The organism is Polaromonas sp. P1_F4 (genome assembly GCF_056405675.1).
The window spans coordinates 53,264-109,449 of the sequence record NZ_JBFUBP010000008.1 but is presented as its reverse complement, the minus strand read 5'-3'; the positions used below and the strand labels follow the sequence as shown (position 1 = coordinate 109,449).

Genomic DNA, 56,186 nt, shown 5'->3' with positions numbered 1-56,186 from the left:
TTTTGAACTTCCTGCGCACCACGCTACCTAAGCTTGACCGGCAACGCGGAATTCAAAGGGTGATCACCAGTGATAACACTTTGTTCCAATTGTTGGTTTGCGCACTGTTCGGCTTGCATGTATCTTGCATGAAGGGTTCATGCAGGACTTCCTGCACGCACCCGCATAGGGGAGAGCACCATGAAAAGCAACGTGTCGTATCTTGGCGCCTGGCTGCTTGCCGTCGGCCTTGCGTTTGCGTTTGCGTTCGCATCACCCAATGAGGCCAGCGTCATGGGGCACATGCCGGCCTTCATGGCGCAAACGCTGCTGCGCCAGCCGGTCAACGTGCCGGATGGCTTGCCCTCTGACCGCACCCTTGCACTGATCACCTTTCAGCGCGGCCAGCATGTCCAGGCCGAGAGCTGGATTCAGGGGCTGAACCTGCGTAACGACTCGTCCATCGCGTGGATGCGCATGCCGATCGTCAATGACCCCGGCACACCGACGGGGCGCAGCGCCGTCGAAAACAAGTTGCTCAAGCACTACACCGCAGATACCGAGCGCGCCAGGCTGGTGCCGGTGTTCACTGACCGGGCCAGTTTTGTGCGTGCGGCCGGCCTCAACGGCACCGACCAGGTCTACGCCGTAGTGGTCAACCGCCAGGGTGAAGTGCTGGCACGGGTTGAAGGCCAGTTCGACGCGGACAAGGCACAGACGCTGCGCGAAACTCTGCGGCAGCAAAGCTTTTAGCCCCCACGCTCCCCCACTTCGTGTGGGTCGCTGCCCCCCGAGGGGGCCGCTCGCCTGTGGCCCGGCAAAGCCGAGAAATTGGCACACCCCTATCGGGCTCACTGCGTGTAGCCCTTTTCCCCTTGCAGGGGACGGTGCCTGCGGCCCGGCAAAGCCGGTTCCGCGGCACCCGCCGGCTTGAAGAATTCGGTGGGTACGACCAGTGATGAAGGTATTTCACCAATGGGGGCCGCGGGTCCGGCTTCGCCGGCCCCTTGAGGGGGGAACAGGCTACACGCAGTGAGCCTGGACGGGGGTGCTACAGAGTCCTCTCACCCAACGTGAAATAGAACGTGGCGCCTTGCCCAAGTGATGACTGGGCCCAGACCTTGCCGCCATGCCGTGCCACGATGCGGTGCACCGTGGCCAGCCCAATGCCGGTGCCGGCGAACTCCGACAGCGAATGCAGGCGCTGGAACGCGCCAAATAGCTTCTCCGCATAGGCCATGTCAAAACCGGCGCCCTTGTCCTGGACAAAATAAACCGTCTCTCCGTCTTCCCCGATCTCATGGCCGAAGGTGATTTCGGTGCGCTCCTGGTTGGCGCTGAATTTCCAGGCGTTGCCCAGCAGGTTGTCCAGCAACTGCATGAGCAGGCGCGGGTCACCCTGCCCCGTCAAACCCGCTTCAACATGGAGATCCACCGGCCTTTCGGGCTCGCGTTCACGGTAGCCATCAAGGATGCCCTGCACCAGCGCGCTGAGGTCGACCGGCTCCCAGCGCAGGCTTGAGCGCGACACCTGTGCCAACGTCAACATCGCATCGATCAACTCCCCCATTTGCCCCACCCCGGCCCGTATGCGCGCCAGGTAATGCCGGCTGCGCTCCGACAGCGGTGTGCTGTCGGACTTGTTCATGGCACGCTGTAACAGGTCGCTGAATCCGTCGATGGCACTAAGCGGGCTGCGCAGGTCATGGGATACGGAATAGGAAAACGCTTCCAGTTGTTTGTTGGCAAATTCGAGCTGCGCGGTGCGCTGCTGCACGCGCTCTTCCAGGCTGGCGTTGAGCCGCAAAATTTCTTCACGCGCACGCCGGCGTTCTCGGATATCGGTGTTGATGCCGAGCACCCCGTTGACCTTGCCTTCTTCGTCGCGCACCACCGTCCAGCGTGCTTCGATGGCCACCGTTGAACCATCCCTGGCGCGCTGCTCCAGTTCACCGGTCCAGTCCCCTTCATTGGCCAGCGTGCGGGCCATGGCGCCCACAAGCACCTGGGGATCCTCGTACATGAACTCTTCCATCGATTTTCCCAGCACTTCTTCGGCCGTCCACCCGTAAAGGCGTTCGGCACTCTTGTTCCAGAAACGTATGGTCCGGTCCAGGTTGCGGACCATGATGGCATCCTGGGCCCTGTCCAGCAGCGAGGCCTGTTCGCGCAGTTTGACTGCGGCTTGGCGCGCAGCCTCCTGGCTGCGCTGGCGCTCCAGCCGTTCTCTCAAGCTGACGATGCCGAATGCCAGGTTGTCGGCAAGCTCCTGCAGGAGCTTGATTTCTTCAGGGGTGAAGTGCTGCGCTTCGGCCGAATAAAGGCACAGCACACCAAAACTGCGGGCCCCTTCGCGCAAGGGCAGGCAGACCGCGCTCCGGTAGCCTCGCTTCATCGCGTCGGCATGCCAGTAGAAGTGATTTTCAGCCTGACCGATGTCGCCACTTTGCTGGGGCAGCCCCGTACGAATGGCCTGGCCCGCGGGGCCCTGGCCCGTGACCTGGTCATCGCGCCAGGTCAGGCGGATCACCGTCAGGTAGCCACCCTCGTTACCGGCGTGCACCATGGGCTGTATGGTGCGCGCTTCGTCGTTCTGCGCATACCCGACCCATGCCATGCGGTAGTTGCCCACGTCGACAGCGACACGGCAGACTTCGGCCAACAGGGCCTCCTCGTCTTCGATTCGGTTAATGGCGATGCTGGACTGGCTCAGCATCTGCAGGGCCCGGTTGGTGTTTGCGAGCGCCAGGTCGGCAAGCTTGCGGTCGGTAATGTCGCGCGCGGTGCCCACCACACGTTCGAGCACGCCCGACGCATCGAGCACCGGATAGGAGTGGTCGTGTATCCACCGGAGCTTGCCGTCCGTGGACAGGATGCGGTATTCGATGTCGGAGGATTCGCCGGTTCGGTTGCGCTTCCTGGCGAGCTTCAGCAAAGGCTGATCCTCCGGCAGCGCCGCGTCGGCATATGACAGGGGGTTGGCATACAGGCTCTCGCGGCTGCGCCCCCACACCTTCTCATAGCCGGGGCTGATATAGAGAAGCTGGCCCGAGCGGGGATCCACGTTGTAAAAAACGTCGTTGATGTTTTCTGCAAGCTCACGAAAGCGCGCTTCGCTGCTGACCAGCGCCGCCTCGGCGCGGGCACGTACCAGCGCAATGCCGGCCAGCCGCGCCGCGGTGGCGATCAGCTCCAGGTCGTGCGCCTGGGGGGCACACGGATAGCGGTGGTAGATGGCAAACGTCGCCAGCGGCTCGCCAGTGGTAGACACCACGGGATGCGACCAACAGGCGCGCAGGTTGTGCGTGGCCAGGAGTTCGCGATAGTCTTTCATCAACGGATCCAGCTGGGTGTCTTCCACCACGACCATCTCGTTGCGAAACGCCGCGGTACCGCAGGCACCCACCCCTTCACCAACCGGCAGGCCTTCAATGGCCTGGTTGTAGCTGTCCGGCAGGCTGGGCGCTGCACCCAGGCGCAGGTGCTGGCCATCCAGCAGCAGGATCGAGCACAGGCTGTCCGGGGAACTCGTCTCAATTAATTGCACCACGGCTTCGAGCGAGCGCTGCAAGGGCGCGCTCCCGGCAATCAGCGCCAGCACCTGTTCCTGTGCCTTCGCGAATTGTTCGGCGGCCTTGGCTTTGGTGATGTCGTTGAACACCGCGACGCCACCAACCAGCGTGCCGTCGTCACCGCGCAAGGGCCGGGTGCTCATGCGGAGCACCCGATCTTCGGCGCCGGGCCTGCGAAATACGAGGTCCCAGTTGTCGGTGCTGACGCCGCGGGCAGCGCGTGTCAGCGGCCGTTCAGCTTCCGGCAAGTGGGTTTTGCCGTCAAGCATCAGCAGCTCATGGTTGCGCCGCCATTCCTCGACCCGCATGCCAGGGCCCGGTGTAGCCGCATTGAAGAGCTTGCGGGCCGTCGCGTTGAACACCAGGAAGCGGCCTTCGGTGTCCGCTGCGATCACCCCTTCACTCATGCTGTTGAGAATCAGGTCAAGCAGTGAGCGCTCTTTGTCGACGCGGCTGAGCGCGGCGTCAAGCTCTTCCTGCCGCGCCTGAAGCGAGCCGGCCATGCGATTGAAAGTCTGCCCGATGTCGCCAAGCTCCCCCTGGTACAACGGACCCAGCCTGACGCGCGCCCCCAGATTGCCCTGCGCAACCTCATTGGCTTCTTTCAGGATCGCCTTGGCCGGGTTGACGATCAGGCGGTTGCCCATCCACCATGCACAGGCTGCACTTGCCACGGCCATGGCGAGCAAGGCCGCCAGCTCCGAAAGCAGGTTGTCGCGGCTTTCTGCACCGATGATTTCCTGCGGGACACTGACTGCCACAAATAGCCCATCGTGGCCTTCGACGGGGACCGGCGCAAAAGCGTAGACCCGCTGGCTTCCCTGCGCATCAGGCGCATGCAATACGCCCAGGTGGCGCGTTTGCACACCCTGGCGCACGGCGGCGTCCGGGTGCTGCCGGCCCAGCCAGGAAGGTGCCTGCGGGGAAACAGCCAGAACCACGCCATCCCGGTCGAGTACCGTCAACCTTGCGCCCGGCATCATCGACACGGCGCTCAAGGGTTCTGCCAGCGCCTTCAGGCCCAGGGAGGCAAAGGCCACGCCCCCCATGGCGCCGGAATCGGTGTGGACCGGTATGGCGAAGATCAGGCCAGGCAGGCCACTGCTGCGGCCAATGCCGTAAGTCCCAATGGCAAAACGCTGGCCGGCCATGATTTGCAGGAAAAATGGCCGGTCATCTTCCTGGATACTGCCGGCAGGAAGGCCCAATGAGCTGCAGACCAGCCGGCCGTCCGGCGCAGCAACGCCGACATGGGTGAACTCGGGGTGCTCCTGATGGATGTTTTTCAGCTGTTGCCCGCACAGCCCGGGCTCGTGGCTCTTGATATGAGGCGCACTGGCCAGGCCGTTGAGAAGCTCATGGACCTTGTCCACCGTGCGCTGCTGGTGTGTGGCGAGCAGCGCGACCTGGGCCTGCAGGTCAACCTGTGCATGTTCCAGTGCAGTACGGCGGCCTTGTTCGGCGTAATACGCGAGCAAGCCGAACAGCGGGAGCAGCGCGAGCAGCACCAGCAAAACCAGACGGGTACGCAGCCCCAGCCATCCCAGCATTCGTTACCTCGTGCCTTTCACTGCAATGCAGCGCCAAGCGCGCATCAGGTCACAGTGTGCGGAAGCCGCTGCCTTTTGTAAATGGGATTACTCCCTTCCCCGTCTTTGTCAGCGAGTGAAACAGCGACCACCGCATGGCTGCCCCGGTGTCCCATTAATCAGGGTACCAGCGACTGCGCTGCAGACTGCTTGAGTGCGGCGGTGAGCGCATCCAGCACTTCAGACTCGAGGTTCCAGCAATGCCAGTAGAGCTGGATGGGCAGGGTGTAGCTGGAGGCCACATTGACGAGCTGGCCTGTGTCAATCAGTCCTTGCGCGAGCAGGCGCGGCACCACGCTGACGCCCCAGCCCGCCAGCACAGCCCTGACCATGCCTTCCGATGACGGCACAAAGAGCTGGTTGAGGGTGACGCGCTTGAGCCCGAAAGCTTTGCCGACGAAATCGACCGGCAATTCGTCTTTGCGGTTGAACGCGATAAAAGGCACATCGCGAAAGTTGTATTGCGTCAGGGCGGGCGCGTTCTGCTTGCCGCCAGGGCCCTCGCCCAGGCCAAGCCTTTTTTGCGCAAAGCCTGGTGTAGCCACCGCGATATACTGCATCGCGCCCAGCGGTTCCACCTTGCAGCCGCGCAGCGCCTGCTTGAGCGTGGTGACGCAGCCCAGCACCTGGCCTTCACGCAACCACTCGTGGGTGAAGTTCTGGTCGTCGTGGATGATCTCCATGGGCAGGCCCTGCTGCGCCAGATCGGTCAGCGCCGGCAGGGCCCAGGTGGCAATGCTGTCGGCATTGATGGCAATCGAGATTCGTTCTTCTTCGCGCGCGCCGCCGAGGGAGCTGGGCGCCAGCTCTTTCATGTCCCGCTCAAGGTCGGCGCGCAGCAGGCGCAGCATCTTGGTGTGTTTCAGCAGCAGCTGCCCGGCGGATGTGGGTTTGAGCGGCCTGCTGCGCACGATCAGCACGGTGCCGACCTGGGCCTCCAGTGCACGCAGGCGCTGCGACACCGCCGACTGCGTGATCGACAGGCGCTGGGCCGCCCGCTCAAAGCCGCCCTCTTCCACGATGGCTGCCAGGCATTCGAGCGCATCCGGATCAAAAGTGCTCATGCAGAGCCTCCTTTGTATTAGTTGTTCTGATGTTTTCACTGATAGTTTAATTTTTCTATTAATTGAAAGCAACATCCTTCACACTTGAAAGCTGTAAAGGGGCTTGTATGAAAGTAGTGGTTTTGGGAGCGGGAATCATCGGCGTCAGCACTGCCTGGCACCTGCTGGAGCGCGGCCATGAGGTAACTGTGGTGGACCGGCAGCCCGGAGCCGCCCTGGAAACCAGTTTTGGCAATGCCGCACAGATTTCGGTCAGCTATTGCGAACCCTGGGCCAACAAGGACGCCCCCCTGAAGGCCCTGAAATGGATGTTTCGCAACGATGCGCCCCTGCTGTTCCGGCCGCAATTGCCCTTCGGCGATGGCTGGCAGCAATGGCGCTGGGGCCTGCAGTTTCTGTCGCAATGCAACGACGCCGCGTTTGAGCGCAACGTGCAGCAGCTGGTGGCCCTCGGCGCTTACAGCCATATCGCGCTCAAGGAGGTGGTCAGGGCCACCGGCATTGAATACAACCGGCTGGAGCGCGGCATCGCGCACTACTACACCGACCAGAAGTCGTTCGATACCGCCGGTGAAGCGGCGGCGCTGATGCAGAAGTACGGCGTGGCGCGCCGCGTGGTGAGCACGGCCGAGTTGCTGGGCATTGAGCCGGCCTTCAAGGCATTTGCGCACCGCATCGTGGGAGGCACTTATACCGCCAGCGACGAAAGCGGCGACGCGCGCGTCTTCACCCAGGCGCTGGCACAGCGCTGCGCCGACAAGGGCGTACGCTTTCTCTACGAACACAACATCGAAGGACTGGAAAAGTCCGGTGGAGCGGTCCAGTCGGTCGCCGTCCGGGCACGCACCGTGCCGGGCAGCAGTGAGAGTCCCGTCATGAAACTCAAGGCCGACGAGATCGTGGTGGCTTGCGGTTCGTACACGGCGCCGCTGTTGCGCTCGGTGGGCGTTGACCTGCCGATCTATCCGGGCAAAGGCTACAGCGCCACCTTCAAGCTGCTCAAGCCGGAACTTGCGCCCTTCGTCAGCACCATTGACGACGAGGTCAAATGCGCCATGAGCCGCCTCGGCGATCACTTGCGCGTGGCCGGCACCATCGAAGTCGGCGGCTACGACCTTTCGCTGGACACACCGCTGGCCAGGGCGCGCTGCAAAATGCTGGCCGACCGCATCGAAGAAGTGCTGCCGGGCGTGTGCGACACCCGCCTTGAAGAACAGGGCGGTACGCCGAATTTCTGGACCGGCCTGCGTCCCGCCACGCCCACCAACATTCCCTACATCGGCAAGACCAAAGTCGGCCGCCTGTGGGTGAATGCCGGACATGGCACACTGGGCTGGACGCACGGCGCCGGGTCGGGCAAGGCCATGGCCGAGCTGATCTGCGGGGAGGTTCCGGCCATGGATTTCGGTTTTTATGGGCTGGCCCGAGCGCGCGGCAGCCTGGAACCTGAAACCGCCTGATCCGCACCTGCCTGTTCAGGCCGCATGCTGGTCCAGCGTGCGTTGTGCGTGGTCGCGCAGCGCGGTGCGCAGCGCAGGTGGCTCCTGGATTTCGAAAGCAAATGGCAACCGCGAAAGCTGTCGGGCGAACCACGGGATGTGGTCGGTCTGGCTGTGCAGCAGCACGCCCTCGTCACTGGGCTGGAACACGCCAATGCTGTCGGGGAGTTCCATTTGCGCCGTCTGCAAATCGGTGTGCAGCAACAGGCGCACGGTGTTTGTGCGCGGCATGGTGGCCAGCCCCAGGACGAGATGCTGCGCGGCATTGAAATCTGCCGGCGGCGTAAACACCACATTGAGCGGCCGGACTTCCTGCACACGGTCCAGGCGGAATGAGCGCAGCGCCCCGCGCAGATGGCACCAGCCCACCACGTACCAGCGGCCGCGGCGAAATGCCAGGCCGTAGGCGTCAAAGTCTCGCTCGGTGACATCGTCGTCGGCTGAACGGTACGCCATGTGCACACGCTGCCAGCCATGCGCTGCGGTGCTCAAGGCCAGCAACGCCGTGTTGTCGCCGGGGGCCACCGCATGGCGCATGTCCAGCGTCACGGTTTCACCAAGCGCACGGACGCGGTTTTTCAGCTGGTACGGCATCACGCGCTCCAGCTTGGCCTGCGCGCTTTCCGCAGCAGGCGCCGCCTCGGCCAGCCCCAGGCCGCGCGCGGCAAGCAGGCCCAGCGACAGGGCCAGCGCTTCGTCGTCGGTGAACATCATCGGCGGCAGCTTGAAGCCGGCGATCAGGCTGTAGCACCCGTAGCGGCCACGCTCGGCCACCACCGGAATGCCCAGGTCTTCCAGCTTGGCGATGTAGCGGCGCAGGGTGCGGCCATCCACCTGCAGCCGCCGCGCCAGCTCGGCACCGCTCAGCCGGCCATGGGACTGCAGCAGTTCCAGGACGGTGAGCACGCGTGTAGTGGGGGAATACATGGTGAAAAAGTCTAACGCCTAATTAGGGCCGAAACAGCCCTATTACCTTTATAGACTGGTTTTCACATATCCACTGCGGTGCCACAAGCACTTCAAGCCATGACCACCACCCTGACTCACACACCGGACCTTGCCGAGCTCGTCGACGGGCGCCATGACTTCAATTTCATCACCGGGCGTTGGCTGGTCAGCAACAAGCGTCTGCGCCGGCGACTGGAGGGCTGCACCGACTGGGAAAGTTTCGAAGCCGTGCAGGACGGCGCACTGCTGCTGGGCGGGCTCGGCAACATGAACGACCTGGTCACCGAAGACAAGGAGACCATCGGCATGGCCTTGCGGTTTTTCAATCCGCAAACGCGGTTGTGGTGCATTTACTGGGTCAGCCAGAACAACGGCTTACTGCAGCCGCCGATGACCGGTTCGTTTGCCGGCGGCATAGGCCGGTTTGAGGGAAACGACAGCCATGAAGGCCGGCCGGTGCGGGTTCGCTTCACCTGGTCCGGCATCACACCTACCCACGCCCGCTGGGAACAGGCCTTTTCGGAAGACGGCGGCCGCCACTGGGAAACCAATTGGGTGATGAGCCTGTCACGCCCCGCTTACCACGCAGTACACCGCTAAAAAAAACAGGCTCGTTGATGGACCACTTCGCACACCTCTGGCTGTTTTTTCTCATGGTGCTGGGCATCATCATCCTGCCCGGCATGGACATGGCGTTCGTCATGGCCAGCTCATTGACCGGCGGGCGCAGGGCCGGCCTCTTCGCCGTCGCGGGCGTTGTGGCGGGCGGTATTTGCCACGTCGTGGCAGGCGCGCTGGGGCTGGGCATCCTGCTGCAGCTGGTTCCGGGCATGGTCAATGTCATGCTGGCGGCGGGCAGCCTGTATATCGCCTGGATCGGGTGGTCACTGATGCGCAGCACGTCTGTTTTCGGCGCCTTGCCGGACATCGAGCCGCCGTCCCCGTGGCGCACCTTCCGGCAAGCCGCACTCACCTGCCTGCTCAACCCGAAAGCCTACCTTTTCATGCTGGCCATCTTTCCGCAGTTTTTGCGGCTGGAATACGGCTCGCTCTGGGTTCAGGCTGTGGCGCTTGGATTGATCATCGCCATTACCCAGAGCGGCGTATACGGTTCGCTGGCGCTGGCTGCTGCGGGTACCCGGCGATGGCTGGCGGAGCGGCCGGGCGCCAGTGTTGCCATGGCGCGCGCCGTGGGTGCCGTGCTGATCGCCGGCGCATGCTTCACGGCGTGGCAGGGCTGGCGGCAGTTTTAGGGTTGGCGCCCTCGGGCCATGCCGGCCCCTTGAGTTCCACGGTGTTGCCTTCGGGGTCGTTGAGATAAATCGAAGGCCCTTCGCCCTCGGCGCCATAGCGCGACTCCACCTTGCCTGCCTCAACGCCGTGGGCCGCCAGGTGGCGGCGAATGGCCTCCGCATCGAAAGGCTCGACACGAAAGCAGACATGGTCGACGTTGCGGCCCTCCTTGCCTGGAGCCGCGCCGCCGGCCCGGCCCAGCGTGCCATCCACCGGCACCAGGTCCACCAGCGAACGCCCGGCACGCAGTTGCACCAGGCCGATTTCGTCCTGCCGGCGTTCCAGGCTGCAGCCCAGCACCTGCTGGTAAAAGCGCAGCATGCCCTGCAGATCTGTGACCCGAAGGACGATGTGGTCGATGTCGCGAATATGGATCATGGCGAGGAAGGCTCCAGTGAGGCTGCGTTTTATCGCTTTATTCTGGCACGCGGTACCCAGACCCTGTACAAGCAAAGGCCTGCATCAGCCAGTACCATGGCCGCCATGAATCCGAACCCCCGATTTCTTTTTCTTGCCACCTCCACACGCGAGCCCGGCGCGTTGGGCAACACCGAGTGGCTGGCGCAGCAAGCCGCCGCCGCACTGCCGGCCGGCACGCCCCAGGCCTGGCATCACCTGTCCCGCACGCGGATGCCGCTGTTTGTCGATCAGCGCCACACCACGGGTCAGTACGCCATGCCGGAAGGCGACATGAAGATGCTGCTGGACGCCACGATGGACGCCACCGACATTGTGTTTGTGGCCCCGGTGTACTGGTACAGCATTCCGGCGCCGCTGAAGATTTACCTCGACCACTGGAGCGCCTGGATGCGCGTGCCCGGCCTGCCCTTCAAGGACGAGATGGCGAAAAAAACCTTGTGGCTGATCACCACCAGCGGCGACCGCGCCAAAGCGCAGCCCATGGTGGACTCAATCAGGCTCTGCGCGCAGTTCATGGCCATGAACTATGGCGGCGAGCTATGGGGCAAAGGCGGACCGCCCGACGCTGTCAAGGCCGACTCGGTGGCGTTGACGCAGGCGGCTGGTTTTCTCGCCGGCTGAGGATCGCGCTGCCCCTGTGGGACAGGTGGCCTTTTCCTACAGGGCATGGTTTGCCAGGCTGACAGCCCGGCAAGGGGTGCTGCTGCACAGTCGATACATGAACTCATCCCAACACGGCAATCCCGACCCGGGTAGGCCCGCCGACCGCCCTGCCGGCAAAGGCATGCCGGCCAAAGACCCTCGCGCACAACGCTCCCGTCCCGGCAAGCAGGACACCCTGAAGGATGGCGCCGTTGAGGCCAGCCTGGAATTGCCGCACGAACGTGACCAGGCGGTGGACATGACTCATGCCATGCCCGATGCTGCAATTGAACAGGCCGGCAAGGATGTCAAAAGAGGACTCACCGACACCACCAAGGGTGTGGAGCTTGATCGGGCCTACAAAAAGCTTTAGGTGCCGTGAGCGTGGAAGCCGCTCACGGCACCGGATGCGCAGCGGGCACCGCTCCGCCGGCCGGCAGATGTGCCTGAACAACCACTTTCTCGCTCATCCAGCGCAATAAATCCAGCCACATCTGGCGCATCTCTGCGTCCAGCGGCGTGCGTGTCGAATTGGGCAATTCGATGGTGACCACGGGCACCCCCTTGTGCACACCGCCATAGTTGCCCAGCGAGCCCGGGAAGATGCCCACCTGATCAAGGTACAGGCGCCCCAGCCTGGAGGGCGGCACGGAGGGGCCGTCAAAGTCGAGCACGCCATAAGGCGCATGAATGCTGACAATCAGGTTGGGTTTGAAGCTCTGCATCTGCTCGTGCAAAAACCGTGACTCGGGCTCGGACAGCGGCCTGGGGCCGGGCCAGCGGCGCGGGTCTTTCCCTGTGCGCTTTTCCCAATAAACCTTCGCGTCCCGCTCCCAATTCGGGGTGGGGAAATTGCGGTTCAAATCCACACCGCGCGCGTTGGCGCGGCGCGGCGGGCTGGAGAGCACACCGTCCGGATTGAGCACAGGAACGAACCGCCAGTGGATCGCCTGCGGAGAGTCCAGCGGCGGCTGGGAAGCCAGCCTGATCCAGTGCAGCGCCACCGCCCCGGAGGACAGCTCGTCGCCGTGAATCGCACCGACGACCAGCACACGCAAGCTGGGGGATTCTGGCTTGATATCGCGCACCCAGAGTACGCGGCCGTTAACCGAGCGCGTCCCCGAAGGCTGCAGTTGCGCTGCCGCGCACAGCTCCTGCCTCACATTGGGGAGTTTGGATGAGTAATCGGCGCAAGGCGAATCTGCACGTGCGCCAGCAGCTATCAAATAAATAGCAAAAAAAACGGCGGCGGAACGAGAAAAAGACATGACAGCCAGTTTAACTGGCAGGCAACCGGCTGCCCGCAAGAGGCGGCTAAACCCCGCCGCAGGTGCGCCCGTGGCAGTTCAGTTAAATTACCCTTCTATGCTGACCCCCGCCATTCCCCGCAAAGCGAGCAGCCCCAGCTTCTCCCAGCGGGAGTTTCGGGCTTCGCTGGCCATGTTTGCCACCGGGGTCACCATCGTCACCGCACGGACGCCGCAGGGCGCCTTGGTCGGGCTGACCGCCAACTCTTTCAACTCGGTATCGCTGCAGCCGCCGCTGGTGCTCTGGAGCCTGGCGCAGGCGGCCGGATCGATGGCCGCGCTCAGCACCGGATCACACTACGCCATCAACATCCTGGCGGCTGACCAGAAAGAGCTGGCCGAGCGCTTTGCCAGCCGGCGCGAAGACCGCTGGAAGGGCGTGCTGTTTACGGAGGGCGTCGGCGGCACGCCGCTGCTGACAGGCGCAGCCGCCACTTTCGAGTGCTTCAACCGCAGCCGGTATGAAGAAGGCGACCACGTGATTTTCGTGGGCGAAGTGGAGCGCTGCACCCACCGCGCGGGCGCCGCGCCGTTGTTGTTTCACGGCGGCAAGTTTTATACCGAGCATCCGCTGTAAACCGCTCCTGCGCTGGGCTGTGTTCAGCCCAGCCGGCCCAGCCGCACGGTCGTCACACCGGGCCGCAACTGCCTCACCGACGGCATGACCAGCACACAGTCGTCGTAGGGTGTCACCACCGGCTCGCCCGCATCATGCGCAATCGGCGTGCCGGCATGGCGTATGGTTTCGCCGCCGCAAAAATCCTGCACAAACGCAAAGTCCATTGACCGCGCAACAACGCGGTGTGTCACCGTCACGGGCGGCGGCGGCGGCGCATCGGGCAGCAGCCAGCCGGGCGGCACGTCGCTGCGATCCATCACCCCGGCGCACACCAAAAACCGCATGAGCACGTTGCGTGCCGCCTGCAGCGACGCCAGTTCCCAGTGCTGGCCGGCCTCCAGCAGCAGGGCAACGCGGTCGCCGTTTTCGTCACCAAACGGCCCGTAGTCCCGCATGCGGACACCATCGGCGTGGCCGGCATCGACGACCACCTGACCCGAGGTACCCAGGCTTTGCGCAAAAGCAATATTGCGCGGCAGCATGCCCGTTACCAGCAAAGCGCCACCGGGCTCATGCATGGAATGCAGGTCCAGCAGGTGGGTGGCGCGGTCAACAAACGGCCGGATTTCGCGGGCGCGCAGCAGCTCGGCGCTGCGCGTGGGGCCGTCCAGCAGGTCAGCGGACCACACGCGGTTGAAATCTTCGTCCACAAAGCGGGAGGCATCGGGCTTGCGGGTGTCAAACCGCATGAAGGCCTCGGTGTTGCAGAACACGGCGGTGATTCGCCCGCGCCGCGGCTGCAGCCCGCTAAGAAGAAACGCGTCCAGCGCCCAGGCGCCCGAATATTCGTTGCCGTGCACCAGCGCCGTCACCAGCACGTCCGGGCCGGCTTCGGTTGAAGTGCGCTCCTGCACATGCGCCACCCCTGTGGAGGACGCCGCCCAAAACGACAACCCGGGCGGCTGAAGCTGCACCGCGTGGGGTTTTGGGGTGAGCTCGCCAGACTTGGCCTGATCGCTTCCTGATCGATTCACGTTTCAATACCGCCAGAAGATTTTCTGCAGCTCTTTGGTGTCCCTTGTCTTCGTCAAGGCCAAGGCCAGAAGAATTCGGGCCTTCTGGGGATTCTGGTCGTCAACAACGAGCCAGTCATTGACGTCATCCTTCACCGAATTGTTCCGAATGACCACACCGCTGCCGGTGCGGGTTGCCCGAACGACAAACACTCCCTTGGCGCGAATCTCGTTAAGCGGGCCAGCTATGTACTCAGGAACGCTTCCCGCACCGACACCCGCATGAATGATGCCCTTGGCCCCGGATGCGACCAGCGCCTCGTATGCCGCACGGTTCATGTTCTGATAGCCGTAAGCAATGTCGACCTGCGGCAGCGCCTGTATCTTGTCAATGTCGAACTCACTCTGCACTGTATGCGGGCGAATCAGCGCACGGTAGAACCTGGCCTGACCTTCGACCACGAGACCGAGCGGACCGTAGGGAGATTTAAAGGTGTCAACCCGGGTGGCATTGGTTTTAGTGACATCGCGAGCGCTGTGAATCTCGTCATTCATGACCACCAAAGTCCCTTTCCCCACCGCTTCTTTACTCCCGGCGACCGCCACCGCGTTGTAGAGGTTAAGCGGCCCATCTGCGCTGAGCGCCGTGCCGGGCCGCATGGACCCGAGCATCACGACCGGCTTGTTGTTTTTGACGGTGAGATTGAGAAAGTACGAGGTCTCTTCCAGGGTATCGGTGCCGTGGGTGATCACGATGCCATCGACCTCGTCCGACCGGAGGAGTTCAGACACCCGCCGGGCAAGTTGAAGCAGGCGGTCGTTGGTGAGGTTGTGTGAGCCGACCTGAAAGATCTGCTCGCCCTTGACGTTGGCAATCGTCTGGATTTCCGGCACGGCGGCCATGATCTTGTCGACAGCAACCACAGCGGCCTGATAGGCGCCGATATTGGTGCTCGATGCGCCGACGCCGGCAATCGTGCCGCCTGTGGCGATGAGCACCACGTTAGGTTTCTTCGCTTCCTGGGCCAGCGCCGAAGCCGAAACAGCAAGCGGCAATAGCAGACCGCAGGCGAGCCTGCGCAACATTGATATGACAGATAAGTGCATGACAATTCCCTCCGTGTCGGGCTAAAAATATTGCTCGGCGTGCAGAGCCCCGCCAGTGCTCCGGAGGAGCCTGGCCAGCACGCTTCGCGACTAACAAATACAGTTCAGGGCGAGTTACGGTCTTCTTTGGGCCTGCCGCCGTTGCCCCGGCCCCGGCGGCTGCAGCTTCAACGGCACCGCATGGGCTTGGGTGAATTCCCGCTGACGGCTTACGAGGTAGCGCCGGTCGCCACCGCCTTGTTGACCACGTTGCGCACGCGCTGGGTTTCAGCCCGGATAAAGGCCGTGAGCGCCTGTGGCGTGCCGCCGTCATTGGAGATGCCCGCTTTCTGGAGCTTTTGCCAGACGGCTTCTTCGCGCAGGATTTCGTTGAGCTCCCTGTTCAGGCGCGCCACCATGGGCGCCGGCAGCTTGGCGGGCCCGAAGAGGCCGAACCAGACGTTCATGTCGTAACCCTTGAGCTTGGGGTTCTCGCCGAGTGCAGGGATTTGCGGTGCAGCCCGCGAACGCGTCGGCGTGGTGACGCCCAAGGGGATCATCTTGCCGGACTCGATGTGTGGCAGCGCGGAGGAAAGCACAGAGACACTGAACTCGATATTGCCGCCCAGCAAGTCCTGCAGCTGCTGACCTGCGCCGCGATAGGGCACATGGCGGAAGGTGGTGCCAGCCATCAGGTTGATCAGCTCTCCCGACACATGCAGCGGCGTGCCTATGCCCGAAGAGGCAAAGCTCAGCTGGTTGCGTTCGCGTTTGGATTTGGCAATCGCTTCCTCCATGGTTTTGACGCCGGTCTTGGTATTGGTCACAAAGACCATTGGCGTGACGCCTATCAGCCCGACCGGGCTCAAGTCGGTTTCACCGTTGTACTTGACTGCAGCGTTGAACAGTTTGGCAATCGAGATTTCGCTGCCCGAACCCAGCAGCAGCGTATAGCCGTCGGGCGCGGCACTGACCACTTTTTGGGCGCCTATGGTTCCACCGGCGCCGCCGATATTCTCGATCACCACGGGTGTGCCCAGGCGCTTCGCCAGCGGCTCGGCGATGATGCGCGCCACCAGGTCCACGCTTCCGCCGGCAGGGTAGCCCACCACCAGCGAAATGGGCTTGCCGGCGGGCCAGGTCTGGCCCCACGCAGCCGGCAAGCCCAGCAGCCCTGCGGCGGCAAGGCAAAGTGTGCGGCTCACGCCGCGGCGATTGAGGGTAAACATTCCTGGCATGGCGGTCTCCTTGTTGATGGCGCCAGTCTAGGAGCCGCCCCTGCGCGGCCCATGCGTATCACGCATGGGCGCATGCGACCTGGATTCAGGAAGCAGCCGGCGTGCTGGCGGACCAGATGCGCTGCACCAATTCATTGCGCGGGCTGCGCGGCCGGTATAGGCGGATCTCAAACCGGACCGTCACGCCCTTGCCGTCCGCTTCGACCAGCCTTCCGTTGCGCAGGTCGCCTTCGACCAGTCCGCGCGGCAGCCAGGCCAGTCCCACGCCCTGCAAGGCCTGCTCATGCAGCGACTCGGCGAAGTCAGACTCGGTCACGGTGTGCAGATGCAGCTCGCGCGCGCTGCGGCTGAGCCCGTCCTGAAGGATCTGGCCAAGCGCGAGCGTAGGCGCATAACCCAGTACCGGCACCGGCTTGCGGGCCGTACCGGGCAGGGCATGCTGCGGCTGGCCATCGGCGCGCGGTGCGCTGACGGCCACCAATTCGTCGGTGCCCAGCGCGAGTCCTTCGAACGTCTGTTCGTCCAGCAACAGCGGCAGCCGCGGATGCGTGAACGACAGCAGGAAATCAGCAGCCCCCTGCTCCAGGGCCGTGGCGCCTTCATGGATGGAGCCTGTAAGAATGCGCAAGCGAAACTCCCCGGCCCCGCGCTTGGCGCGTGCGAGCCAGTCAGGTACGGCGCTGCGTGAGAGCGTGCGGCCTGTTGCCAACGTGACCCAGTCCAGCCCGCCCCGTGCATGGCGGATGCGGGAGCGCGCATCGTTAAGGCTCGCCGCTGCGCGGCGCGCCACCGGCAGCAGCTCTTCCCCGGCGGCCGTCAGGGCCAGAGGCATCACCGCGCGATTGATCAGGTCGGCGCCCACCCACAGCTCCAGCGCGCGTATGCGGCGCGAAAACTGCGGCTGCGTCACATGGCGAAGCTCTGCCGCTCTAGAAAAACTGCGTTCTCGCGCCAGTGCAATGAAATCTTCCAGCCATTTGTGGTCCACAGCAGCACCTTGTCCAGGGATTTAATGCAATGGTATTCCTTGTTACCCCGGCCAGCGAGCTGCCTGGGGTCGGGCTACCATCAAGGCATGACAACAGCCCGCAAAGCCAATCTCGATCTCCTCGCCATGTCCCTGCTGCTGGGCTGCTGCCTGTTCTGGGGCCTGCAGCAGGTCCTGATCAAGGCCACGATCAGCGAAATACCGCCGATGTTCCAGGCCTCGCTGCGGCTGGTTGGCGCCACGGCATTGCTCTGGCTCTGGTGCCTGTGGCGCAAGATCCCGCTGTTTCGACACGACGGTTCGCTCAAAGCCGGGCTGCTGGCGGGCGCGCTGTTCGGCGCGGAGTTCGCCTGCATTTATGTAGGCTTGCAATACACCAGCGCTTCCCGCCTCACGGTGTTTTTGTACACCTCGCCTTTCTGGGTCGCCCTGCTGGTACCGCTGTGGGTGAAGTCCGAACGCCTGCGCGGCGTGCAATGGTTGGGCCTGCTGTGCGCCTTCGCCGCCGTGGTGTTCGCGCTGCGTGAAGGCTTCACCGGTGACCACGCATCGACCGCGCGCGGCGACCTGCTCGCGCTGGCCGCCGGCATGCTGTGGGGCCTGACCACGGTGGTGATACGTGCCACCAAACTGGTCAGCATCTCCGCTGAAAAACTCCTGTTCTACCAATTGGCCGTCAGCGCCGCAGTATTTCCGGCCCTGTCGCTCTACTTGGGCGAGCAATGGTCGTGGCATTTCAGCCCGTTTGCCATTACTTCCCTGCTGCTGCAGACCGTCATAGGCGCATTCGCCAGCTACCTGGCCTGGATGTGGATGCTGGGGCGCTACCCGGCCACCAAGATTTCGGTGTTCGTGTTTTTCACGCCGCTGTTCGCGCTGCTGTTCGGCGCGCTGTGGCTGAAAGAAAGTGTCACCACCGGCCTGCTGGTGGCGCTGGCCACGGTCGCGGCGGGCATTGTGCTGGTCAATCGCAAGCCGGCAGGTGCATAATTTTTTGTCATGACGCCTCATAAACGCATCCCCGGCCATCGCTTCCTCCATTCACCTGGCCCCACGCGGGTGCCTGACGAGGTCATGGATGCGATGCGGCGCCAGCCCATGGACCTGGCCGACCCGCGGCTTGATCGTGTGATCCAGGCCTGCGAGACCGGGCTCAAGGCGCTGCTGCAAACCGCCGCGGCCGACGTCTTCCTGTATGCCTGCAACGGCCACGGCGCCTGGGAGGCCGTGATCGCCAACCTGCTGGCGCCTGGGCAGCAGGTGCTGATCGCCGGAACGGGGCACTTCTCCGAATCCTGGGCCATACAGGCCGAGGCCATGGGCGCAGCAGTCATCCGCACGCCCTGGCGCGAGGGTTACCCGATTGACGTGCCGGCGATGGAAGCCGCGCTGCGCGCCGACACTGCGCATGCCATCGTGGCGGTGTTTGTGGTTCATACCGACACTGCGAGCGGCATGACCAGTGACCCGGGCAAGGTCCGGCGGGTGCTGGAAGCCACGGCCCACCCCGCGCTACTGGTGGTAGATGTGGTCGCGTCGCTGGGCGCGGCGCCCTTTGCCATGGATGCGCTGGGCGCCAACGTCGTGCTGGGCGCCTCGCAAAAAGGCTTGATGGTGCCGCCCGGCCTGGCCTTTGTCGCCGCGGATGCCGCCGCGATGAAAGTAGCCGCTGCCAATCCCTCGCCGCGCTTTTACTGGGACTGGGCGCGGCGGCAAAGCCCGCTCAGCTACCGCAAGTTCTGCGGCACGCCGCCACAAAGCCTGCTGTTCGGCCTGGAGGCTGCACTGGGGCTGATCTTTCATGAGGGCGTCGAAGAGGTCATCGCCCGCCACCAGCTGATCGCCAGTGCGGTGCACGCCGCTGTCGATGCCTGGAGTGAAGGCGGTGCTCTGGGTCTTTTTGTGCGCGAGCCGGCCGCACGTTCGGTCTCCGTCACCACGGTGTCTGTCACTGCGGGCATTGATCCCGAAGCCTTGCGCACCGTTGCGCGCGAACGGTTTCAGGTGGCGATTGCAGGCGGTTTGGGCCCGCTGGCGGGAAGAACCTTTCGCATCGGCCACCTGGGTGACATGAACCCGGCCATGATCCTGGGTTGCCTGGCCGGCCTGGAAGCGGCCATGCAGGTACAGGGCATTCCCATCGGCGGCGGCGTGCAGCATGCCGTTGCAGCCTTGGCAGGTAAACGCTAGTACCTACTGCGAGGCAGTGATGCCGCCGTCGAGGTAAAGCACCTGCCCGGTCACAAAGCGGGATGCGGGCGCCGCAAAAAAAACGGCCGCACCCGCCACGTCCTGCGGGTCGGCCACGCGACCCAGCGGAATGCGTTCCAGCACCTGCTTGCGCGTCTCAGGATTTTCGAGCCAGTGGCGCGCCATCTCTGTCTGCACCACCGTAGGTGCGATGCCGTTGACAGTGATGCCGTACGGCGCCAGTTCACTCGCATGCTGGCGAATCAGCATGACCAGGCCGCCCTTGCTGCTGCTGTAGGCCGAATAGCCACGGCCGCGCAAACCGAGCTGCGCGCGCACCGACAGCAGATGCACCTGAGCGCCGCCCCTGCCGCCTTCAATCTGTTTTTTAGCCGCAGCCTGCGCAAGAAACATGGCGGCCTTGAGGTTGACCTGCAGCACCTCGTCAAAGGCTTCTTCCGTCACCTCCAGCAAGGCCTGCTCACGCTGCATGCCGACACAGTTCATCAAGATGTCGAGGGCGCCCCATTGCGCCGCCACCGCATCAACGGAAGCCTGCATCTGCGGCACCGAATGCGCGTCCATGGCCAGACCCATGGCCTCGTGCCCTGCCGCACGCAACGCGGAGGCAACGGCCTCGGCCTTGGCTTCGTCGCGCCCCGAAACTGCCACCCGTGCGCCGGCCATCGCCAGGCCCCAGGCAACGGCCTCGCCAATACCACCATAGCCGCCGGGCACGTAAGCGGTTTTGCCGCGCAGGTCAAAAAGGCCTGAAAGCGCAGTGTTGAAATCAATCCGGGGTGTGATGCTCATGGATGGCGAAATTGTGGGCGCAAAGCCGGCTAGCGGCGAAAGGGCTTTCCCTCAGTCCATCAATAGCCCGCCGTTCAGGTCGATGATCTCGCCCGTGATAAAGCCCGACAGCGGCGAGGCCAGGAAGCGCACCACGTGGGCGAACTCCTCGGGCTCGCAGAAGCGGCCGACCGGGATGTCCTTGAGCAGCTTCTGGCGTTGCTCTTCATTGAGCTGTTCGGTGATCATGGGCGTTTTAACGTAAGCGGGCGCGACGGCATTGGCCGTGACGCCAAAGGGCGCGAGTTCGCGCGCCAGTGAAAAGGTCAGCGAACTCATCGCGCCCTTGGACACCGAATAGGCCGTGCCTGCTGTCAATCCACCTGTCTTGGCCGCCAGGGAGCTGGTGTTGATGATGCGGCCGAAGCGCCGCGCCTTCATTGCCGGCACCACCTGCTGCGCAAGGTAAAACGCGCCGTCGAGGTTGGCGCCCATCACGCGCCGCCATTCACCCGCTTCGGTGGCCTCGATCTTCTTGTTGGACAGGATGCCCGCGTTGTTGACCAGGATGTCGACTGGCCCGAAGGCCTTGACTATGAGCGCATGGCCGTCGCTCACGGCGGCCGCATCGCTGATGTCAAACGAGAACGGCAGGACACGCGAGCCCAACTCATGTGCGAGCGCACGGTTGCGTTCATGGCTGACATCCACCATCGCGACCTTGCAGCCGTCTTCGAGCAAGGCCTTGACAACGGCCAGGCCCATAGTCCCTGCCGCGCCGGTGACCAGCGCGACTTTGTCTTGAAGCGGTTTCATTACTTAACTTTCCATAGCGAACCAAAGAATGACTAAACCAGTAACAGCGCGGAACTGGCTTTGCCAGGCCGCAGCTGTTGCCCCCTGCAAGGGGGGATCCGGCTACACGAAGTGAGCCGAGACGGGGATGTACCAAATGTCAAGCGTCCAGGACGCTCTTCTTGCCAAACAATCCACGTGAGCGGAATGTCACGACGGCAATGAACAAGAGGTACATGGACATCAACGACCATTCGGACGCATACGAACCCGTGAGCCCGACGACCATGCCGACCATCAGCCCGGCGATCACTGCACCCCAGAGCGAACCGACGCCGCCCAGCACAATGATCAGGAATGCCGGCACCACTGCGTCTACGCCCACATGCGGGCGAATACCCCAGATCGGCGCCATGACCACGCCGGCGATGGCGGCCAACGCCACGCCCAGACCAAACACAAACAGGCGCAGGCGCGACAGGTTGATGCCCAGCGCGCGCACCATTTCGCTGTCATGCGCGCCGGCCTTGATGATGGCGCCGTACGGTGTTTTCTGCAAAAACACCCACAGCAGCACAATCATGAGGATGGCGAATCCGCTGGCGAAGAAGCGATACTTTGAATAAACCAGGTCGCCCATCAGGAAGGCGCCGGAGATGACCTCGGGCAGCATCAACTGCTTTTCCGAGGAGCCCCACACCAGGCGTATGGTTTCCTCAATGACCAGCGCCGCACCGAAGGTCAGCAGCAGGCCATAGAGCGGGTCACGGCCATAAGTGCGCCGCATGCACAGCTCCAGCAACATGCCGAAAATACCCACCAGGATGGGCGCAAGAATGAGTGCCACCAGGTAACGCGTTCCCAGCGGCAAACTCATGTACCAGGCCTGCAGATTCGGAAACATGCCCAGCTGCGGTGCGATCAGGAAAAGCGCGAAGTACATGCCCAGCGCAAACAGCGAACCGTGCGCCAGGTTGATGGTTTCCATCACCCCCACGATGAGCATGAAGCCCAGCGCGATGAGCGCGAACAACAAGCCCAGCGAGATGCCGTTGACGAGGTGCGGAATAAGCTGAAGCAAGAAGTCCATTGCGGTCTTTGGAGCTTGAAGTAAATCAGACTTCGTAGCTAGGTGTCGCGTCGTAGCTCTCAAGCTTGCAGGCGCCGCCGGCATCCTTGTCCGCCACATCCTTGGGATCGGCCTGTGTGAGGATCTTGAAGATGTCGTCTTTCTCGGCGGGCTGGTCGTTGTAGGTCGCCATGTAAATCGTCTGCTGGCACTGGTGGGTGACGGGATCCATCCACGCGTCGTAGTGCTGCAGGCGGTCGGCCGCGCTCATCTTGCGACCTTCGAGTTTTTTGATCACGGCAATGTTGTTGGTGGTGCCGGCCTCTTCCACGCAACGCAGAAGTTCGCGCGTGGCCATATAGCCGTTGTGATACACATTGCCCGGCACGCGAATCGCCATGCCAGGGAACTGCTTCTGGTAGGCCGCCACAAACTCTTTGACGCCCGGCAGGCCCAGGCGCCAGTACCAGGTGGTGCCAAAGACGCCGAAGATGGCTTCAGGGCCCAGACCGTAGACATCTGGCCAGTCCTGCTGGTTGTTGATCCACGCCATGGACTGGTTCATCTTGAGCTGCACAACTTGCTGGCGCAGCGCCTTGATGTCGTCACCGCCCACCGCCGTGGCCACCACATTGGGCTTGAGCTGTTGCAGCTTGAGCAGGTAGGACGAGAAGTCGCGGGTGTTTTGCGGCACCAGCAGCTCCTCAACGATGCGCCCGCCGTTGGCTTCCACGATCGCGCGTGTCGCCTTGGAGGTGGTGTGGCCCCACACATAGTCGTTGGTCAGCAGCACCCAGTTCTTGCCGCTGGCCTTGATGGCGTTCTTGACGATCGCGTTGGAAAAGTTGGTGCCGTTGCCGTCCCAGACGAACTTGGTGCGGTGGCAGTCCTTGCCGGCCTCGGTCGGGCTGCTGGAGTTGGTGTTAAAAAATACCGTGCCGTATTTTTGCGCAACCTGCGAGATGGCATTGGAGACGCCTGAGTGCACTGCACCGATCAGGAAGGAGGCCTCATTGCGCGTGATCATGCGTTCGGCCACGCGCGAGCCGGTGGCCGGCGTCGTTTCCGTGTCGATATGGATGGCCTCAATGCGTCGGCCCAGCACACCGCCCTTGTCGTTAAATTCCTTGATGGCCATCATGGCGCCCAGGCGCTCTTCGGCGCCCGAGGCTGCGTACAGGCCCGAAGCGTCCATGGTCAGGCCAATGGTCAGCGGTTTCTTCTGGCCGGTCTGCGCCCAGGCGTGGTTGTGCTTCCACGGCCCCATGAAGGGCGCCGCGCCGTACAGGCCCGCGCCCACCAGCGCCAGGCTTGAGTGCTTGAGCAGCGCGCGGCGCGAGGTGGCCTTGCTGTCGGATTGGGATTCAGGTGTTGCGTGGTTGTTCTTGATGTCGCTCATGGTTTTGTCTCCTGCGTGTAAATGGGTCAAACGGGTTGGCTTAACGGGGAACGATCTTGACGTCGTTGAGTTTTTCCTGTGCTTCGAAAAGGGAGGCGATCAGCTTGTCGCCGAAACCGGCGTTGCTGGCCTGGATCAGGCTTTGGTGCGTGGCCTCACCCATGAAGCTGGTGACGGGCAGCATCTCGGCCAGATGGGTGTAGTAGCGCAAATCTTTTTGCGCATTGGCGATGCCGAATTTGAAGCCGGTGACGTCGCCTTCCTTGAGCGTTTTCGTTGCCATCATCTGGAAGATGCCGCAGTTCACGCCGCCGGCCGAGATCACGTCATAGAGGCGGTTGAGGTCCAGCCCGCTTTTGGCCGCCACCGCAAAGGCCTCGGCAATCGAGGCGGCAAAACTCATGGCCATCATGTTGTTGACCAGCTTGAGCACGTGGCCGTGGCCGGGCGGGCCGACGTGGAAGATGTTTTCGCAAAAAGCCTTGAGCACCGGCTCCAGCGCCTTGAAGTCTTCGGGCTCCGCGCCCACCATCGTGTTGAGCCGGCCTTCTTCGGCCTCCTTCGGCGTGCGTGCCAGCGGCGCATCGACCAGCTTGATGCCTTTGGCCGCCAGGTCGTTGCGGATGCGAGTGCTGGAGGCAGGCTCGGCCGTGGAGGTGTCGACCACGATCAGGCCTTTGCGGCCGCTGTCTAGCAAACCGTCCTTGCCGTAGACGATGTCTTCGACCTGGGGCGAACCCGTCACGCAGATGAAAACGATGTCCGAAGCCTGTGCGCATTCGGCATTGGTCCTGGCCTCTTTCGCGCCAGCCGCGATCAGGTCGGCCAGGTTGTCCCTGTTGCGGTTGATCTTGAAGGTGAGGCCAAAGCCCTTGGCCAGCAGGTTTTTGGCCATGCCGTGGCCCATCATGCCAATGCCGATAAATCCGATTTTGGGTGTCATGTTTTGTCTCCGTTTTGTTTCTTGTTTTGCCGTTCAGTTCACGGTTTCGGCAGCACTGGCTGAAGCGCCGGCTCCTATACCTGTCCTCGCCTGGTCCCACAGCGAGATCAGCCGTGCATAGCGCTCGGCAATGGCCTTGACCACCGCCGCGTCGTCCATGGCGCCTGAGAACCAGCCAGCTGCGGCATCGGCAAAGATCGAGCGCCCCACGGCAAAGCCGCGGCAGATGGCGTGCGGCGCTGCGATTCGAAAGCTCTGATCCAGTTTTTCCTCGCTGGCCTCCAGACCCAGCACCAGCACACCGCGGCAATGCGGGTCGTGCTGCGCCACCACGGCCGCAATCTTTTCCCAGGCAGCCGCACTAACGGCTGGCGGCAGCTTCCACCAATCGGGGAAGATGCCAGCCTGGTAGATTTGTTCGAGCGCCATCGGTACGGTGTCGCCATCCGCGGGCATGTCCTTGGGTGGGATCACCTCGATGAGGAACTCGTGAAAGCTGTCCACGCTGGCTCGCTGCAGGTCGGCCAGTTTGGCCAGCTGGCTGTCGCGCAAGGCCGGCTTGTCATGCGGGTGGTAATACACCAGGCATTTGGCGACGTGCTCGCCGGGCCAGGTTCGCATGACCGCGCCCAGGCCGGCGCCGGCTTCGAACTGCAGCGGTCGTGAACCCGGCAGCTCGACCGGCCTTGCGACCCACCAGCCTTTGCCGGTCACCGTTGGAAGTACCTCTTCACCAAAACGTCCGTCAACGATCACACCGACGCCACCGCGCTGGCCGGCTCCGAGCCGCGCACCTTCGGCGATCAGGGATTTGAAAAGGGGGATGCGTTCGCTAGGCGCGCCATGGCGTGCCGCCACCTCTTCCAGCTGCATGCGGTGGTCGAACGCCAGGATGACCAGTTCTTCCCAACGGCGCGTGCGCGTGCTGACACGGTGCAGGTGTTCGAGCTGCGCGTCTTCGCGCAGGCGCCGAGTGGCCGAGCCATGCATCAAGAAAAACTGCAGCTCTTCCCAGCTCGCCATGGCTGGCGCACAGCCATGGCGCGACACCACCAGAGCGCCGCAGGCGTTGGCATAGGCGCAGCAGCGCGTGAGCGGCTCCCCCGGGATCCAGCCGCGCAGAAACCCCGACATGAACGCATCGCCGGCGCCCAATACGTTGTAGACGTCCACCGGAAAGCCGGGGCCTTGCAAACCTTTTTCCAGTGAATTGGGAATCGCACCGTCGAACACGATGCAGCCCATGGGCCCGCGTTTGACCACCAGGGTGGCCTGCGTCAACTCACGCAAGCGGCGCAATGCGGCGAGCGTGTCGGTGCTGCCGCCGGCGATGTGAATTTCTTCTTCGGTACCAACTACGAGGTCACAGTGGCCTACAACGGTTTGCAGGTGCGCGCTGACTTCGCCCGAAGGCACAAAACGCTGCTCGCCCATGCCGGGGCTGGTCAGGCCCCACAGCACGGGGCGGTAATCAATATCGAGCACCACACGCGTGCCCGCGGCTTTGGCCATCGTCATGGCACGCTTGCAGCTTTCGTAAGTGAGCGGCTGCGACAGGTGTGTCCCGGAGATCAGCAGGGCGTTGGCCGAGGCGATAAAAGCCGCGTCAAAGTCGTCCGGGCTGACCGCCATGTCGGCGCAGTTGTCGCGGTAGAACACCAGCGGAAAGGTGTCGCGGTCCTGAATTCCCAGAAACACCAGTGCTGTCAGCCGCTTGGGATCGGTGGCGACATGGCTCACATCCACGCCTTCCGCCGCGAGGGTTTCGCGGACAAAACGGCCGTTGTGCTCGTCACCCACACGGGTCAGCATGGCGGGCTTCAGACCGAGGCGCGCCACACCCACTGCGGTGTTGGCCGGCGAGCCGCCCAAATACTTGGTGAAGCTCTGCATGTCTTCAAGACGCCCTCCGATTTGCTCGCCATACAGGTCCACCGCAGCGCGGCCGACACAGATCAGATCCAGCGCACGGCTCATACGGCCCCCTTGCGAGTTGACTTGGCTGCGGCCTTGCTGTTCCTGGTTTTGGCTTTCGCTGCGCCCTGCTCGGCCAGTTGATGACCGGTGCTGACCACCAGCGCCTGTGCCAGGCACAGCGGTGCGACCAGCGAGCGGAAGGGTTTGGACGAATCGTCGGCCAGTTCCAGGCAGACCTTGGCATGCGCCTTGAGCGGCGAGAGGGGACCGTCGGTGATGGCAATCACCAGCGCTCCCAGTTTGGCGGCCTCTGCTGCAGCCGCGATGACTTCGGGCGAGTAGTTGCGAAAGCTGGCGGCGATCAGGACGTCGCCGGTCGCGATGGAGCGCAGGCTTTCCCGCAGCATGCCACCCGTTCCGTCGAGCAGATGGGTGCGCAGCTCCAGCTGGCTCAGCGCATAAGCCAGGTAGCCAGCCACAGGAAAGGCGCGGCGCTGGGCGAGCACGTGGATGCGCGGGGCAGAGGCCATGAGTTTCACCGCGGCCTTCAGGTCAACCTGGGCGATGCTTTCCTCCAGGTGCCCGAGCTCGGCCACTGACTCGCCCACCAGCTGGTGCAACACACCGGCTGGCGCACGCTCGCCGTTGAGCTGCTTGCGGCGGATCTGGTCAATACGCTCGCGGTAGCTGTCGGACCGCTCCAGCAGGTGGCCGCGAAACACCTGCTGCATTTCGGAGAAGCCGCCATAGCCCAGCGCGTTGGCAAAGCGGATCATGGCCGAAGGCTGTACCTCGGTAGCCTCAGCCACCGTCGCCACCGTGCCAAGGGCCAGATCGTTGGGTTGCTCAAGGGCGAAGCGCGCGATGCGCTGCAGCTGCTTGGACATGTCCGGGTAAGTCCGGCCAATCAGCGCCTTGAGTTCTTCGTAAGTCGTTGCAGAGTCCATATGTCGTTTGCCGCCTCGGGAATGCGATGGGCCGACCGGGCCTGCATCGCATCAAATTAGAATAAATGTTCTTGCGTATTTAAATAATAGAACGTACATTCTGTTTTGTCCAGTATTTATTTCTATTTCCTTCACCCATTCATCCAGAAAAACCGAAGAGACAAGGTCCCCATGCAACTCGCTTCCGGTCGCGCGCCACTCATTCCTTTACCGATGCTCATCACCCTGTTGGTGCTGCTGTCCACGCCGCTTTGGGTGGGCCGCGTCGGGCTGTACCAATACCTGGCCCTGGAAATCATGATCTGGGTGTTGTTTGCGATGGGCTACAACCTGCTCCTGGGTTTCACCGGCCTGCCCTCCTTCGGGCACGGTGCATTCTTTGGCACGGGCGCCTACGCCTTCGGCCTGCTGCAACTCAAGGTCTGGCCCAACCTGTGGTTCGACCTGGCCGGCGCGGTGCTGGTCACGGCGGCGCTGGGCGCGCTGGTGGCGCTGTTCATCTCGCACCGGCGCGGTATTTATTACGCGCTGCTCACCATCGCATTCGGCCAGGTGTTCTGGTTCATCGCCAACAAATGGCATACCGTCACAGGCGGTGAAGACGGGCTGCTCAATATCAAGCGCCTGCCGGCCGATTTCGGTTTTGTGTCTTTCAACCTCTCTGGCAACAACGCCCTCTTCTTCTTTTCTCTGGTGCTGTTTGCTTTGGTTCTTTTGGCACTGTGGCGGTTGATCCATTCGCCACTGGGCCGCATCTTCAGCGCCATCAAGCAAAACGAAACCCGCGCGGCCTTTGTGGGCTACAACGTCTGGCTCTACAAGTGGCTGGCGTTCACGTTGTCTACCGCCGTCGCGGGCCTGGCCGGCGCACTCTTTGCCATGGCGCAGCAATCGGCTTACCCGAATGTCATGAGCCTGCACAACTCGGGTTTTGTCGTGATGATGGTGCTGATAGGCGGCGGCCTCGTGAGCTTCTGGGGGCCCGTCATCGGCGCCACCTTCTTTATCCTGGCGCGCGACCTGCTGGGCGCCTATACCGAGACCTGGCTGCTCTGGTATGGCCTTGTCTTCATGGCCATGGTGCTGTTCAAGCCCGAAGGTATTGCCGGCGCCTGGCAGGCCTGGAGGGCCCGGCCAAAGCGTCCAGTGGCCGCCAAGCCCGCGCCCGCAGGAGGTGCACTGTGAAGCTCTTCGAGGCCAACGGCCTGTCCAAACGCTTTGGCGCCCAGGTGGTGCTGCAAGACATCACCCTCAGCTTCGAGGAGGGGCAGCTCAACGGCATCATGGGCCCCAACGGTGCGGGCAAGACCACCTGTTTCAACGTGTTGACGGGACGCTACAAGCCCGACCGCGGCCGTGTGACCTTTGCCGGCGAGGACATCACCGGCCTGTCGCCGCGCGAGATCGCGCGCAAGGGCGTGTCGCGCTCCTTCCAGATCATGAATTTGTTCGATAGCTACACCGCGCTCGACAACGTGCTGGTGGCCACGCCGCACGTCCGTAATCAGGGCTTCAACCCCTGGCGTGACCTGGGCGCCGACAGTACGGCGCAACAGCTGGCTGCAGTCGTGCTGGAGCGCGTTGGCCTCAAGGGCAAGGAGCACGTGCTGGCCAGCAGCCTTTCATACGGCGAGCGGCGCGCGCTGGAGATCGGCGTGGCACTGGCGGCCGAGCCGCGCATGCTGTTTCTCGACGAACCCACCGCCGGCCTGGGCGCCGAAGGCACGGTACGCCTGATGGACCTGGTCAAAGAACTCAAACGCCAGCTCACGATTGTGATCATCGAACACGACATGAATTTCCTCTTCAAGCTCGCCGACCAGATCTCCGTCATCCACTGGGGCCAGGTCATCAGCCAGGGCACACCTGACCAGTTGCGTGAGAACGAATGGGTGCGCCGCTCCAACCTGGGAGCGCTGGCATGAGCGCGGTGCTGAAGTCCATGATCAAAACTGTTTCACCGCAGGCCGACATGCTGGCGGTGGACCGCATAGACACCTTCTACGGCGAAACGCAGGTGCTGTTCGACGTATCGATGAAAGTCGGCGCGGGCGAAGTCGTTGCGCTGCTGGGCCCCAATGGTGCAGGCAAAACGACGGTGCTGCGCTCTGTGCTGGGCCTGACGCCACCGCGCAAGGGCGCCATTGCCTTCGACGCGCACGACATCACACGCATGCCCACGCACGAGATCGCCAAGGCCGGCATGGGCTGGGTACCCGACGACAGGCGCATCTTCCCGACGCTGACGGTGGCGCGCAACCTGGCCATCGCGCGCAAGGCCACGCGTTTCCGGTCCTGGCACGAGAAGGAATGTTTTGAGATCTTCAGCGCACTCGAATACCTGATGCACCGCGAATGCGAGAACCTCTCGGGCGGCGAGATGCAGATGGTGGCGATCTCGCGCGCGCTGCTGGGCTCGCCCGGCCTGGTGCTGTTCGACGAACCCAGCCAGGGCCTGGCGCCCAAGGTGGTGCAGGACGTGATGAAAACCATCAGCCGGCTCAAGGCTGAGGGCATCGCGGTGCTGGTGGTCGAGCAAAACGTGCAGAGCGCGCTGCAGGTGGCCGACCGCGCCTATGTGATGAACCAGGGCGTGATCGTCCACGAGGGCCCTGCGGCCGATCTGCGCAACGATGCCGCCTTGTGTCGGCAACTTTTGGGAGTCTGACCCGCATGAGCCATCCACTCCATCCACTGCTACGCGTCGAGAACGTCGCCAAGCAATACCAGCGCGGCGTCTTCCGCAAGACCACGACCTTTTCATTGACCGCCGATTTCGAAGTGCACAAGCCCTGCGTGGTCGGTGTCATGGGCCCTAACGGCTCGGGCAAGACCACGCTGTTCGAGTTGATCACCGGCAGCAACCTGCCGAGCGCGGGCCGTGTGCTGGTCAACGGCCAGGACATCCACCAGGTACGCACGCGCGAGCGGGATCGCCTCGCCATTCACTACCACCAGTCCTACCAGGTGCGGTCTTTCCAGAAAACCAAACCCGACTTCATGTTGGAACACGCACAGAACGACTCGCCGCTGGTGCATCTGTTCGACGAACCGCAGTTCAATACGCAGGACGGCTACATCGGCTTCATGCTGGACTTCTTCGCCAAACTCAGGGCCAACGGCCGCCTGGTGTTTTTATGCCTGCATCCCAACGAGCCCTACCACGTCGACATCCTGCGGCAATGCTGCGAGCGTTTCATCTTTGTGCAAAAGGGCGCGATCAGTGAAGCACCGAACTTTGACACGCTGGCGCGCGACGAGAAGGTGCGGGCCTACCTGGGGGCGCTGGCGCCGGCAGCTTGATCCACGGCGCCGCACGCGGTTCAAATCAGGCTGTGTTTTCTGGCGCGGTAAGCCAGCTTCGCCCGCGTGGTGTTGAGCCGCCGCGCCGCCGCTGAGAGATTGCCCTGGCAGGCCGAGATGGCGCGTTCCAGCATGTCGCGCTCGGTTTGCTCCAGGGACCGCTGCGAAGCGGCGGTCCCTGCCGGCACGGGATGCGCGCCGGCCGGCGCCCCGTCGAAGTTCAAGGTGCCTGAACTGCCCTGCATCCGCAAGGTCATGACCTCGGTGCTCAAGGTCTCGCCGCCGGTGAACAGGTGGTGCACGTCGATCAAGCCGTCGGCATCGGCCATGATCACGGCGCGCTCGATCAGGTTTTGCAGTTCGCGGATGTTGCCGGGGAAGTCGTAGTTCAGCAGCGTGCGCACCGAGGCCTGCGTGAAGCCGCCGGTGTTGCAACCGTGTTTGCGCCGGTAGTGGTTCAGAAAATGGTTCATCAGCAGGGGAATGTCGTCGCGCCGCTCGCGCAGCGGCGGCAGGTGGATGGGGAACACATTGAGCCGGAAGAACAGGTCTTCGCGGAATCGGCCTTCACGCACGGCCTGCCGCAAGTCTTCATTGGTGGCGGCCACCACGCGCACGTCGACCGCGATGCCGCGCGTGCCGCCCACGCGTTCGACCTCGCCCTCCTGCAGGGCGCGCAGCAGCTTGCCCTGGGCCACAAAACTCAGCATGCCGATTTCGTCCAGGAACAGGGTGCCGCCGCTGGCCCGCTCAAAGCGGCCCGGCCGCGAATGGCTGGCCCCCGTGTAGGCGCCACGCTCCACGCCAAACAGCTCGGACTCGATCAGGGTTTCCGGGATGGCCGCGCAGTTCACGGCAATGAAAGGCTGGTCCTTGCGCGGGCTGATCCTGTGCAGCATGCTCGCGAACTTTTCTTTGCCCACGCCCGACTCGCCGGTGAACAGCACGGTAGCGGTCGTGCGTGCCACCCGGCTCAATTGATGGCAGGCCGCGTTGAAGGCAGATGAGGCCCCCACCATCGCGTCGCCGGCCGGCACGTCGCTGATCGCAAGGTCAGCCGGGCTCGCTTCGCTGCGCGCATAGGCCGCGGTGTCGACAAACTCCCGGGCGTTCAGGTAACGCATGTCCTCTTCAATGTTGTCCCACTTGTCGGCAGACTTGCCGACCACCCGGCATTGCGCCTGGCCCATGGACCGGCACATGGTTTCCCGGAAAACGATGAGGCGGCCGAACAGCGTGCTGACGTAGCCTGTCGCATAACCCACCTGCATCCAGCAGGCCGGGGAGCCGCCTATGCCGTAGGCGGCGATGTGTTCATCGTCCTCGCTGGAGTTGTGCCAGATGAATTCACCCTCATAGCCGCTGGTGTCCGGGTCGTAGGTCACGCTGACCAGCTCGACCTTCACCACGCCCTCCAGCGCATGCAGCCGCGTGCCGGCCATGGCGGCGGCCGGCGGGTCGGCGTCGGGCCAGTGCTTGCGCACCAGTTGGGCATCGCGGGCGCCGCTGACGTAACCGGCGCGGGTGAACAGGCCGCGGGCTTTTTCGATGCCCAGGCTGTCAATCATTTCGCGGCGCATGGAGCCCAGCGCCTCGGTGTGCAGCAGCACCATGCGCTGGTCCTGCAGCCAGATGCGCCCGTCGCCCGGCGAGAAGAACAGGCATTCGCTGATGTCAGCGATCGTCGGGTGCGTGTCGCCGCCTATATGCGTGCTGGCAAACCCGCCCATGGCTTTGGCCACCGACGCGCTGTCGAAGCTGCCCAGCGCGACCCCGGTGGCCCGGGCCACCTCGGCCAGGGAAATGCGATCGGATGCGCGCATGGCTCTGCTCCTCGATTTGACTGATTTGATCAATTGGTGAAATTTGATTCAACTTTATAACCATTTGATCAGGAAAACATGGGTGGTTTCCATGTGCTGCGCCGCAGCAAACATACCTAGGGTATGTCCCGGGTTTCCCAGTGAAAAAACTTTGGGTGCAGCGCAGCAAGCGGACTCTTTCGCGCGGCGCTGGTACATGCATTGCGATACAGGAGCACGACGCGCCGATGTGGCGAGCTGATCAAACAACCGTAAGGACAAAAGCAAATGGGTGTATCCGACGCGATGGCATTTCTGGATTTTTCCGCGCTGGCGCAAGTGCCGCTGGGCGGCGGGAAGCGCGACGTGGTCGAGCCTGCGACCGGCAAAGTGATGTGCACGGTGGGCATCGCCAACGCGGCGGATGTGGCCGCGGCCACGCGGGCGGCGGCCAACGCGCAAAAGTCCTGGGCCGCCCTGCCCCCGCGCGAGAGGGCCGACGTCTTCCGCCGTGCCGGCGCGCTGTTCCAGCAGCACTTCGACGAACTCGCGCTGTATGCCACGCGGGAGACGGGTGGCATCCTGCCCAAGGGGCAGCATGAGATTCGTGAAGCCATCACCATCTGCCACCTGGCCGCCGCCATGCCGCTGCAGCCCCAGGGCCATGTGCTGCCCAGCGTGCCGGGGCGCACCAGCATCGCCCGCCGCGTGCCGCACGGCGTGGTGGGTGTCATCTCGCCCTTTAACTTTCCGCTGATCCTGACGCTGCGCGCGGTGGCACCGGCGCTGGCTGCGGGCAATGCCGTGGTGATCAAGCCCGACACCCGCACACCGGTGACCGGCGGCCTGATGATTGCGCGCATTTTTGCGGAGGCCGGCCTGCCCAGGGATTTGCTGCACGTGTTGCCCGGCGACGCCGAAGCCGGCGAAGCTTTGGTCACCGACCCGCTGGTGCCGATGATCGCCTTCACCGGCTCGCCCGCGGTGGGCCGGCGCATCGGCGAACTCGCGGGCAAGCACCTCAAGAAGGTGTCGCTGGAACTCGGCGGCGCGAACTCGCTGATCATCCTGGACGACGCCGACCTGGACATCGCCGCAAGCAACGCCGCATGGGCCGCCTACCTGCACCAGGGCCAGATCTGCATGGCCGCCAACCGCATCCTGGTTCACCAGAGCATCGCGGCCCCGCTGCTGCAGCGCCTGGTCGCCAAGGCCACGCACCTGCCGGTCGGCGACGGCGCCACCGGCCAGGTCGCGCTCGGGCCGCTGATCGATGCGCGCCAGCGTGATCGCGTGCATGCCATCGTGCAGGACAGCATCAAGGCCGGTGCCAAGCTGGAAGCCGGCGGAAGCTATGACGGCCTGTTCTACAAGCCGACGGTACTGTCCGGCGTGAAGCCCGGCATGCGCGTGTTCGACGAAGAGACCTTCGGCCCGGTGGCCAACATCGTCACTTTCGGCAGTGACGAGGAAGCGGTCGCGCTGGCCAACAACAACAGCGGCAGCCTGGCCTGCGCCGTGATATCCCGCTCCGTGGGCCGAGCCATGGCGGTGGGGCAGCAGCTCAAGGCCGGCATGGTTCACATCAACGACCAGACCGTCAACGACGACTGCGTCAACCCCTTCGGCGGCCCCGGCATCGCGGGCAACGGCACCAGCGTGGGCGGCCCGTCCGACTGGGAGGAATACACGCAATGGCAGTGGATGACCGTCAAGGACACCGCGCCCATGTTCCCGTTCTAACGGAACGCTTCGCTTTTTCCGACTTTTTTGACTCACCACCTGAAGGAGACCTTCATGAATCCGCATACCCGGGAGGCTTTATGAGCCTGCAAGGCAAAACCATTGTCATCACCGGCACCTCGTCCGGCATCGGCGCCGAGGTGGCCAGGCTGGCGCGCCTCCAGGGCGCCACGGTCATCGGCATGGACCGCAACGATCCCAGCCTCACGCTGGACGGCTTCATCAAGGCCGACCTCGGCACCGCCACGGCCATCGATGCCGCAGTGGCCCAGTTGCCGCCGCAGGTCGATGCCCTGTGCAACATTGCCGGCGTACCCGGCACGGCCGACGGTGAGCTGGTGGCCCGCGTGAACTACCTGGGCCTGCGACACCTGACGGAAAAGGTGCTGGCGCGCATGCCACGCGGCGGCAGCATCGTCAACGTAGCGTCCATATTGGGCGCCGAATGGCCGCAGCGGTTGGCCCTGCACAAGGAGCTGGCGGCAGCCAAAGGATTTGAAGCCGGCGCTGCATGGTTGCGCGGCCACCCGGTGCCGCAGGCGACCTGCTACCAGTATTTCAAGGAAGCCCTGATCGTCTGGAACGCCGTGCAGTCGCAGGAGTGGTTCCTGGGCAAAGGCGTGCGCATGAACTGCGTGGCGCCCGGCCCGGTGTTCACGCCCATCCTGGGTGACTTCGTCGCGATGCTGGGCCAGGAGCGCGTCCAGGCCGATGCGCATCGCATGCTGCGCCCCGGCTTTGCCGACGAAATCGCACCCGTCATCGCCTGGCTGTGCAGCGACGCCGCGCGCTGGGTCAGCGGCACCAACATTCCCGTCGACGGCGGCCTGGCCTCCACCTATATCTAACTACATCTAACGCTGACACGCCGCGGGTGCGAGGGCACCCATCCCCCATTCACGCAACAACTACACATAACGAGGAGACATTCGATGAACAAGGTATTCACCCCCTTCAGGCCAGCCGCGCTGGCCTTGGCCTGCGGCCTGGCTTGCGCACTGCCGGCCCACGCCCTGGAATTGGACAACGGCGACCCCGACACCAAAATCCGGCTGGACTTCACACCCAAGTACAGCCTGGCCTGGCGGCTGAAGGACCCGTCTGCACTGCTCACCTCGCCGGCCGCCCGCAGCGATGGCGGTGTGACCAATGAAAACGACGGCGACCTCAACTTCAAGAAGGGCCTGGTCTCCAACCGCGCCGACCTGTTGACCGAATTTGACTACAGCCGCAGCAACTGGGGCCTGCGCATCAGCCACTCCGCCTGGTACGACTCGCAGTACCTGCGCGCCAATGCCAATGACGGCACGGCCGGCGTCAGCAACTTCGCCGGCCAGGCCGCCAACCAGTTCGTCCCGGCAACCCGGGAGCAGCACGGCCGCGGAGACGAATTCCTCGACGCCTTCGTCTGGGGCAAGGGATCCATCGGCAGCATGCCAGCCTCGATCCGCGTCGGCAAGCACGCGCTGCAGTACGGCGAGAGCGTGTTCTTCGGCCAAAACGGCATTGCCAACGCGCAAGGCCCGGTGGACATCGCAAAAATCGTCTCGGTGCCGAACTGGCAATTCAAGGAAGTACTGCTGCCGGTGGAGCAGATTTCCGGCACGCTGCAGGTGGCCGAGGGCGTGACGCTGGGCGGCTACTACCAGCTCAAGTGGCGGCCCAGCAAGATTCCCGGGGTCGGCAGCTATTTTTCCAACCAGGACTACATAGGCGGCGGCCGTGTCTATCTCGGCGGGCCGGTGCTGCCCACCGACACCAGCCGCGACCAGAAGCCGGGCGACAGCGGCCAGTTCGGCGCCCAGTTGCGTTGGGCGCCGGCCGGCGGCAACTATGAGTTCGGCGTGTACGCGGCACGCTACAACGACAAGACCCCGGCCGTTCCGGTGTTTGACCTGATCAACGGCAATGTGCACAACGTCTATGCCAAGGGCATCAAGACTTTTGGTGCCAGCGTCACGTCATCGATAGGACAGCTTAACTGGGCACTCGAGGGCTCGGTGCGCACCGACGCGCCACTGGCCAGCGACCCCGCCGTGCTGGGCGGTGCACCCTTCATGCCACCAGCCAACTGCGACGGATCGCCCTCCAACCCGTGCTATGCCACCGGCAAGACGGCGCACCTGAATCTGTCGGGCATTTACGTGCTCAACAAGTCCAGCCTGTGGGACGGCGGCGCCCTGGTGGCCGAACTGGCCTGGAACCGGCTCATGAGCGTGACCAAAAATCCCAGCGCCGTCGGCTTCGGCGGGCTGGATCCGAACGCAACGCGGAACGCCGCGGCGTTCCGCATGATCTTTGAGCCGCAGTACTTCCAGGTGTTGCCCGGCCTGGACCTGTCACTCCCGCTGGGCCTGGGCTACAACTTCGGCGGCCGCTCCGCAGCCGTCATCAACTTTGCCGGTGGCGCCAGCAACGCGGGCGATATCAGCGTAGGCATCAAGGGCAAATACCAGAACGTCTGGAACTTTGCCCTGAACTACACCGCCTTCTTCGGCAAGGAAAACACCCTGACCGTCACGGATCCCAGAACCCCCACCCGCATGCTGTCCTATGGGCAGAGCCTGAAAGACCGCAACTTCGTTTCCTTCACCGCTTCCCGCACTTTCTGAAAAACATTACAGAGACAACCATCATGATGCAGACCGCAAAACACTCATTGCTCGTGGCCGCCCTGCTGGCCGGCGCCATGTCCGCCCAGGCCGCCGTCACCGCCGAAGAGGCCGCCAAACTCAAATCCTCGCTGACGCCCATGGGCGCCGAGAAAGCAGGCAACAAGGACGGCAGCATCCCGCCCTGGGAAGGGGGCCTGGCCAAGGCCACGCCGGGCTACAAGAACGGCGACGCACGGCCCGACCTTTACCCCAACGAAAAACCCATCCTGTCGATCAACGCCAAAAACATGGCGCAGCACGCCGACAAGCTGACCGACGGCGTGCAGGCGCTGATGAAGAAGTACCCCGACTTCCGCATCGACGTGTACCCCACGCACCGCACCGCGGCGGCGCCGCAGTCGGTGTACGACAACACCTTCAAGAATGCCACGCGGGCAAAGACCATCGAGGGCGGCTATGGCATGGAAGGCGCTTTCGGCGGCACGCCGTTCCCGATTCCCAAGGACGGCTATGAAGCGATGTGGAACCAGCGCACAGCCTGGCGCGGCGGCAATTTTTCCATGCCGATGCGTGTGTGGGTGGTAACGTCCGACGGCAAGCGCACCATGGCCTCCGGCGGCACGCAAACCATCCGCCAGGCTTTTTACGACAAGGACGGCAGCGCCGAGAAGTTCGACGGCTACTACCAGTACGGCAAGCTGGTGGTCAACGCGCCGGGCTCCAAGGCGGGCGAGGCCATCCTGGCACTCGACGGCGTTTCGGAAGCCGCACCGCGCGGGCTGTGGCAGTACCTGGTGGGCCAGCGCCGCGTGCGCAAAGCGCCTTCCGTGGCCTATGACACGCCCGACTCGGTGACCTCGGGCATCGGTTTGTTCGATGAAGCGTTCACGCTGTTCGGCCCCATCGACAAGCACGAACTCAAGCTGATTGGCAAGAAAGAAATCTACATTCCCTACAACAACAACCGCGCAGCTTCCGCCAAGATCGAAGACCTGGTGACGCCCAACACGCTGAACCCCGCGCAGGTGCGTTGGGAACTGCACCGCGTGTGGGAAGTGGAAGCCACACTGGCTGCCGGCAAGCGCCACGTGGTACCCAAGCGCAAGTACTACATCGACGAGGACTCCTGGCAGATCGCGCTGTTCGATGGCTGGGACGCCAAAGGCCAGCTCTGGCGCACCAACTACGCACTGATGTTGACGGCACCGGACATTCCGGCCGTGAGCAACGTTGTGCTGTGGGGTGGCTATGACATGCAGACCGGCGCCTATTACCTGAACATGGCCTCCAACGAACTGCCCAAGCAGTACGAAGTGCAGCCACCGATTCCGCGCTCTTTCTTCAGCGCTGAATCACTCTCCAGCGAAGGCGCCCGCTGATGACCGGAATCGCCCGGCCTCGCGCTGCGCGCCGGGCAGTCCTTGCGGGACTGCTCGGCTGGGCGGCCGCCGCCACGCTCCCCGCGTGGGCTGTCAACAGGCCCGCCGTGTTGTCACAGCCGGCCCTGGTCACGCCCAAGGCGTCGGTCGCGGCCACACTGGCCGTGGCACGGGCCGGCGACCGGCTCGTGGCGGTGGGAGAGCGCGGCACGGTGCTGCTGTCGGATGACCATGGCGCCACCTGGCGACAGGCGCAGGTGCCTGTGCAAGCCACCCTGACGGCCGTGTGTTTCGCTGACGAACGCAACGGCTGGGCGGCAGGACATCTGGGCGTCATCTTGCGCAGCGTTGACGCCGGTGCCACCTGGGAAAAGCTGCTCGACGGCATCCAGGCGGCCGAGCTGGTGAAGCAGGCTGCGCAGCGCAGCGGCGACACCCAGGCCATGGCGCAGGCAGAGCACCTGGTGGAAGAAGGTGCGGACAAACCATTTTTTGACCTGGAGTTTGTGGATGCCCGGCGCGGCTTTGCCGTCGGCGCTTACAACCTGATGTTTGCCACCGAAGACGGCGGCAAGACCTGGACCGCCTGGGGGCCGCGGCTACCCAACCCAAAAGCCCTGCACCTGTATGGCGTGCGCGCCCACGGCCGCACGCTGGTGGTCGCCGGTGAGCAGGGCTTGCTGCTGCGCTCCACCGATGGGGGCGCCAGTTTCAACGCACTGGCGTCGCCGTACAAGGGCAGTTTTTTCGGTTTGCTGCGAACCCGTGGCGGCGGGCTGGTGGCCTATGGCCTGCGCGGCTCGGCCTACCGCTCGACAGACGAAGGCGCGCACTGGGACAAGCTCGACACCGGCGTGCCCATGGCGGTGGGGGCCGGCATGGCTTTGCCCGATGGCGGTTTTGTGCTGATGAGCCAGGCGGGTGATGCCCTGATGGGCACCGCAGGCGGGCCCAGCCTGCGGCGCATCCCGGCACGTGAACCGGTTCCCGTTTCCGGCGTTGCCCTGGCGGCCGACGGCAGCCTGGTGCTGGCAAGCCTGCGCGGCATGCGGCGCTTGCCCGCGCTGCCGGCTAATTGAAAACAACAAAGAGACACGCGCCGCCAACGGCGAAACTTTATGCACGCCGATTCCTCCCCCGCTTCCCCTTCAGATACCCAGCCCGTCGTCGCCCGGCTTGAAGATTTTGACACGCGTTCGGGCACGCTGCTTGAGCGCGCTTTTTTCAATCACCGGCCCTGGGTCATGGCGGTGTGCCTGCTGCTGACCCTCGTGCTGGGCTGGCAGGCCACCAAGCTGCAGCTCAACGCCAGTTTTGAAAAAACCATACCGACGGGCCATCCCTACATCGTCAACTACCTGACCCACAAAGCCGACCTGGGCGGCCAGGCCAATGCGTTGCGGCTGGTGGTGGAGGCCCGGCAGGGCACGATCTTCGACAAGACCTACCTCGATGCGCTGCAGAAGATCAACGACGAAATCTTTTTGCTGCCCGGCGTAGACCGGCCTTTCATGAAGTCGCTGTGGACATCCAACACCCGTTGGGTGGCCGTGACCGAAGAAGGCCTGGACGGCGGGCCGGTGATCCCCGATGCCTACGATGGCTCACCCGCCAGCCTGGCCGGGCTGCGTGCCAACGTCGAGCGCTCGGGCGAAATCGGCCAGCTGGTAGCGGGCGACTTCAAGTCCAGCATCGTGTTTGTTCCCTTGCTGGACCGCAACCCCGAAACCGGCAAGGCGCTGGACTATGGCGACCTGTCGCGCCAGATCGAAGTCCTGCGCGCCAAGCATGGCAGCGATGCACTGCAGATCCGCGTGACCGGTTTCGCCAAAGTGGCCGGCGACCTGATCGAGGGCCTGCACCAGGTGCTGCTGTTCTTCCTGCTGGCTCTCGCCATCACCAGCGCGGTGCTGTTTGCCTACACCCGCTGCGCCCGCAGCACCGCGCTGGTGGTGGCGTGCTCGCTGGTGGCGGTGGTCTGGCAGTTTGGTCTGCTGGCACTGCTGGGTTACGAGCTCGACCCTTATTCGGTTCTGGTGCCCTTCCTGGTGTTTGCCATCGGCATGAGTCACGGCGCGCAGAAGATGAACGGCATCATGCAGGACATCGGCCGCGGCACAAACCGGGTGGTGGCGGCCCGCTATACCTTCCGGCGCCTCTTCGTCGCGGGCCTGACCGCTCTGCTCTGCGATGCTGTGGGCTTCGCGGTGCTGGTCATCATCCAGATCAAGGTCATCCAGGACCTGGCCCTGATTGCCAGCATCGGTGTGGCGGTTCTGATCTTCACCAACCTCGTGCTGCTGCCCATCCTGTTGTCTTACGTGGGCGTGGCACCCGCGGCGGCGGCGCGCAGCCTGCGCCAGGAAGCATCGCAAGGGGCGCAACGTTCATGGCTGTGGGCCTTGCTGGACCACTTCACGCAAAAACGCTGGGCTACGGCAGCAGTGGTCGTTGCGGCGCTCATGGCCGCAGGCGGCTATACCATCAGCCTGCATTTGAAAATCGGCGACCTCGACCCCGGCGCCTCCGAACTGCGGCCCAGCTCACGCTACAACCAGGACAACGCCTACCAGATTGCCCACTACGCAGCGAGTGCCGACATCCTGACCGTGATGGTGACCACGCCCGGGGATAAATGCACGGCTTATGGCACGCTGGCCAAGGTGGACGCCCTGGCCTGGCAGCTTGAGCAATTGCCCGGGGTGGAGTCCACCAACTCGATGGCCGCGCTGTCCAAGCTGGCCATGGTGGGCTACAACGAGGGCAACTTCAAGTGGTTTGAGCTGCTCCCCAACGAAGGCGCTTTGGGCGGCGTGCAGACGCGCGCACCCCGCGAGCTTTTCAACCAGAGCTGTTCTTTCCTCGCGCTGTATGTCTACCTGAAGGACCACAAGGCCGAAACCCTGGCACGCGTGGTGGCTGATGTGGACCGCTTCGCGGCAGTCAACAACACCCAGGATGTCATCTTCAAGCTGGCAGCAGGCAGCGCCGGCATTGATGCGGCGACCAACATCGTGGTGGGCAAGGCGATGCGCGAGATGCTGCTGTGGGTGTATGCGGCGGTGGTCATTCTGTGCTGGGTCACCTTCCGCTCCTGGCGCGCGGTGGTGGTAGCGGTGCTGCCGCTGGTGCTGACCTCGATCTTGTGCGAGGCACTGATGGTGGGCCTGGGCATGGGGGTCAAGGTCGCCACGCTGCCGGTGATTGCGCTGGGCGTGGGCATCGGCGTGGACTATGCCCTCTATGTGCTCAGCATCACGCTGGCCCGCATGCGGGAAGGCGCCAGCCTGTCCGAAGCCTACCACCATGCGCTGCAGTTCACCGGCCGCGTGGTGCTACTCACCGGCATCACGCTGGCGCTAGCCGTTGGCACCTGGGCTTTTTCGCCGATCAAGTTCCAGGCCGACATGGGCATTTTGCTGGCCTTCATGTTTGTCTGGAACATGGTGGGGGCGCTCATCCTGCTGCCCGCGCTCGGGTATTTCCTGCTGCGGCCGGCCGTGGCCCTGCCCACGCCGGTCAATGCACGAGTGCCGGTATGAGCCTGCGTAGCGACATGCTGGCCCGCCGCACGCGCAGACTTTTTCTTGCGGCGGCGATGCTGCTGGGCGCAGCCGCGGCCGGCCACGCCGCGCCCGAGGCCCTGATCATCGGTCAGTCGTTACCGCTCACCGGCGCGGGCTTTCCGGTCGCCAACCGTGTGCTGGCCGGCGCCCGCGCGCATGTAGAGCGCGTCAACGCATCAGGCGGAATTTCCGGGCGCCGCATCGAGCTGGTGACGCTGGACGACGGCGGAGACCCACGGCGCGTGGCGGCCAATCTGCGCACCCTGGTGAGCCAGCACAAGGCGGTGCTGATCGCCAATTGCCTCGGTGAACGAGCCTGCCTTGAGGCTGCCCAGGCCACGCGCGAACTTCGCGTGCCGCTGGTCGGCCCGATGTCCGGCGCGTCGGCTTTGCGTTCTCCCGATGTCCGCCATGTTTTCAGCCTGCGGCCGGATGATGCGCGAGAGGCCGATGCACTGGTGCGCCAGCTGGCATCCATCGGCGTCACCCGGGTGGCGGTGCTGGCCGACGGTTCCGAACCGGCGCGCACCGAGGCGCTGGTGGCAGCCTTGCAACGCGACGGCCGGCAGGTCACACGCATCACCGCCGACGCGCGGCTGGCGTCCATCGAAGCGGCATTCCGCGACGTGGCCAAGGCCGCGCCGCAGGCCCTGGTCCTCAACCTGGGCAACGAGGTGCTGGATGCGCTGGGGCGGCTTCCGGCCTCAGCCTATGACAGCGTGCCGTCCACCGTCGCCACTTTGTCGACGGCGGGGCTGACGCAGCTGACACGGCTGTTCCGCAACCGGCTGGTGGGCTACACCAGCGTGGTGCCGAATCCCGAGGTGGCCCGCCTGCCCATCGTGCGCGAGCTCGAGCGCGATGCAGACGATTTCATCGGCCCCGAGGCTATGACCTTCGAAGGCCTGGAGTCCTACCTGAATCTGCGTGTCTGCACGGAGGCACTGCGCCGCGCCGGGCCCCGCGCCGACGGGCTGCGCCTCGGCGAGGCGATTGAAAGCCTTGGAGCACTGGACCTGGGCGGCTTCAGGCTCTCGTTCGGCCGGGAGCGGCACCACGCCTCGGACCATGTCGAGATCGGCATGCGCGCCCGTGACGGCAAATTGATCAGATGACACCCCCGAAGCGCCTGCGGCGCCTGCCCCTCAAGGGGGCGCCACCAGCGGCCCGGCAAAGCCGGTTCCGCGCTGGCCCTTGTACTGCAACTGTGAACCATTAAGGACTGCAATGACCACATCTGCCATTCCCACCGCGCTCGAGACGGCTCCCCTGGACCCCGCGCTAGCCGGCTTTCTGGCCCAGGCCGCTGCACAAGGCAACCCGCCGCTGGAAAGCCTGCCCCCTGCCGTCGCTCGACAGGTTTACCGCGAGCTGGCCGACACATTGGGGTTGCCGGCCCCGGCCATCGGGAAGGTGGATGACACCAGCTTTCCCGGTCCGGGCGGCCCCGTGCGCCTGCGCGTGTACAGCCCCGACACCATCGGCCCCTGGCCTGTGCTGCTGTATGCGCATGGCGGTGGTTTTGTAATCGGCGACCTGGAGACCCATGACAAGGTCTGCCGCACGCTGTGCCACCACACCGGCATGCTGGTCGTGGCGGTGGATTACCGGCTGGCGCCGGAGCACCCCTTCCCCGCCGCACCTGACGACGTCGAGGCCGCCTTGCGCTGGGTGCTGGCAAATGCATCCGCGTTGGGCGGCGACGCAAACCGTATCGTGGTGGCTGGCGACAGCGCCGGCGCGCAGCTGGCACTGGTGGCATCGCGCCGCGTGAACGCAAGGGACCTCCGCGCCCTGGGCCTGATCTACCCGGTGGCGCAGCACCCCAGCCAGCCCAGTGCCTCCTACCCGGAGAACGAGGGAAAATTTCTCACCATGGGCGTGATGCAATGGTTTATGACCAGCTACCTCGGCAAGCAGGCCGATGCGGACAAGCACCCCGACTTTGCCTTGCTGGACTCAGGCGGCCTGGCCAACCTTCCCGCCACCTGGGTCGCCACCATGGGCCACGACCCCCTGCGCGATGAAGGCCACGCCCTCGCCCAGCGCATAGACTCCGCCGGGGTAGAAGTGACGCACCGTCACTACCCCAGCGCCATTCATGCCTGTATTCATTTCACGGCCGTGTCGCCTGTCGGCCTGCGGGTCATGACGGACCTGGCGCAGTGGTTGCGCGCACGGGTGTAAAGGCTTCCGGGCTTAATCCCTCAAATCGGGTGCGGCACGTCCGCGCGCGAAGTCCACATACCAGTCCAGGCAACCGGGGTTGGCCATCGCGTCGCGGTTCACCACCTTCTCCAGCGGCTGGCCCAGCAGCAGCTTCTTGATCGGCAATTCCTGCTTCTTGCCCGAGAGCGTGCGCGGAATTTCTGGCACGGCGAAGATGTCGTTAGGCACAAAGCGCGGCGACAGCGCGGTCTTGACGGCCTGGTTCAGGCGCATCTTCATCGCTTCGTCAAGCACATGGCCGGGCCGCAGCACGACAAAGAGCGGCATATAACTTTCACGCCCAAGGTATTCGAGGTCGACCACCATGGAGTCCAATACTTCGGGCAGCGCCTCAATCGCGCTGTAGAGCTCGCTGGTGCCCATGCGCAGGCCGTGGCGATTGATAGTGGCATCGCTGCGGCCATAGATGATGCAGCTGCCCGAGGGCGTAACCTTGAGCCAGTCGCCATGCCGCCACACGCCGGGGTAGGTGTCGAAGTAGCTCGCGAGGTAGCGTTGGTTGTCCTTGTCGCCAACGAAGTAAAGCGGCATGGACGGCAGCGGCTGCGTGCAGACCAGCTCACCGACTTCATCGACAACGGACTCGCCCTTGTCATTCCAGGCCTCGACCGCGCAGCCGAGGATGCGGCATTGCATTTCGCCGGGGACCACGGGCAGTTCGCGGTTGCCGCCTATAAACGCACCGGCGAAATCAGTCCCGCCGGAAATATTGCACCACCAGATTGGTGCCCCCACGCTTTTCACTTCGTGTAATACGCTGCCCCCCGAGGGGGCTGGCGGGCCTTGGGACGGCCCGGCGGCCAGCCGCGTCCGGTTTTCCCGATCATGTAGCTTTGCGAATTGCGCTGTACCCCAGCGCTGCGTATCTTCACTCAGCGGCGAGCCCGTGGTGCCTAAAGTTCTGAGCCGGCTCAGGTCTCCGCACTGCGCGAGGTCAATGCCCGCCTTCATACAGTTGGCAAAGAAGGCCGCGCCCGCTCCGAAGAAGGTAGCGCGGGTGTTGGCGACAAAGCGCCACAGCGTGGTCCAGTCGGGCTTGTCCTTGTTCACGCCCGCCGGGTTGCCGTCGTAGATGCAGCAAGTGGTGCCGTTGAGCAGGCTGGCGGCCTGCACGTTCCACATGATCCAGCCAGTGGAGCTGTACCAGTGAAAGCGCTCGGGATTGGCCGGGTCGGCGTAGCTGGGCGCCAGGTCGTTGTGCAGGCGTAGCAACGCCAGCCCCACCAGCGCCACACCGCCGTGGCCGTGGACGATGGGTTTGGGCAGGCCGGTGGTGCCGCTTGAATAGACGATCCACAGTGGGTGGTCAAACGGCAGCCAGAGTGGCGCAAAGGCTGTAGTTTCTGCATCATTTCGTGCTGTGGCGCTTTGCAGATGTGCGCAACCAGCTATCAAATCAATAGCATTTGGATTCCCGGACAGCACCTCGTGAAGGATCACGTGCGTGACGCTGGGCAGCGCGGCGGCCAGCTCGGCCACCACGCTGCGGCGGTCGATGTCCTTTCCGCCGTAGCGCACGCCGTCGCAGGCGATCAGCACCTTGGGCTCAATCTGGCGAAAACGGTCCAGCACAGCGGGCGTGCCCATGTCGGGCGCGCACACGCTCCACACGGCGCCTATGCTGACCGTCGCGAGGAACGCGACCATGGTCTCGGGCGTGTTGGGCAAGTAGGCGGCCACGCGGTCGCCGGGCTGTACGCCCTGCGCTTTCAGGTGCAAGGCCAGCGACGCCGACTGCCGCTGCATCTCGGCCCAACCCAGTTCACGCGCTGCTTCGCCGTTCGCCAGGCTGGCTTCGCCGTGGCTGACGATGGCTGGCACGCCCGCCGTTTCGGCCGCGGCCGTGTGGCGGAACACCTGCTGCGCGTAGTTGCCCTGCGCACCGGGAAACCACTCGGCTCCCGGCATGCTGCGCCGGCCCAGCACGGCCGTGTGCGCGGTGGGCGACTGCAGTTCGAAGTAGTCCCAGATGCTTTGCCAGAAGGCGTCGAGGTCGGCGACCGACCAGCGCCACAGCGCGTCATAGTTGTCGAATGACAGGCCGCGTGTAGCCTGCAGCCAGTTTTGGTACTTGCGTATCTGGAACATGGCCGTAACCATAAACCAGGAGGGGGCGAATGCGCCCCGGTGGTATCCCCGCCATGGCCTATATTGGCTGACTCCGCATGAAAGAAGTGCTCATTGAATAGCGCCCCCTGGATCATCTACTGCGACGGCAGCGCCGTGCCGAACCCTGGCCGTATGGGCCTGGGTGCAGTCGTTACCGGGCCGGACGGCAGCCGGCATCCGCTGTCTATCACCGCGGAAGGCCGAGGCTGCAACAACGAAGCGGAGTTGCGTGCGCTGATGGCGGCCATGCAGTACGCCGGGCAGCAGGGTGCAACGGCGCTGCTTGTTCACTGCGACAACAGCGTGGTGGTCCAGCAGCTGGCGGGAACTGCCACGGAGCCATTCCTGCGCCTGGCTCCGCTGTTCGAAGAGGTGCGCGCCGTGCTGCACTCCTTCCCGAGCGCGCGGCTGGTGTGGATACCTCGCCACCGCAACCGGGAGGCCGATACGCTGGCCCGGGCGGCGGTGGGGCTGATGCCCAAAGGCCCGACGCCAACGATCAGGCGTCGCCGTTAGCCGCAGGTGTGAATGCTTCGTTCCCGCGCGAAGCAAAGAAGTGCCGTAGCCGCGTACAAATGTGGATGTACCCGCATCACCCCGCACACCCTGCCCAGGAGCAACGCATGGCCAAAGAGATTATTCGCGTCGAGCCCCTTTCAACCTGGCTCGAGCGGTGGAAGGCGCCCACTTCGGTCATGACGCGCCATGGCGATACGGTCTATGTCTCTGGCCTTCCGCCGTTTGACCCCGCCACGGGTGAGGTCATCAATGCAAGCCTCGAACGCCAGACCGAGCTGGTGCTGGAGCAGATGAAGCTCTGCCTGGAAACAGCGGGTTCGTCGCTGGACCAGGTGCTGAAGTGCAACATCTATTGCACATCGGCCGAGAAATTTGCAACGGTCAATGCCGTTTACGCCCGCTACTTTCCCCAGGATCCACCGGCCCGGATTTTCATCTGCGTGCCGGCATGGCCGGGGCACTTTGACATCGAGATCGATTGCGTCGCCGCCTGTTAGCAAGGACAGAATCCGGGTCATCAGGAGGGTATTGCACTTTCGCACAATCGTGCTAATATTTGCCGCATGGACGCCAAAACCCAGAAAAGCGAAATGACCCGCGCCGCCATCATCGGCGCAGGCATTGACCTGGCTGCGGCGGAAGGTCTGGAGGCCATCACCTTGCAGGCTGTGGCCGACCGCATCGGTATTTCCAAGAGCGGCGTGTTTTCACGCATCGGTTCACGCGAGGCTTTGCAGAAAGCGGTGATTGAAGAGTTCGGCCGCCGCTTTATTGCCGATGTGTTTGTGCCCGCCATGCAGCAGCCCAAGGGTTTGCCGCGGCTGGAGACGATTGTGCAGCGCTGGATTGTGCGCACGCGCGATGTCGAGGCCAAGTCGGGCTGTATTTACACTGCGGGCGCCTTTGAGCTGGACGACCGCGAAGGCGAGTTGCGCGACCTGCTGTTCAGCGAGGTCACCCGCTGGCGCGCCTCGTTGCGGCGCACCGTGCTGCAGGCCATGGAGGCCGGTCAGCTGAAGGCCGACACTGATGCGGAACAGCTGGTCATGGAAATCAGCAGCATTGCCATGGGGATGTTTCATGATGCCCGTTTTCTACGCGATGCACGCGCGGCTGAACGGGCCCAGGCAGCCTGGGAGCGCCTGATCAAGAGCTACCAGACCGAGGCAGTCACCAAAAAATAAGAGACAAACGGGGCGGAAAGGGCAGCCATGCCATTTTCGATGTGTTGGCAAGTTTTAATTTCGCACGACTGTGCGGAGAAATGAGGAAATCATGTTGATCCTGATCATTGGCTTTGGCATTTATTTTGGCGTTCGCGCCGTGATGGCGGTGCAGGCTTCGCTGCGCACACTGCCGCGCAGCAATGAAGACTGGGTCTGGTACTGAAAACCGCGGAGACGGCAGACCATGACACGCACATCGCTCCAGGCCACTGCGGCCTTCTACAACGCCAGCCCCCTGACACGCATTTTCCGCTGGGGGCTGGGCGCTTCGCAGCAGCTCTGGCCGGCGCTGGCTGTGCGGGCGGCTTACCGCCTGTTCGGCACACCGCTGCCGCCCAAGTGGGTGAGCCGCCGCAGAAAGTGGAGCCCCGACTGGCACATTGAGCAATGGCCTTTTGAAGACGCCAGCGTGACGTTGTACAGCCGCCCCGTCGCGCCTGCCGGCCCGGTGGTGCTGTTGGTGCACGGCTGGGGCGGGCACGCCGGGCAGATGCTGGCGCTGGCGGAGGTCTTGAGTGCGCAAGGCTTGCGGCCGGTCATCATTGAGATGCCCGCGCACGGGCGCAGCGGCGGCTCGGTCACCAACTTGCCGCAGTTTGCGCGCGTGCTCGAGTACGTGACCGCACGGCTGCAGCAGCAGGGCCATACGCTGCGCGCGGTGGTGGCGCATTCGCTGTCTGCGAACGCCGGCGCTTATGCAGCCAGCCGCGGGCTGGCCGCCGGCCGGCTGGTGCTGCTCGCACCGCCAGCCTCGCCGCTGGAATACACGCGGCTGTTCGCCCACGTATTCGGCCTGCGCGAATCCACGCGCGCAGCCATGCAGCGGCGCATCGAGGCGCGCGAAGGCATTTTGATGCCGCAGTTCGAGCCGGCGATGGTTGGCCCGCGCATCGCCCTGCCCACGCTTGTGGTACATGACCGGCAAGACAGCATCAACCGCTTTGCCGACGGCGTGGCTTACAGCGAGGCGATCGCCGGCGCGCGCCTGGTGGCCACCGAAGGACTGGGCCATCGCAAAATCCTCAAGGATGACGAAGTGCTGCGCCAGGTGGCCGCGTTCCTGGCCTGAGAACCTGTTTATCTCCATACGGCACCGCTCTTGTGCGGCGCGCGCATTCCCCCTAGCATTGCCTCACTTTTATAACAAGGAGACATGATGGGAATGCTGGACTGGACAGAAAAAGACAGCGCGGTACTGCAGCAGGGTGGCGTCATAGGCCCCGACGAGCGCCTGCCGTGGCCACAGACCGCGGTGATGGGCGTGCAGCACGTGATCGCGATGTTCGGCGCTACGGTGCTCGCACCCATCCTCATGGGCTTTGACCCCAACATCGCCATCCTGATGAGCGGCATCGGCACACTGATCTTCTTCGTCATCACCGGCGGCAAGGTGCCCAGCTACCTGGGTTCGAGTTTTGCCTTCATCGGCGTGGTGATTGCCGCCACGGCGTATGCCGGCAAGGGGCCGAACGCCAACCTGGGCGTGGCGCTGGGCGGCATCATTGCCTGCGGCGTTTTGTATACGCTGATCGGCTTCATCGTGCAGTCCATCGGCACCGGCTGGATAGAACGTTTCATGCCGCCCGTGGTCACCGGCGCAGTGGTGGCGGTAATCGGCCTGAACCTGGCCAGCATTCCCATCAAGAATATGGCGGCCGGTAATTTCGATTCATGGATGCAGGTGGTGACGTTTGTGAGCGTCGCCCTGGTGGCCGTGATGACGCGCGGCATGGTGCAGCGGCTGCTGATCCTGGTCGGCCTGATCGTGGCGAGCGTGATTTATGCAGTGCTGACCAACGGCCTGGGCCTGGGCAAGCCGATGGACCTGTCGGGCATTGCCAATGCCGCCTGGGTCGGCCTGCCGGGCTTCACGGCGCCGGTGTTCAGCGCCAATGCCATGCTGCTGATTGCGCCCGTCGCCATCATCCTGGTGGCGGAAAACCTCGGCCACATCAAGGCGGTGACGGCCATGACCGGCAAGAACCTGGACGTCTACATGGGCCGCGCCTTCATCGGCGACGGCGTGGCGACCATCGTCTCGGGCAGCGCGGGTGGCACAGGCGTAACGACCTATGCCGAAAACATCGGCGTGATGGCGGCGACCAAGATCTATTCCACCGCCGTCTTCGTGGTGGCGGCGCTGATCGCCGTGGTGCTGGGCTTCAGCCCCAAGTTCGGCGCGCTGATCCAGGCGATTCCGCTGCCGGTGATGGGCGGCGTGAGCATCGTGGTGTTCGGCCTCATTGCCGTGGCCGGCGCCAAGATCTGGGTGGACAACAAGGTGGATTTTTCAGACAACCGCAATTTGATTGTTGCCGCCATCACGCTGGTGCTGGGCACCGGTGACTTCACGCTGAAGTTCGGCCAGTTCGCGCTGGGCGGTATCGGCACCGCGACCTTCGGCGCGATCCTGCTGTACGCCTTGCTAAGCCGCAAGCCCTGATTACTTTGCTATTGATTTAATAGCTGCTTGCGCTCGTTCTGCTTGGGCTGAGAGCCCTTCTAATGCAAAAAGCCCCGGTTGACTAAACAACCGAGGCTTTTTGCTGGCAGCTGGCAACAGGCTGTGCCGGCCGGCCCTCAACGGCCCATCAGCCCAGGAAACGTCCACCAGCGCCGAGCACGCCAAGTTCCACGAACTTCGAGCCCGCGAACGGCGGCGCGGCGTAGTCGACACTGAAACCGCCGAGGTCGAACTTCTGCAGGCCGGCCAGCGCGGTGCGCAGCCTGGCGCGCGTCAGGTCGCGGCCGGCGCGCTCCAGACCCGCGGCCATCACGTGGGTGTTGATGTAACTCTCCAGGCTGCCCAGCGAGAATTCCTGCTGGCCGATGGCGCGCATGGCGGCCTGGTACTCACGCACCACCTCGAGCCTGGCGCGATACGGATCGGGGAACACCATGGTCAGCGCCAGGCCGGAACCGGCCGCGCCCAGCGCCTTGATGCCTTCGCCTGACAGCGTGACACTCAGGCCCGCGATGGGCAGCATGGGCGAAACTTTCTTCAGCGCGGCAATCACGCCGACGGAGGCCGACCCGGCGGTCCCCAGCAGCACGGCGCCGGGCTTGCCCGCGACGACCTGGCTGACGACGTCGTTGAGGTTCTTGCCGTCGATGGCGAGCGCCACCTGCGCCGCGGCCTTCGCGCCCTGCGCCTGGAGTGCGCGATTGACGTCGGCCAGCACTTCCTTGCCGTAGTCGTTGTCCAGATAAACGACCGTAAGGTCCTTCATGCCCATGCTCACAAGCCGCTGCACCAGGCGCTGGGTTTCGTCGGTGAAACTGGCGCGCACGTGGAACACATTGCGCATGCCGGGCTTGCGCAGTGACGAGGCGCCCGAGCGCGGCCCGACGTAAGGCAGGTTGGACTCTTCAATCACCGGCATGATGGCGGCGTTGTTGGGCGTGCCGACGCAGGACATCAGCGCAAAAATGCTGCCGTCGTCGATCATCTTCCTGACGTTGTCGGCGCTGCGCTGCGGCACATAGGCATCGTCCATCATCTGGAAGCGCAGCGTGCGGCCATTCACGCCGCCCTTGGCGTTGATCTCGCCCATGGCGGCATCGACGCCCTGCTTCAACTCGGCGCCCACACCGGCCAGCGGGCCGCTGGTCGCGCCCGTGCTGCCGATGGTGATGACCTTGGCGGTCAGGCCTTCCTGGGCATAGGCGTTGCGAATGAAGGCGGGAGCGGCGGCAAGGGCAGCCATTTGAGGGGCAAACGAAAGGAAGCGGCGGCGAAGCATCGCAAATCTCCAAAAGGTGGGGTAGCCGTGAAGGCCAAAAGACAAGGCCGAGTGACCTTGCGGGGTAAAACCGCCCGCCAACCGGCGCACAGCAGCGCGCCAAAATGGCAAAGCAAATCATTTAAGGTTAAATGATTCTAGGGGTAAACCCTTACCAATTGATGACAGAGCGCAGGCAGCTGTGAAATTGCCGGGGCATGGCCCGGCTTATCGCCGGCCAAGCCGGTTTCGCCGGGGGTTACTTACTTGGCCTGGGGTTGGCCGGTAGCCCTGGCAAGGGCCGCCTTGGTTCTGGCGAGTTCGCGTTCCAGGTCGGCGCGCTCGCCGATTTCCTGTTCCAGGGTTTCATTGACCTGCGCGAGGTCTTCAGCGGATTCCTGGATGCGGGTTTCGAGGGCGTCGGTTTTCTGCAGAGCCTGGGCCACTTCGCCGGCTTGCACATGCGGCGGGAGCTCCTGTTTGAGCACGGTGTTGATCACCAGCAGCTCGGCGGCCGATTGCTCCACCGTGTCTTTCACGGCTTCGTTCTGCCCGAGCGCGCGTTCGAGCGGAGTGGATGCAGGAGCGGCAGATGGCTGCTGGGACATGTCGGTGGGCCTTGGTCGATGGGAAGCAGGATTGCTGCCGCAAGAGGCCTCATGCCGAAGCGAAGGCTTACAAACGGCGAACAGGACGCGCCGACGATTTTACGCGCTTGTGGCGTGCCGGGGTCTGTAAAGACAGTGCCCCACGCCGGGATATCCGCCGTGGCAGGCCCCGCGCGTTCAGCCTGTTTACATCTTCAGCGCGTTTGAGCAGGCTGGGCCGGTTTGGCCGCACTGCGCGGGCCGGAGGCAGGCGCAGAAGGTGCCGGCGTCTCAGGCCCCGGGCTGAAGATCTTGCCCAGGGTGGCGCCAATGCGGGCCCCAATGGCGGTGCCAATGCCCGGCAGCACGGCGGTGCCCACCACCGCACCCGCGACGGCGCCGCCCGATACGGAAAATTTGACGTCGTCGAGCGGGCCGCTGACTTTCAACGGGATGCCCACAATGCCGTCCACCAGGTCGACGGCAAACTCGCCCGCAATCTGCCGGTTGGCAATTTTGGCGTCACCCGAAGCGGTGAGCGCGCCGGAGCTGGCCTTCACGCCGGTGTAGGTCACCACCATGCCTTCAGGCGTGTTCTGCGTGTCGAGCTGGCCCGTGATGGTGTCCAGCGGTGTCTGGCCGGCGTGTTCCTTGCCGGCCGTGCGCACGGCCTTTTCCAGGTCAAAGCGCAGCAGCGTGGACTTGCCCACGGTAAACGGCGTCTTGGTGTGCAGCGATTGCGCCAGTTCGGCCACCGTGTCGCCATTGGCCGAGAGTGTGGTTTCACCCGACGCTTTGCCTGCGACGACAGACCGGCGATTGAAAGCAGCCAATGCGCTTTCAACTTCGATATCGCGGGGCTGCAGGGTGCCTTCGAGATGCATGCGCCCGTTGGCGCGAAACTCGAGCCGGACTTCCCCATTGGCCGTGCCGCCGCCCACGCGTATGCGTGTCTCCCAGCGGTCCTCCTGGCCCTGGCGTGCCAGGCTCAGCTGGGTGGCAGGCTCGACATTGGGACGCCTCAGCGCGGCCTTGCGCGGACGCCAGCCGGGGTCAAAATCAACCTCGCCGTCATACACCACAGAGATGCCGCGGCGCGAGATCCAGGTCACGTCGCGAAACACAAAGCGCGCCAGCGGCAGTTCATCGCCGGCCATCTCGTCTTTTTTTTCACGCTGTTTCCCCAATCCGCGCAGCGACAGCTGGGGCACCACGGCGCCTTCCAGGTCGGCACGGTCAATTTTCACGCGGCGTTGCCACAGGGCGAAGAGGTCCGGATAGACGGTGAGTTTTTTAATCAGGATCGGCTGGGGCTGCTCCGTACTGGCCTCTTCAATCACCACCGCCGGCGAAGGCAGCAAACGCCAGTGCAATGCACCGACACGGACCTTGACGCCCAATTGCGCCTCAAGCTCGGTGGCAGCACGCTGCGCGAGTTCCTCGTCACTCGGCAACAGCCGGAGTGCGGCGAACCACAGCAAGCCGAGGGCCAGTGCGACACCCAGCAGCCCTGCCAGCCATTTGTTCGAACGTGTCATCGGCCCGATGGAGCCGGGCAGCCCCGGTTCCGGTAATCCAGGTTCATGTAGTCCGTGCAGTCCGTGTGCGTGTGGTCCGTGTGTCTCATACGGCCAGCTTAAGCCGGGCCGCCGCTGCAGCCTACGCGACAAGGTGCCCAAGCGCTGTAGGCCGCAACCTTATAGTGAGGGGGTATCAGCCCTGTGAGAACCTTCATGCGCATCTGGAAACAGCCCATCTCCGTCGAACTGCTCACGCACCACAACGCCGACAGTGCGGTCACCCATCTGGGCATCGAATTCCTGGAGGTGGGTGACGACTTCATCCGTGCCCGCGTGCCGGTGGACCGCCGCACGGTGCAACCCTACGGCTTGCTGCATGGCGGCGTATCGGTGGTGCTGGCGGAGACCCTGGGCTCTTGCGGCGCGGCCTATGCGGCACCCGAAGGGCACCGCGCTGTCGGGCTGGACATCAATGCCAATCACCTCAAGGGCGTCACCAGCGGCTGGGTCACCGGCACCACGCGACCCGTGCACATAGGACGCAGCACGCAGGTGTGGCAGATCGAGCTCACCAATGACGCGGGCGAACTGACCTGTGTCTCGCGCATCACGATGGCGATGCTGCGGCCAGGGTAAGGCGATTCGAAGGGTGATAGGTGTAATGGCGCACCCAACCTTGATGGCTACGCGCAAGCAGCACATTTACAAATAGCAACAATTTTCCCGCGCCAGATATCCACCCTGCACTTTGCCTGGCCAGGCGCACATTCACGGCCACGGTTATCGGTGTTTTCAGGGGCTGTGATGAGGCCTTCCCTCCGAAAGCCGCGCCAGAGGCCAAATCTGCTCATAACGACAGGGTTCAGCTCCATATTTTTTTCGTCTCAAGAGATGGTTTGAATCGTATTTGATCTTATAGATGTGCATTTGTATCGTTCGCCGACAAGAAGACGAAAGGTAACAAATGGACACAAAAACTGTAAGTCGATGGGCCACAGCGCTGCTGGCAGCCGTCCTGTGCGGCGCGGGACACGCACAGATTTTGATCGGCCAGACAGCCGGTTTCACGGGTCCTGTGGCCGCGGGCGTCAAGGAAAACACCGAAGGCGCGCGCCTGTGGCTGGATGCGGTGAACGCCCGGGGCGGGATTGCAGGCCGGCAACTGGAGCTGGTGTCACTGGACGACAAGTTCGACCCCAAGCTCGCCGGCGAGAACGCGCAAAAGCTGGCCGAGCGCGGCGCCGTCGCCTTGTTCCTGACGCGCGGCACGCCCCCCACCGAAGCCGTGTTGCCCGTACTGTTAGCCAACCACATGCCGCTGGTCGGCCCCTCCACGGGCGCGATGATCCTGCACCAGCCGGTCAACCGCTATGTCTTCAATGTGCGCGCAACCTACCAGCGCGAGGCCGAGAAGGCCATCGAGCACCTGCACACGCTGGGCATCCAGCGTATCGCTGTGGTGCATGCGGACGACTCCTTTGGCCGTGACGGGCTGGAGGGGGCCAACAAGGGCTTTACGCAGGCGAAGCTGAAGCCCACCAATATCCTGAAAGCGGACCGCAGCAAGCCCGACTACAACCAGCTTGTTCCACCCATTCTGGCAAGCGATGCACAAGCCGTGCTCTGGATCGGCTCGAGCAACGCCGTGGCGGATGGGGTGCGGGCCCTGCGCGCCACCAAGTCGTCCGTGCGCGTGGTCACCTTGTCCAACAATGCATCGACGGGCTTCATCAAGGCGCTGGGGGAGTATTCACGCGGCGTCATCGTCACGCAGGTCTACCCGGCGGAACGCTCCTATGCCTACACGATGGTGCAGGAAGCCAACGACCTGGCCAAAGCCAAGGGGATAGCGCTGTCGCCGGCCATGCTGGAAGGCTATGCCGCCGCCAAGGTGCTGGTGGAGGGCCTGCGGCGCGCGGGCAAAAACCCCACGCGGGAGACGCTGCAGGCGGCCCTGGAAGGCATGAAACGCTTCGACCTGGGCGGGCTGGAAGTGAGCTTCAGCCCCGACGACCACACGGGCCTGGACTTCGCGGACCTCTCCATCGTGAGCCTCGAAGGCCGCTTTGTGCGTTGACATGCGCTGACGTTCAGCTGCATCAAGGCCCTCCACATGAGAAGACTGCCATGGCATGGATGAAGTCGCTGCACAGCCGGTCGCATGAAAGTGCGCTGGAGCCATCGACGCTGGACCTGGACCAGCTGCGCCATCAGCTCCACGATGCGCTGCAGCGATGCGAGGGGCCCATGTGCGAACGCATGCACTGGCGCATTGACGAGGCGCACACCGCACAGCACCTTTGGCAGCTGCGGGGAGAGATCTTCCAGCTGGTCGCCCGCCAGTTCTATCAGGAGGAGGCAGCGCGGCGCATCAATGCGCTGCTGCCTGCCTTCTCCGGCTGGCTACCGGCGCACATGCTGACGCGGGTCTAGAAGCGCCATTTTTTTGGCCCGAACCCGACGGCAACTTGAGGTCAAGGTGTTTTAGTGCCGCAACACTTGATGATCGCGCGCAATTCGCTATCTTATTGATAGCAAAACCACCGGCTCCAACCGCACCGGAACGGGACCTGTTACAGACAACGGCTGGCCGGTATGGCTGCAGTTCATGCGGAGA

The 56,186-nt window shown here is 63.8% G+C and carries 50 protein-coding genes; 29 read left to right on the top strand and 21 right to left on the bottom strand.

Annotation, left to right across the window (positions count from 1 at the left end):
- The first annotated feature begins 180 nt into the window (after positions 1-180).
- Positions 181-732: a hypothetical protein gene (locus tag AC1DYQ_RS16605; RefSeq protein ID WP_477687694.1), complete on the top strand. Its 552-nt coding sequence runs from the start codon at positions 181-183 to the stop codon at positions 730-732.
- 298 nt (positions 733-1,030) lie between these two features.
- Here AC1DYQ_RS16605 and AC1DYQ_RS16600 read toward each other — a convergent pair whose 3' ends face one another.
- Both AC1DYQ_RS16600 and AC1DYQ_RS16595 read right to left on the bottom strand, forming a co-directional pair.
- Positions 1,031-5,101: a PAS domain S-box protein gene (locus AC1DYQ_RS16600; RefSeq protein WP_477687693.1), complete on the bottom strand. Its 4,071-nt coding sequence runs from the start codon at positions 5,099-5,101 to the stop codon at positions 1,031-1,033.
- 158 nt (positions 5,102-5,259) lie between these two features.
- Complete coding sequence (locus tag AC1DYQ_RS16595; protein WP_477687692.1) at positions 5,260-6,204, bottom strand: LysR family transcriptional regulator ArgP; 945 nt, start codon at positions 6,202-6,204, stop codon at positions 5,260-5,262.
- A 107-nt stretch (positions 6,205-6,311) separates the two neighbouring features.
- On the opposite strand from AC1DYQ_RS16595, the gene AC1DYQ_RS16590 reads away from it, so the two are divergent.
- Complete coding sequence (locus AC1DYQ_RS16590; RefSeq protein ID WP_457281784.1) at positions 6,312-7,664, top strand: D-amino acid dehydrogenase; 1,353 nt, start codon at positions 6,312-6,314, stop codon at positions 7,662-7,664.
- Between the two features lie 15 nt (positions 7,665-7,679).
- Here AC1DYQ_RS16590 and AC1DYQ_RS16585 read toward each other — a convergent pair whose 3' ends face one another.
- Complete coding sequence (locus AC1DYQ_RS16585; RefSeq protein ID WP_477670328.1) at positions 7,680-8,630, bottom strand: helix-turn-helix transcriptional regulator; 951 nt, start codon at positions 8,628-8,630, stop codon at positions 7,680-7,682.
- 99 nt (positions 8,631-8,729) lie between these two features.
- Here AC1DYQ_RS16585 and AC1DYQ_RS16580 point away from each other — a divergent pair, with 99 nt between their 5' ends.
- Together AC1DYQ_RS16580 and AC1DYQ_RS16575 are read left to right on the top strand one after the other, a co-directional pair.
- Entirely contained in the window at positions 8,730-9,251 is a 522-nt protein-coding gene (locus tag AC1DYQ_RS16580; protein ID WP_477687691.1) for a hypothetical protein, read from the top strand.
- A gap of 17 nt (positions 9,252-9,268) precedes the next feature.
- The gene (locus tag AC1DYQ_RS16575; RefSeq protein WP_477687690.1) at positions 9,269-9,904 is read left to right on the top strand and encodes a LysE family translocator; all 636 of its coding nucleotides are present in this window, start codon (positions 9,269-9,271) and stop codon (positions 9,902-9,904) included.
- Here AC1DYQ_RS16575 and AC1DYQ_RS16570 read toward each other — a convergent pair.
- Positions 9,873-10,322: a VOC family protein gene (locus AC1DYQ_RS16570; protein WP_457281788.1), complete on the bottom strand. Its 450-nt coding sequence runs from the start codon at positions 10,320-10,322 to the stop codon at positions 9,873-9,875. The genes AC1DYQ_RS16575 and AC1DYQ_RS16570 overlap by 32 nt on opposite strands.
- 96 nt (positions 10,323-10,418) lie before the next feature.
- Between AC1DYQ_RS16570 and AC1DYQ_RS16565 the strand changes: the two genes are divergently transcribed.
- Together AC1DYQ_RS16565 and AC1DYQ_RS16560 are read left to right on the top strand one after the other, a co-directional pair.
- Positions 10,419-10,985, top strand: coding sequence for a flavodoxin family protein (locus tag AC1DYQ_RS16565; protein ID WP_477687689.1), 567 nt, complete (start codon positions 10,419-10,421; stop codon positions 10,983-10,985).
- Between the two features lie 97 nt (positions 10,986-11,082).
- Positions 11,083-11,379, top strand: coding sequence for a hypothetical protein (locus AC1DYQ_RS16560; RefSeq protein WP_477687688.1), 297 nt, complete (start codon positions 11,083-11,085; stop codon positions 11,377-11,379).
- Positions 11,380-11,401: 22 nt separating this feature from the next.
- On the opposite strand, the gene AC1DYQ_RS16555 is transcribed toward AC1DYQ_RS16560, so the two are convergent.
- Positions 11,402-12,274, bottom strand: a complete 873-nt coding sequence (locus AC1DYQ_RS16555; RefSeq protein WP_477687687.1) for a M14 family zinc carboxypeptidase — start codon at positions 12,272-12,274, stop codon at positions 11,402-11,404.
- A gap of 97 nt (positions 12,275-12,371) precedes the next feature.
- Here AC1DYQ_RS16555 and AC1DYQ_RS16550 point away from each other — a divergent pair, with 97 nt between their 5' ends.
- Complete coding sequence (locus tag AC1DYQ_RS16550; RefSeq protein ID WP_477687686.1) at positions 12,372-12,890, top strand: flavin reductase family protein; 519 nt, start codon at positions 12,372-12,374, stop codon at positions 12,888-12,890.
- Between the two features lie 23 nt (positions 12,891-12,913).
- On the opposite strand, the gene AC1DYQ_RS16545 is transcribed toward AC1DYQ_RS16550, so the two are convergent.
- From AC1DYQ_RS16545 to AC1DYQ_RS16530, 4 genes are all read right to left on the bottom strand, one after another.
- The gene (locus AC1DYQ_RS16545) at positions 12,914-13,906 is read right to left on the bottom strand and encodes a M14 family metallopeptidase (protein ID WP_477687685.1); all 993 of its coding nucleotides are present in this window, start codon (positions 13,904-13,906) and stop codon (positions 12,914-12,916) included.
- Between the two features lie 3 nt (positions 13,907-13,909).
- Complete coding sequence (locus tag AC1DYQ_RS16540) at positions 13,910-14,992, bottom strand: asparaginase (protein ID WP_477687684.1); 1,083 nt, start codon at positions 14,990-14,992, stop codon at positions 13,910-13,912.
- Between the two features lie 209 nt (positions 14,993-15,201).
- Positions 15,202-16,209, bottom strand: coding sequence for a Bug family tripartite tricarboxylate transporter substrate binding protein (locus AC1DYQ_RS16535; protein ID WP_477687683.1), 1,008 nt, complete (start codon positions 16,207-16,209; stop codon positions 15,202-15,204).
- 85 nt (positions 16,210-16,294) lie between these two features.
- Positions 16,295-17,197, bottom strand: coding sequence for a LysR substrate-binding domain-containing protein (locus AC1DYQ_RS16530; RefSeq protein ID WP_477687682.1), 903 nt, complete (start codon positions 17,195-17,197; stop codon positions 16,295-16,297).
- 87 nt (positions 17,198-17,284) lie between these two features.
- Between AC1DYQ_RS16530 and AC1DYQ_RS16525 the strand changes: the two genes are divergently transcribed.
- Together AC1DYQ_RS16525 and AC1DYQ_RS16520 are read left to right on the top strand one after the other, a co-directional pair.
- Positions 17,285-18,187 (top strand): DMT family transporter, encoded by a 903-nt coding sequence (locus tag AC1DYQ_RS16525; protein WP_477687681.1) that lies wholly within the window; start codon positions 17,285-17,287, stop codon positions 18,185-18,187.
- Between the two features lie 9 nt (positions 18,188-18,196).
- Positions 18,197-19,387, top strand: a complete 1,191-nt coding sequence (locus AC1DYQ_RS16520) for a pyridoxal-phosphate-dependent aminotransferase family protein (protein ID WP_477687680.1) — start codon at positions 18,197-18,199, stop codon at positions 19,385-19,387.
- A 3-nt stretch (positions 19,388-19,390) separates the two neighbouring features.
- Here AC1DYQ_RS16520 and AC1DYQ_RS16515 read toward each other — a convergent pair whose 3' ends face one another.
- From AC1DYQ_RS16515 to AC1DYQ_RS16485, 7 genes are all read right to left on the bottom strand, one after another.
- Entirely contained in the window at positions 19,391-20,200 is an 810-nt protein-coding gene (locus tag AC1DYQ_RS16515; protein ID WP_477687679.1) for an SDR family NAD(P)-dependent oxidoreductase, read from the bottom strand.
- Between the two features lie 51 nt (positions 20,201-20,251).
- Positions 20,252-20,995 carry an SDR family NAD(P)-dependent oxidoreductase gene (locus tag AC1DYQ_RS16510; RefSeq protein WP_477687678.1) on the bottom strand — a complete coding sequence of 248 codons (744 nt, stop codon included), beginning with the start codon at positions 20,993-20,995 and terminating at the stop codon, positions 20,252-20,254.
- A gap of 139 nt (positions 20,996-21,134) precedes the next feature.
- On the bottom strand, positions 21,135-22,064 hold the full coding sequence (locus tag AC1DYQ_RS16505; RefSeq protein ID WP_457281807.1) for a branched-chain amino acid ABC transporter permease: 930 nt from the start codon (positions 22,062-22,064) through the stop codon (positions 21,135-21,137).
- 25 nt (positions 22,065-22,089) lie between these two features.
- Positions 22,090-23,442 (bottom strand): ABC transporter substrate-binding protein, encoded by a 1,353-nt coding sequence (locus AC1DYQ_RS16500; protein WP_457281808.1) that lies wholly within the window; start codon positions 23,440-23,442, stop codon positions 22,090-22,092.
- Positions 23,443-23,482: 40 nt separating this feature from the next.
- The gene (locus AC1DYQ_RS16495; RefSeq protein WP_477687677.1) at positions 23,483-24,385 is read right to left on the bottom strand and encodes an NAD(P)-dependent oxidoreductase; all 903 of its coding nucleotides are present in this window, start codon (positions 24,383-24,385) and stop codon (positions 23,483-23,485) included.
- 33 nt (positions 24,386-24,418) lie between these two features.
- Entirely contained in the window at positions 24,419-26,362 is a 1,944-nt protein-coding gene (locus tag AC1DYQ_RS16490; protein ID WP_477687676.1) for a bifunctional 5-dehydro-2-deoxygluconokinase/5-dehydro-2-deoxyphosphogluconate aldolase, read from the bottom strand.
- Positions 26,359-27,249 (bottom strand): MurR/RpiR family transcriptional regulator, encoded by an 891-nt coding sequence (locus AC1DYQ_RS16485; RefSeq protein WP_477687675.1) that lies wholly within the window; start codon positions 27,247-27,249, stop codon positions 26,359-26,361. Before AC1DYQ_RS16485 ends, AC1DYQ_RS16490 begins: the two co-directional genes overlap by 4 nt.
- Before the next feature lie 171 nt (positions 27,250-27,420).
- Between AC1DYQ_RS16485 and AC1DYQ_RS16480 the strand changes: the two genes are divergently transcribed.
- From AC1DYQ_RS16480 to AC1DYQ_RS16465, 4 genes are read left to right on the top strand one after another with little or no spacing between them, the layout of a single operon-like run.
- Complete coding sequence (locus AC1DYQ_RS16480) at positions 27,421-28,434, top strand: branched-chain amino acid ABC transporter permease (protein ID WP_477687674.1); 1,014 nt, start codon at positions 27,421-27,423, stop codon at positions 28,432-28,434.
- A complete protein-coding gene (locus AC1DYQ_RS16475) occupies positions 28,431-29,174 on the top strand; it encodes an ABC transporter ATP-binding protein (protein ID WP_477687673.1) in 744 nt (247 codons plus the stop codon). The genes AC1DYQ_RS16480 and AC1DYQ_RS16475 overlap by 4 nt, the downstream gene beginning before the upstream one ends.
- Positions 29,171-29,917: an ABC transporter ATP-binding protein gene (locus AC1DYQ_RS16470; protein ID WP_477687672.1), complete on the top strand. Its 747-nt coding sequence runs from the start codon at positions 29,171-29,173 to the stop codon at positions 29,915-29,917. Before AC1DYQ_RS16475 ends, AC1DYQ_RS16470 begins: the two co-directional genes overlap by 4 nt.
- Positions 29,918-29,922: 5 nt before the next feature.
- A complete protein-coding gene (locus AC1DYQ_RS16465; protein ID WP_477687671.1) occupies positions 29,923-30,552 on the top strand; it encodes an ATP-binding cassette domain-containing protein in 630 nt (209 codons plus the stop codon).
- A gap of 20 nt (positions 30,553-30,572) precedes the next feature.
- Here the strand turns inward: AC1DYQ_RS16465 and AC1DYQ_RS16460 are convergent, their stop codons facing one another.
- Positions 30,573-32,375, bottom strand: coding sequence for a sigma 54-interacting transcriptional regulator (locus AC1DYQ_RS16460; RefSeq protein WP_477687670.1), 1,803 nt, complete (start codon positions 32,373-32,375; stop codon positions 30,573-30,575).
- A 267-nt stretch (positions 32,376-32,642) separates the two neighbouring features.
- On the opposite strand from AC1DYQ_RS16460, the gene AC1DYQ_RS16455 reads away from it, so the two are divergent.
- The 8 genes from AC1DYQ_RS16455 to AC1DYQ_RS16420 all read left to right on the top strand — a co-directional run bounded on the left by AC1DYQ_RS16455 (position 32,643) and on the right by AC1DYQ_RS16420 (position 43,844).
- Entirely contained in the window at positions 32,643-34,097 is a 1,455-nt protein-coding gene (locus tag AC1DYQ_RS16455; RefSeq protein WP_477687669.1) for a benzaldehyde dehydrogenase, read from the top strand.
- A gap of 80 nt (positions 34,098-34,177) precedes the next feature.
- Positions 34,178-34,945, top strand: coding sequence for a coniferyl-alcohol dehydrogenase (locus AC1DYQ_RS16450; protein WP_477687668.1), 768 nt, complete (start codon positions 34,178-34,180; stop codon positions 34,943-34,945).
- A gap of 84 nt (positions 34,946-35,029) precedes the next feature.
- On the top strand, positions 35,030-36,709 hold the full coding sequence (locus tag AC1DYQ_RS16445; RefSeq protein WP_477687667.1) for a DUF1302 domain-containing protein: 1,680 nt from the start codon (positions 35,030-35,032) through the stop codon (positions 36,707-36,709).
- A 23-nt stretch (positions 36,710-36,732) separates the two neighbouring features.
- Positions 36,733-38,091, top strand: coding sequence for a DUF1329 domain-containing protein (locus AC1DYQ_RS16440; protein WP_477687666.1), 1,359 nt, complete (start codon positions 36,733-36,735; stop codon positions 38,089-38,091).
- The gene (locus tag AC1DYQ_RS16435) at positions 38,091-39,170 is read left to right on the top strand and encodes a WD40/YVTN/BNR-like repeat-containing protein (RefSeq protein WP_477687665.1); all 1,080 of its coding nucleotides are present in this window, start codon (positions 38,091-38,093) and stop codon (positions 39,168-39,170) included. The genes AC1DYQ_RS16440 and AC1DYQ_RS16435 overlap by 1 nt, the downstream gene beginning before the upstream one ends.
- 39 nt (positions 39,171-39,209) lie before the next feature.
- On the top strand, positions 39,210-41,633 hold the full coding sequence (locus AC1DYQ_RS16430; RefSeq protein ID WP_477687664.1) for an efflux RND transporter permease subunit: 2,424 nt from the start codon (positions 39,210-39,212) through the stop codon (positions 41,631-41,633).
- On the top strand, positions 41,630-42,772 hold the full coding sequence (locus AC1DYQ_RS16425; protein WP_477687663.1) for an ABC transporter substrate-binding protein: 1,143 nt from the start codon (positions 41,630-41,632) through the stop codon (positions 42,770-42,772). The genes AC1DYQ_RS16430 and AC1DYQ_RS16425 overlap by 4 nt, the downstream gene beginning before the upstream one ends.
- A 112-nt stretch (positions 42,773-42,884) precedes the next feature.
- Entirely contained in the window at positions 42,885-43,844 is a 960-nt protein-coding gene (locus AC1DYQ_RS16420; protein ID WP_477687662.1) for an alpha/beta hydrolase, read from the top strand.
- A gap of 12 nt (positions 43,845-43,856) precedes the next feature.
- On the opposite strand, the gene AC1DYQ_RS16415 is transcribed toward AC1DYQ_RS16420, so the two are convergent.
- Positions 43,857-45,974 (bottom strand): acetoacetate--CoA ligase, encoded by a 2,118-nt coding sequence (locus tag AC1DYQ_RS16415; protein ID WP_477687661.1) that lies wholly within the window; start codon positions 45,972-45,974, stop codon positions 43,857-43,859.
- Between the two features lie 93 nt (positions 45,975-46,067).
- Here AC1DYQ_RS16415 and AC1DYQ_RS16410 point away from each other — a divergent pair, with 93 nt between their 5' ends.
- The 5 genes from AC1DYQ_RS16410 to AC1DYQ_RS16390 all read left to right on the top strand — a co-directional run bounded on the left by AC1DYQ_RS16410 (position 46,068) and on the right by AC1DYQ_RS16390 (position 50,183).
- Complete coding sequence (locus tag AC1DYQ_RS16410; protein ID WP_477687660.1) at positions 46,068-46,511, top strand: ribonuclease HI family protein; 444 nt, start codon at positions 46,068-46,070, stop codon at positions 46,509-46,511.
- Between the two features lie 107 nt (positions 46,512-46,618).
- Positions 46,619-47,011, top strand: coding sequence for a RidA family protein (locus AC1DYQ_RS16405; RefSeq protein WP_477687659.1), 393 nt, complete (start codon positions 46,619-46,621; stop codon positions 47,009-47,011).
- A 66-nt stretch (positions 47,012-47,077) separates the two neighbouring features.
- Entirely contained in the window at positions 47,078-47,698 is a 621-nt protein-coding gene (locus AC1DYQ_RS16400) for a TetR/AcrR family transcriptional regulator (protein WP_477687658.1), read from the top strand.
- 226 nt (positions 47,699-47,924) lie between these two features.
- Positions 47,925-48,809, top strand: coding sequence for an alpha/beta hydrolase (locus AC1DYQ_RS16395; protein ID WP_477687657.1), 885 nt, complete (start codon positions 47,925-47,927; stop codon positions 48,807-48,809).
- A gap of 87 nt (positions 48,810-48,896) precedes the next feature.
- On the top strand, positions 48,897-50,183 hold the full coding sequence (locus tag AC1DYQ_RS16390; RefSeq protein WP_477687656.1) for a solute carrier family 23 protein: 1,287 nt from the start codon (positions 48,897-48,899) through the stop codon (positions 50,181-50,183).
- Positions 50,184-50,331: 148 nt separating this feature from the next.
- Here AC1DYQ_RS16390 and AC1DYQ_RS16385 read toward each other — a convergent pair whose 3' ends face one another.
- The 3 genes from AC1DYQ_RS16385 to AC1DYQ_RS16375 form a co-directional block, all read right to left on the bottom strand.
- Positions 50,332-51,483: an ABC transporter substrate-binding protein gene (locus tag AC1DYQ_RS16385; RefSeq protein ID WP_477687655.1), complete on the bottom strand. Its 1,152-nt coding sequence runs from the start codon at positions 51,481-51,483 to the stop codon at positions 50,332-50,334.
- A gap of 242 nt (positions 51,484-51,725) precedes the next feature.
- Positions 51,726-52,070 carry a hypothetical protein gene (locus AC1DYQ_RS16380; RefSeq protein ID WP_477687654.1) on the bottom strand — a complete coding sequence of 115 codons (345 nt, stop codon included), beginning with the start codon at positions 52,068-52,070 and terminating at the stop codon, positions 51,726-51,728.
- Positions 52,071-52,264: 194 nt separating this feature from the next.
- A complete protein-coding gene (locus tag AC1DYQ_RS16375) occupies positions 52,265-53,587 on the bottom strand; it encodes an AsmA family protein (protein WP_477687653.1) in 1,323 nt (440 codons plus the stop codon).
- A 195-nt stretch (positions 53,588-53,782) separates the two neighbouring features.
- Here AC1DYQ_RS16375 and AC1DYQ_RS16370 point away from each other — a divergent pair, with 195 nt between their 5' ends.
- The 3 genes from AC1DYQ_RS16370 to AC1DYQ_RS16360 all read left to right on the top strand — a co-directional run bounded on the left by AC1DYQ_RS16370 (position 53,783) and on the right by AC1DYQ_RS16360 (position 56,002).
- Positions 53,783-54,205: a hotdog fold thioesterase gene (locus AC1DYQ_RS16370; protein WP_477667014.1), complete on the top strand. Its 423-nt coding sequence runs from the start codon at positions 53,783-53,785 to the stop codon at positions 54,203-54,205.
- 328 nt (positions 54,206-54,533) lie between these two features.
- Positions 54,534-55,646 carry an ABC transporter substrate-binding protein gene (locus AC1DYQ_RS16365; RefSeq protein ID WP_477687652.1) on the top strand — a complete coding sequence of 371 codons (1,113 nt, stop codon included), beginning with the start codon at positions 54,534-54,536 and terminating at the stop codon, positions 55,644-55,646.
- A 50-nt stretch (positions 55,647-55,696) separates the two neighbouring features.
- Positions 55,697-56,002, top strand: coding sequence for a hypothetical protein (locus tag AC1DYQ_RS16360; RefSeq protein ID WP_477687651.1), 306 nt, complete (start codon positions 55,697-55,699; stop codon positions 56,000-56,002).
- The last annotated feature ends 184 nt before the right edge of the window (positions 56,003-56,186 follow it).

Bases quoted from the DNA above. Each gene is read 5' to 3' on its own strand.
- AC1DYQ_RS16605 (WP_477687694.1), top strand. From the start codon at position 181: ATGAAAAGCAACGTGTCGTATCTTGGCGCCTGGCTGCTTGCCGTCGGC.
- AC1DYQ_RS16600 (WP_477687693.1), bottom strand. From the start codon at position 5,101: ATGCTGGGATGGCTGGGGCTGCGTACCCGTCTGGTTTTGCTGGTGCTG.
- AC1DYQ_RS16595 (WP_477687692.1), bottom strand. From the start codon at position 6,204: ATGAGCACTTTTGATCCGGATGCGCTCGAATGCCTGGCAGCCATCGTG.
- AC1DYQ_RS16590 (WP_457281784.1), top strand. From the start codon at position 6,312: ATGAAAGTAGTGGTTTTGGGAGCGGGAATCATCGGCGTCAGCACTGCC.
- AC1DYQ_RS16585 (WP_477670328.1), bottom strand. From the start codon at position 8,630: ATGTATTCCCCCACTACACGCGTGCTCACCGTCCTGGAACTGCTGCAG.
- AC1DYQ_RS16580 (WP_477687691.1), top strand. From the start codon at position 8,730: ATGACCACCACCCTGACTCACACACCGGACCTTGCCGAGCTCGTCGAC.
- AC1DYQ_RS16575 (WP_477687690.1), top strand. From the start codon at position 9,269: ATGGACCACTTCGCACACCTCTGGCTGTTTTTTCTCATGGTGCTGGGC.
- AC1DYQ_RS16570 (WP_457281788.1), bottom strand. From the start codon at position 10,322: ATGATCCATATTCGCGACATCGACCACATCGTCCTTCGGGTCACAGAT.
- AC1DYQ_RS16565 (WP_477687689.1), top strand. From the start codon at position 10,419: ATGGCCGCCATGAATCCGAACCCCCGATTTCTTTTTCTTGCCACCTCC.
- AC1DYQ_RS16560 (WP_477687688.1), top strand. From the start codon at position 11,083: ATGAACTCATCCCAACACGGCAATCCCGACCCGGGTAGGCCCGCCGAC.
- AC1DYQ_RS16555 (WP_477687687.1), bottom strand. From the start codon at position 12,274: ATGTCTTTTTCTCGTTCCGCCGCCGTTTTTTTTGCTATTTATTTGATA.
- AC1DYQ_RS16550 (WP_477687686.1), top strand. From the start codon at position 12,372: ATGCTGACCCCCGCCATTCCCCGCAAAGCGAGCAGCCCCAGCTTCTCC.
- AC1DYQ_RS16540 (WP_477687684.1), bottom strand. From the start codon at position 14,992: ATGCACTTATCTGTCATATCAATGTTGCGCAGGCTCGCCTGCGGTCTG.
- AC1DYQ_RS16535 (WP_477687683.1), bottom strand. From the start codon at position 16,209: ATGCCAGGAATGTTTACCCTCAATCGCCGCGGCGTGAGCCGCACACTT.
- AC1DYQ_RS16525 (WP_477687681.1), top strand. From the start codon at position 17,285: ATGACAACAGCCCGCAAAGCCAATCTCGATCTCCTCGCCATGTCCCTG.
- AC1DYQ_RS16520 (WP_477687680.1), top strand. From the start codon at position 18,197: ATGACGCCTCATAAACGCATCCCCGGCCATCGCTTCCTCCATTCACCT.
- AC1DYQ_RS16515 (WP_477687679.1), bottom strand. From the start codon at position 20,200: ATGAGCATCACACCCCGGATTGATTTCAACACTGCGCTTTCAGGCCTT.
- AC1DYQ_RS16510 (WP_477687678.1), bottom strand. From the start codon at position 20,995: ATGAAACCGCTTCAAGACAAAGTCGCGCTGGTCACCGGCGCGGCAGGG.
- AC1DYQ_RS16505 (WP_457281807.1), bottom strand. From the start codon at position 22,064: ATGGACTTCTTGCTTCAGCTTATTCCGCACCTCGTCAACGGCATCTCG.
- AC1DYQ_RS16500 (WP_457281808.1), bottom strand. From the start codon at position 23,442: ATGAGCGACATCAAGAACAACCACGCAACACCTGAATCCCAATCCGAC.
- AC1DYQ_RS16495 (WP_477687677.1), bottom strand. From the start codon at position 24,385: ATGACACCCAAAATCGGATTTATCGGCATTGGCATGATGGGCCACGGC.
- AC1DYQ_RS16490 (WP_477687676.1), bottom strand. From the start codon at position 26,362: ATGAGCCGTGCGCTGGATCTGATCTGTGTCGGCCGCGCTGCGGTGGAC.
- AC1DYQ_RS16485 (WP_477687675.1), bottom strand. From the start codon at position 27,249: ATGGACTCTGCAACGACTTACGAAGAACTCAAGGCGCTGATTGGCCGG.
- AC1DYQ_RS16480 (WP_477687674.1), top strand. From the start codon at position 27,421: ATGCAACTCGCTTCCGGTCGCGCGCCACTCATTCCTTTACCGATGCTC.
- AC1DYQ_RS16470 (WP_477687672.1), top strand. From the start codon at position 29,171: ATGAGCGCGGTGCTGAAGTCCATGATCAAAACTGTTTCACCGCAGGCC.
- AC1DYQ_RS16465 (WP_477687671.1), top strand. From the start codon at position 29,923: ATGAGCCATCCACTCCATCCACTGCTACGCGTCGAGAACGTCGCCAAG.
- AC1DYQ_RS16460 (WP_477687670.1), bottom strand. From the start codon at position 32,375: ATGCGCGCATCCGATCGCATTTCCCTGGCCGAGGTGGCCCGGGCCACC.
- AC1DYQ_RS16455 (WP_477687669.1), top strand. From the start codon at position 32,643: ATGGGTGTATCCGACGCGATGGCATTTCTGGATTTTTCCGCGCTGGCG.
- AC1DYQ_RS16450 (WP_477687668.1), top strand. From the start codon at position 34,178: ATGAGCCTGCAAGGCAAAACCATTGTCATCACCGGCACCTCGTCCGGC.
- AC1DYQ_RS16445 (WP_477687667.1), top strand. From the start codon at position 35,030: ATGAACAAGGTATTCACCCCCTTCAGGCCAGCCGCGCTGGCCTTGGCC.
- AC1DYQ_RS16440 (WP_477687666.1), top strand. From the start codon at position 36,733: ATGATGCAGACCGCAAAACACTCATTGCTCGTGGCCGCCCTGCTGGCC.
- AC1DYQ_RS16435 (WP_477687665.1), top strand. From the start codon at position 38,091: ATGACCGGAATCGCCCGGCCTCGCGCTGCGCGCCGGGCAGTCCTTGCG.
- AC1DYQ_RS16430 (WP_477687664.1), top strand. From the start codon at position 39,210: ATGCACGCCGATTCCTCCCCCGCTTCCCCTTCAGATACCCAGCCCGTC.
- AC1DYQ_RS16425 (WP_477687663.1), top strand. From the start codon at position 41,630: ATGAGCCTGCGTAGCGACATGCTGGCCCGCCGCACGCGCAGACTTTTT.
- AC1DYQ_RS16420 (WP_477687662.1), top strand. From the start codon at position 42,885: ATGACCACATCTGCCATTCCCACCGCGCTCGAGACGGCTCCCCTGGAC.
- AC1DYQ_RS16415 (WP_477687661.1), bottom strand. From the start codon at position 45,974: ATGTTCCAGATACGCAAGTACCAAAACTGGCTGCAGGCTACACGCGGC.
- AC1DYQ_RS16405 (WP_477687659.1), top strand. From the start codon at position 46,619: ATGGCCAAAGAGATTATTCGCGTCGAGCCCCTTTCAACCTGGCTCGAG.
- AC1DYQ_RS16400 (WP_477687658.1), top strand. From the start codon at position 47,078: ATGGACGCCAAAACCCAGAAAAGCGAAATGACCCGCGCCGCCATCATC.
- AC1DYQ_RS16395 (WP_477687657.1), top strand. From the start codon at position 47,925: ATGACACGCACATCGCTCCAGGCCACTGCGGCCTTCTACAACGCCAGC.
- AC1DYQ_RS16390 (WP_477687656.1), top strand. From the start codon at position 48,897: ATGGGAATGCTGGACTGGACAGAAAAAGACAGCGCGGTACTGCAGCAG.
- AC1DYQ_RS16385 (WP_477687655.1), bottom strand. From the start codon at position 51,483: ATGCTTCGCCGCCGCTTCCTTTCGTTTGCCCCTCAAATGGCTGCCCTT.
- AC1DYQ_RS16380 (WP_477687654.1), bottom strand. From the start codon at position 52,070: ATGTCCCAGCAGCCATCTGCCGCTCCTGCATCCACTCCGCTCGAACGC.
- AC1DYQ_RS16375 (WP_477687653.1), bottom strand. From the start codon at position 53,587: ATGACACGTTCGAACAAATGGCTGGCAGGGCTGCTGGGTGTCGCACTG.
- AC1DYQ_RS16370 (WP_477667014.1), top strand. From the start codon at position 53,783: ATGCGCATCTGGAAACAGCCCATCTCCGTCGAACTGCTCACGCACCAC.
- AC1DYQ_RS16365 (WP_477687652.1), top strand. From the start codon at position 54,534: ATGGACACAAAAACTGTAAGTCGATGGGCCACAGCGCTGCTGGCAGCC.
- AC1DYQ_RS16360 (WP_477687651.1), top strand. From the start codon at position 55,697: ATGGCATGGATGAAGTCGCTGCACAGCCGGTCGCATGAAAGTGCGCTG.